General features: G+C 68.3%; 49 protein-coding genes and 1 tRNA gene (2 of these 50 running past the window's edge). 23 read left to right on the top strand and 27 right to left on the bottom strand.

What is annotated here, in order from left to right; genetic code table 11:
* On the top strand, positions 1-402 hold the final stretch of the coding sequence (locus ASE12_RS01410; protein WP_056395994.1) for a bifunctional proline dehydrogenase/L-glutamate gamma-semialdehyde dehydrogenase. 2,994 nt of this gene lie to the left of the window's left edge; the window shows 402 of its 3,396 coding nt (coding positions 2,995-3,396); its start codon lies beyond the left edge, outside the window; it ends in the stop codon at positions 400-402.
* Between the two features lie 15 nt (positions 403-417).
* On the opposite strand, the gene ASE12_RS01405 is transcribed toward ASE12_RS01410, so the two are convergent.
* On the bottom strand, positions 418-1,038 hold the full coding sequence (locus ASE12_RS01405) for a trimeric intracellular cation channel family protein (RefSeq protein ID WP_235508815.1): 621 nt from the start codon (positions 1,036-1,038) through the stop codon (positions 418-420).
* Between the two features lie 119 nt (positions 1,039-1,157).
* Between ASE12_RS01405 and sepH the strand changes: the two genes are divergently transcribed.
* Entirely contained in the window at positions 1,158-2,099 is a 942-nt protein-coding gene (sepH, locus tag ASE12_RS01400; RefSeq protein WP_056395989.1) for a septation protein SepH, read from the top strand.
* Positions 2,100-2,211: 112 nt separating this feature from the next.
* On the opposite strand, the gene ASE12_RS01395 is transcribed toward sepH, so the two are convergent.
* The 4 genes from ASE12_RS01395 to ASE12_RS01380 are packed head-to-tail and all read right to left on the bottom strand — an operon-like array spanning position 2,212 to position 7,268.
* Entirely contained in the window at positions 2,212-2,895 is a 684-nt protein-coding gene (locus ASE12_RS01395; RefSeq protein WP_235508814.1) for a thymidine kinase, read from the bottom strand.
* Between the two features lie 13 nt (positions 2,896-2,908).
* Positions 2,909-4,012, bottom strand: a complete 1,104-nt coding sequence (locus tag ASE12_RS01390; RefSeq protein WP_056395984.1) for an alkaline phosphatase family protein — start codon at positions 4,010-4,012, stop codon at positions 2,909-2,911.
* The gene (locus ASE12_RS01385; protein ID WP_056395982.1) at positions 4,009-4,575 is read right to left on the bottom strand and encodes a DUF5998 family protein; all 567 of its coding nucleotides are present in this window, start codon (positions 4,573-4,575) and stop codon (positions 4,009-4,011) included. The genes ASE12_RS01390 and ASE12_RS01385 overlap by 4 nt, the downstream gene beginning before the upstream one ends.
* A complete protein-coding gene (locus ASE12_RS01380) occupies positions 4,575-7,268 on the bottom strand; it encodes a bifunctional GNAT family N-acetyltransferase/acetate--CoA ligase family protein (RefSeq protein ID WP_056395979.1) in 2,694 nt (897 codons plus the stop codon). Before ASE12_RS01380 ends, ASE12_RS01385 begins: the two co-directional genes overlap by 1 nt.
* 97 nt (positions 7,269-7,365) lie before the next feature.
* Here ASE12_RS01380 and ASE12_RS01375 point away from each other — a divergent pair, with 97 nt between their 5' ends.
* Genes ASE12_RS01375 through ASE12_RS01350 form a run of 6 tightly spaced genes read left to right on the top strand, consistent with a single transcriptional unit; the run spans position 7,366 to position 15,543 of the window.
* Positions 7,366-9,813, top strand: coding sequence for a DNA topoisomerase (ATP-hydrolyzing) subunit A (locus tag ASE12_RS01375; protein WP_056395976.1), 2,448 nt, complete (start codon positions 7,366-7,368; stop codon positions 9,811-9,813).
* A gap of 25 nt (positions 9,814-9,838) precedes the next feature.
* Positions 9,839-10,558 carry an LppX_LprAFG lipoprotein gene (locus ASE12_RS01370; RefSeq protein ID WP_056395974.1) on the top strand — a complete coding sequence of 240 codons (720 nt, stop codon included), beginning with the start codon at positions 9,839-9,841 and terminating at the stop codon, positions 10,556-10,558.
* Positions 10,555-12,312 carry an MFS transporter gene (locus ASE12_RS01365; RefSeq protein ID WP_056395971.1) on the top strand — a complete coding sequence of 586 codons (1,758 nt, stop codon included), beginning with the start codon at positions 10,555-10,557 and terminating at the stop codon, positions 12,310-12,312. Before ASE12_RS01370 ends, ASE12_RS01365 begins: the two co-directional genes overlap by 4 nt.
* Positions 12,313-12,322: 10 nt before the next feature.
* Positions 12,323-12,817: a carbonic anhydrase gene (locus ASE12_RS01360; RefSeq protein ID WP_056395970.1), complete on the top strand. Its 495-nt coding sequence runs from the start codon at positions 12,323-12,325 to the stop codon at positions 12,815-12,817.
* Positions 12,818-12,826: 9 nt separating this feature from the next.
* Entirely contained in the window at positions 12,827-14,209 is a 1,383-nt protein-coding gene (locus ASE12_RS01355; RefSeq protein WP_157412772.1) for a PQQ-binding-like beta-propeller repeat protein, read from the top strand.
* On the top strand, positions 14,206-15,543 hold the full coding sequence (locus ASE12_RS01350) for a PQQ-binding-like beta-propeller repeat protein (protein ID WP_056395965.1): 1,338 nt from the start codon (positions 14,206-14,208) through the stop codon (positions 15,541-15,543). Before ASE12_RS01355 ends, ASE12_RS01350 begins: the two co-directional genes overlap by 4 nt.
* A 10-nt stretch (positions 15,544-15,553) precedes the next feature.
* Here ASE12_RS01350 and ASE12_RS01345 read toward each other — a convergent pair whose 3' ends face one another.
* Positions 15,554-17,611, bottom strand: a complete 2,058-nt coding sequence (locus ASE12_RS01345; RefSeq protein WP_056395960.1) for a type IIA DNA topoisomerase subunit B — start codon at positions 17,609-17,611, stop codon at positions 15,554-15,556.
* 234 nt (positions 17,612-17,845) lie between these two features.
* Between ASE12_RS01345 and ASE12_RS01340 the strand changes: the two genes are divergently transcribed.
* Positions 17,846-18,049, top strand: coding sequence for a hypothetical protein (locus tag ASE12_RS01340; protein ID WP_056395955.1), 204 nt, complete (start codon positions 17,846-17,848; stop codon positions 18,047-18,049).
* 66 nt (positions 18,050-18,115) lie between these two features.
* Here the strand turns inward: ASE12_RS01340 and ASE12_RS01335 are convergent, their stop codons facing one another.
* Together ASE12_RS01335 and ASE12_RS01330 are read right to left on the bottom strand one after the other, a co-directional pair.
* Entirely contained in the window at positions 18,116-19,666 is a 1,551-nt protein-coding gene (locus tag ASE12_RS01335) for a phospholipase D-like domain-containing protein (RefSeq protein ID WP_056395953.1), read from the bottom strand.
* Between the two features lie 169 nt (positions 19,667-19,835).
* The gene (locus ASE12_RS01330) at positions 19,836-20,552 is read right to left on the bottom strand and encodes a hypothetical protein (RefSeq protein ID WP_056395949.1); all 717 of its coding nucleotides are present in this window, start codon (positions 20,550-20,552) and stop codon (positions 19,836-19,838) included.
* Positions 20,553-20,800: 248 nt separating this feature from the next.
* Between ASE12_RS01330 and ASE12_RS01325 the strand changes: the two genes are divergently transcribed.
* Positions 20,801-21,526, top strand: coding sequence for a hypothetical protein (locus ASE12_RS01325; RefSeq protein WP_056395946.1), 726 nt, complete (start codon positions 20,801-20,803; stop codon positions 21,524-21,526).
* A 62-nt stretch (positions 21,527-21,588) separates the two neighbouring features.
* On the opposite strand, the gene ASE12_RS01320 is transcribed toward ASE12_RS01325, so the two are convergent.
* The 3 genes from ASE12_RS01320 to ASE12_RS01310 form a co-directional block, all read right to left on the bottom strand.
* Entirely contained in the window at positions 21,589-23,064 is a 1,476-nt protein-coding gene (locus ASE12_RS01320) for an RNA polymerase sigma factor (protein ID WP_369797157.1), read from the bottom strand.
* A 108-nt stretch (positions 23,065-23,172) separates the two neighbouring features.
* Positions 23,173-24,651, bottom strand: a complete 1,479-nt coding sequence (locus ASE12_RS01315; RefSeq protein ID WP_056395941.1) for a glutamate-cysteine ligase family protein — start codon at positions 24,649-24,651, stop codon at positions 23,173-23,175.
* A 9-nt stretch (positions 24,652-24,660) separates the two neighbouring features.
* Positions 24,661-25,647, bottom strand: a complete 987-nt coding sequence (locus ASE12_RS01310; protein ID WP_056395938.1) for a DUF4192 domain-containing protein — start codon at positions 25,645-25,647, stop codon at positions 24,661-24,663.
* Positions 25,648-25,769: 122 nt separating this feature from the next.
* Between ASE12_RS01310 and ASE12_RS01305 the strand changes: the two genes are divergently transcribed.
* The 3 genes from ASE12_RS01305 to ASE12_RS01295 all read left to right on the top strand — a co-directional run bounded on the left by ASE12_RS01305 (position 25,770) and on the right by ASE12_RS01295 (position 30,223).
* Positions 25,770-27,074 carry a DNA polymerase IV gene (locus tag ASE12_RS01305; RefSeq protein WP_056395936.1) on the top strand — a complete coding sequence of 435 codons (1,305 nt, stop codon included), beginning with the start codon at positions 25,770-25,772 and terminating at the stop codon, positions 27,072-27,074.
* Entirely contained in the window at positions 27,071-29,173 is a 2,103-nt protein-coding gene (locus ASE12_RS01300; protein WP_056395933.1) for a S9 family peptidase, read from the top strand. The genes ASE12_RS01305 and ASE12_RS01300 overlap by 4 nt, the downstream gene beginning before the upstream one ends.
* A 153-nt stretch (positions 29,174-29,326) precedes the next feature.
* Positions 29,327-30,223: an RNA polymerase sigma factor RpoD/SigA gene (locus ASE12_RS01295; RefSeq protein ID WP_082582420.1), complete on the top strand. Its 897-nt coding sequence runs from the start codon at positions 29,327-29,329 to the stop codon at positions 30,221-30,223.
* Here ASE12_RS01295 and coaE read toward each other — a convergent pair.
* Positions 30,220-30,822, bottom strand: a complete 603-nt coding sequence (gene coaE / locus ASE12_RS01290) for a dephospho-CoA kinase (protein ID WP_056395926.1) — start codon at positions 30,820-30,822, stop codon at positions 30,220-30,222. The two genes, ASE12_RS01295 and coaE, sit on opposite strands and share 4 nt — an antisense overlap.
* Before the next feature lie 6 nt (positions 30,823-30,828).
* On the bottom strand, positions 30,829-31,659 hold the full coding sequence (locus ASE12_RS01285) for an SH3 domain-containing protein (RefSeq protein ID WP_056395923.1): 831 nt from the start codon (positions 31,657-31,659) through the stop codon (positions 30,829-30,831).
* A 136-nt stretch (positions 31,660-31,795) separates the two neighbouring features.
* On the opposite strand from ASE12_RS01285, the gene ASE12_RS01280 reads away from it, so the two are divergent.
* A complete protein-coding gene (locus ASE12_RS01280; protein WP_235508813.1) occupies positions 31,796-33,106 on the top strand; it encodes a class I adenylate-forming enzyme family protein in 1,311 nt (436 codons plus the stop codon).
* On the opposite strand, the gene ASE12_RS01275 is transcribed toward ASE12_RS01280, so the two are convergent.
* Entirely contained in the window at positions 33,059-34,102 is a 1,044-nt protein-coding gene (locus ASE12_RS01275; RefSeq protein WP_162255457.1) for a phosphatase PAP2 family protein, read from the bottom strand. The two genes, ASE12_RS01280 and ASE12_RS01275, sit on opposite strands and share 48 nt — an antisense overlap.
* 46 nt (positions 34,103-34,148) lie before the next feature.
* Positions 34,149-35,126, bottom strand: coding sequence for a GlxA family transcriptional regulator (locus ASE12_RS01270; protein ID WP_056395916.1), 978 nt, complete (start codon positions 35,124-35,126; stop codon positions 34,149-34,151).
* Between the two features lie 93 nt (positions 35,127-35,219).
* Here ASE12_RS01270 and ASE12_RS19920 point away from each other — a divergent pair, with 93 nt between their 5' ends.
* Positions 35,220-35,357, top strand: coding sequence for a hypothetical protein (locus ASE12_RS19920; RefSeq protein WP_157412770.1), 138 nt, complete (start codon positions 35,220-35,222; stop codon positions 35,355-35,357).
* Between the two features lie 65 nt (positions 35,358-35,422).
* On the opposite strand, the gene rpsA is transcribed toward ASE12_RS19920, so the two are convergent.
* The 4 genes from rpsA to ASE12_RS01250 form a co-directional block, all read right to left on the bottom strand.
* On the bottom strand, positions 35,423-36,889 hold the full coding sequence (rpsA, locus tag ASE12_RS01265; RefSeq protein WP_056213433.1) for a 30S ribosomal protein S1: 1,467 nt from the start codon (positions 36,887-36,889) through the stop codon (positions 35,423-35,425).
* Between the two features lie 206 nt (positions 36,890-37,095).
* A complete protein-coding gene (locus ASE12_RS01260; RefSeq protein ID WP_056395912.1) occupies positions 37,096-38,352 on the bottom strand; it encodes a M18 family aminopeptidase in 1,257 nt (418 codons plus the stop codon).
* Positions 38,353-38,440: 88 nt separating this feature from the next.
* Positions 38,441-40,570, bottom strand: coding sequence for a hypothetical protein (locus tag ASE12_RS01255; RefSeq protein WP_056395910.1), 2,130 nt, complete (start codon positions 40,568-40,570; stop codon positions 38,441-38,443).
* A complete protein-coding gene (locus tag ASE12_RS01250) occupies positions 40,567-41,106 on the bottom strand; it encodes a hypothetical protein (RefSeq protein WP_056395906.1) in 540 nt (179 codons plus the stop codon). Before ASE12_RS01250 ends, ASE12_RS01255 begins: the two co-directional genes overlap by 4 nt.
* 181 nt (positions 41,107-41,287) lie before the next feature.
* Here ASE12_RS01250 and ASE12_RS01245 point away from each other — a divergent pair, with 181 nt between their 5' ends.
* Positions 41,288-42,499: a polysaccharide biosynthesis protein gene (locus ASE12_RS01245; RefSeq protein WP_157412769.1), complete on the top strand. Its 1,212-nt coding sequence runs from the start codon at positions 41,288-41,290 to the stop codon at positions 42,497-42,499.
* Positions 42,500-42,508: 9 nt separating this feature from the next.
* Here the strand turns inward: ASE12_RS01245 and ASE12_RS01240 are convergent, their stop codons facing one another.
* From ASE12_RS01240 to ASE12_RS01230, 3 genes are read right to left on the bottom strand one after another with little or no spacing between them, the layout of a single operon-like run.
* Entirely contained in the window at positions 42,509-43,426 is a 918-nt protein-coding gene (locus ASE12_RS01240; RefSeq protein ID WP_157412768.1) for a hypothetical protein, read from the bottom strand.
* 24 nt (positions 43,427-43,450) lie between these two features.
* On the bottom strand, positions 43,451-46,114 hold the full coding sequence (gene polA / locus ASE12_RS01235; RefSeq protein WP_056395897.1) for a DNA polymerase I: 2,664 nt from the start codon (positions 46,112-46,114) through the stop codon (positions 43,451-43,453).
* Positions 46,115-46,155: 41 nt separating this feature from the next.
* On the bottom strand, positions 46,156-46,767 hold the full coding sequence (locus ASE12_RS01230) for a GNAT family N-acetyltransferase (protein WP_056395894.1): 612 nt from the start codon (positions 46,765-46,767) through the stop codon (positions 46,156-46,158).
* A gap of 123 nt (positions 46,768-46,890) precedes the next feature.
* Here ASE12_RS01230 and ASE12_RS01225 point away from each other — a divergent pair, with 123 nt between their 5' ends.
* From ASE12_RS01225 to ASE12_RS01205, 5 genes are all read left to right on the top strand, one after another.
* Complete coding sequence (locus ASE12_RS01225; RefSeq protein ID WP_056395891.1) at positions 46,891-47,637, top strand: DUF554 domain-containing protein; 747 nt, start codon at positions 46,891-46,893, stop codon at positions 47,635-47,637.
* Positions 47,638-47,762: 125 nt separating this feature from the next.
* Positions 47,763-49,058: a branched-chain amino acid ABC transporter permease gene (locus tag ASE12_RS01220; RefSeq protein ID WP_056395888.1), complete on the top strand. Its 1,296-nt coding sequence runs from the start codon at positions 47,763-47,765 to the stop codon at positions 49,056-49,058.
* 14 nt (positions 49,059-49,072) lie between these two features.
* The gene (locus ASE12_RS01215; protein ID WP_056395885.1) at positions 49,073-50,071 is read left to right on the top strand and encodes a branched-chain amino acid ABC transporter permease; all 999 of its coding nucleotides are present in this window, start codon (positions 49,073-49,075) and stop codon (positions 50,069-50,071) included.
* Positions 50,061-50,957: an ABC transporter ATP-binding protein gene (locus ASE12_RS01210; protein WP_056395882.1), complete on the top strand. Its 897-nt coding sequence runs from the start codon at positions 50,061-50,063 to the stop codon at positions 50,955-50,957. The genes ASE12_RS01215 and ASE12_RS01210 overlap by 11 nt, the downstream gene beginning before the upstream one ends.
* Positions 50,957-51,706 (top strand): ABC transporter ATP-binding protein, encoded by a 750-nt coding sequence (locus ASE12_RS01205; protein WP_056395877.1) that lies wholly within the window; start codon positions 50,957-50,959, stop codon positions 51,704-51,706. The genes ASE12_RS01210 and ASE12_RS01205 overlap by 1 nt, the downstream gene beginning before the upstream one ends.
* Before the next feature lie 98 nt (positions 51,707-51,804).
* Here the strand turns inward: ASE12_RS01205 and ASE12_RS01200 are convergent, their stop codons facing one another.
* From ASE12_RS01200 to ASE12_RS01190, 3 genes are all read right to left on the bottom strand, one after another.
* Entirely contained in the window at positions 51,805-52,779 is a 975-nt protein-coding gene (locus ASE12_RS01200; RefSeq protein WP_056395874.1) for a type IV toxin-antitoxin system AbiEi family antitoxin domain-containing protein, read from the bottom strand.
* Between the two features lie 241 nt (positions 52,780-53,020).
* Positions 53,021-54,289, bottom strand: coding sequence for an ABC transporter substrate-binding protein (locus ASE12_RS01195; protein ID WP_056395871.1), 1,269 nt, complete (start codon positions 54,287-54,289; stop codon positions 53,021-53,023).
* Between the two features lie 140 nt (positions 54,290-54,429).
* The gene (locus ASE12_RS01190) at positions 54,430-55,059 is read right to left on the bottom strand and encodes an ANTAR domain-containing response regulator (RefSeq protein ID WP_056395868.1); all 630 of its coding nucleotides are present in this window, start codon (positions 55,057-55,059) and stop codon (positions 54,430-54,432) included.
* A gap of 100 nt (positions 55,060-55,159) precedes the next feature.
* Between ASE12_RS01190 and ASE12_RS01185 the strand changes: the two genes are divergently transcribed.
* Positions 55,160-55,242, top strand: a tRNA-Leu gene (locus tag ASE12_RS01185).
* A gap of 140 nt (positions 55,243-55,382) precedes the next feature.
* Positions 55,383-55,991, top strand: coding sequence for a hypothetical protein (locus ASE12_RS01180; protein ID WP_056395864.1), 609 nt, complete (start codon positions 55,383-55,385; stop codon positions 55,989-55,991).
* A gap of 57 nt (positions 55,992-56,048) precedes the next feature.
* Here the strand turns inward: ASE12_RS01180 and pyk are convergent, their stop codons facing one another.
* A complete protein-coding gene (pyk, locus tag ASE12_RS01175; protein WP_056395861.1) occupies positions 56,049-57,500 on the bottom strand; it encodes a pyruvate kinase in 1,452 nt (483 codons plus the stop codon).
* A gap of 100 nt (positions 57,501-57,600) precedes the next feature.
* Positions 57,601-57,671 carry the 3' portion of a glutamate synthase subunit beta gene (locus tag ASE12_RS01170; protein WP_056395858.1) on the bottom strand. Its footprint extends 1,393 nt past the window's final position, so only the last 71 of its 1,464 coding nucleotides appear in the window; its start codon lies beyond the right edge, outside the window; it ends in the stop codon at positions 57,601-57,603.

Genomic DNA, 57,671 nt, shown 5'->3' with positions numbered 1-57,671 from the left:
GTCCCGGTGCCGGTCGCGGTCCGCTTCGACGGCACCTACCTGCCCGAGCTCATCCGCGTCCTGCTGGCGGCCGCTCGCACCGGTGCGCCTGTCGCGGTGAGCTCCCGTACGCCGCTGCCGTCCGGCCTCGCACCCAAGGCACGGATCGAGACCCACGACGAGTGGCTCGCGCACATCGCGGCGACCCGGCCGGCCCGGGTGCGCCTCGTGGGCTCGGACCCGCGTGAGGTCGCGATCGCCGTCGACGGCGACCCAGACGTCGCGATCTACTCCGGCCCGGTGACCCAGTCGGGACGCGTCGAGGCGCTGCCGTTCCTGCAGGAGCAGTCCGTCACGATCACGAACCATCGCTTCGGCAACCACGACCCCGAGTTCGAGCTCGTCCTCCCCCGCAACCGCTGAGGCCCCGGGGGCGGCTCAGGAGTGGTCGATGCCGGGCGGGAGCGGTGCGGTCCAGCCACGCTTCAGGGCGATGAGCCGCCAGCCGAGGCACACGACGAACGCCAAGGCGTACCACCACTCGGAGTAGCCCTCGTGGTGCACGAGCGTCGCGATGAGCGCACCCGCGAACGCCGGCGTCGCGTACAGCTCCCCCCGGAAGATCACGGGTACGCGACCGGCCACGACGTCGCGCAGCATGCCGCCACCGATGCCGCTCAGCGTGCCGAGCACCGACGCGGCGAGCACGTTGAGGCCAGCTTCGTCCGCCTTGACCGCCCCGGTGACGCAGAACAGGGCGAGGCCGACCGCATCGAGCACCATGATCTGACGCTCCATGCGGCCGAACGCCGGGTGGAACACGAACACCGCCAACGCCGTGGCCGCCGGCACGACGAGGTAGCGCCAGTCGTCGAGCGCCGCCGGCGGGACCGAGCCGATCAGCACGTCACGCAGCACACCGCCACCGAGCCCGGTGATCAGTGCGAGCACCGTCACGCCGAAGACGTCGAGCTCCTTGCGCACGCCGACGAGGGCTCCGGTCGAGGCGAAGACCGCGATTCCGGCAAGATCGAGGACCAGGAGCAGAGTGTCGGACACGGCGACGACGCTATCTGGTCTCGGCGCGTCACCGCAGGTTCGCATCCTGCGCGCCTAGGATGAGAACACGCTTCGGGTGAACGCCCACTCGGAGCCGGTGTCACATCGGAGGCGATGACATGCGTGATCTCGGTCTCGACGGACTGAGCGAGGACAGACGGTTCCTCATTGCGCGTGACGCGTCGACCGGTGAGCAGTTCCGCATCCCCGCTGATCACCGCCTCGCTTCCCTGATCGGCAAGCCGTCCCACTCTGGGAACACCTCCGGCCAGATGGAGATCCGCATGGAAAGCTCTCTCAGCCCACGCGACATCCAGACCCGCATCCGCCGCGGCGAGACCCCGCAGGCGGTCGCCGACTCCGCCGGCGTGCCCGTCGAGCAGATCCTCGGCTTCGCCGGGCCCGTGCTCGCCGAGCGTGAGTACATGTGCGAGCAGGCGCGCAAGACCTCGATCCGGCGCAAGCACGTCGGCGGTGCCGGCGTGCTGCTCGGCACCCTCGTGTCGGAGAACATCGCCGCCAACGGTGGCGTGCCCGAGTCCGCTGCGTGGGACTCCTGGCGGCGCGAGGACGGCCGCTGGAACGTGCAGGTGACCCCCGAGGGCGCCGCACACCCCGCGAGCTTCCTGTTCGACGTCAAGAGCCGCTACGTCGTACCCGCTGACGAGTTCGCCCACGACCTGGTCGGCGATGTCGCCCTGCCCGACTCGACCGACATGGCGATCGCCGATGCCGTACGTGCTCCGTCGCGTCCGGCCGAGGCTCCTGTCGACGTCGTCGGCGAGACCGAGGACATCACCCCCGAGGTCGAGGAAGGCCCGCAGATCGGCGTCGCCTCGCTCAAGGAGGCCCGCGAGCGCAAGGTGCTCGAGCAGCTCGCGATCGGCGAGTCCGAGGACGCTGACACCTCAGCCGCGCTCGAGCACGAGGTCGACGACTTCGAGGAGTCCCTCGAGCACGACGTCGCGGTGCCCGACACGATGGGTCCGCGCAAGAAGCGCCATGAGCGCCGCCGCGTCCCGAGCTGGGACGAGATCATGTTCGGCGACAAGTCCGACTAGATCCCTCGCTGGGAGTCATCTCGCCGGGTTTCGTCATCGGGCGGCTTCGGCGTGTATCGCGCCCCCTACTCGCAGAGCTCGTGGGGGGACCCCCAGCAGAGCTCGCTCGACCTCACCCGAACGGCAGCACGTCGGGTGACAGGGCTGACGCCTTGGCCGACGCGGCCGTCATCCGCCGGCGATGGTGCCTGCGGCACAGCACCTCGTAGCCCACGACCGGCTCCTGGTCGACCTCGTCGTCCTCGGGCGTGAGCTCGTGGTCGACATCGCCCACGACGATGACATCGCCCTCGGTGACCATGATCCCGTCCTCCGTGCGCGCATTGTGCGTCGCGCGCTCGCCGCACCAGCACAGCGCCTCGACCTGCAGCGTGTGGACGCGGTCGGCGAGCTCGATGAGGCGGGCCGATCCGGAGAACAGCTGCGTACGGAAGTCGGTCAGGATGCCGAACGCGAAGACGTCGATCGACAGCTCGTCGGTGACCTTGGCGAGCTGGTCGATCTGGTCGGCGGTGTAGAACTGCGCCTCGTCGCACACGAAGTAGTCGATGCGGCCGCCCTGGGTCAGCTCGTCCACCGTGTACTGCCAGAAGTGGAACCGGTCGTCGACCTCGATCGCGGGCACGGCCAGGCCCAGTCGGCTCGAGAGCGTCGCCTGCCCGGCGCGGTCGTGCGACGTGAAGACCCGGCCGACGCGTCCCCTGGCCCGGTGGTTGTGGTCCATCTGGAGCGCCAAGGTGCTCTTGCCGCAGTCCATCGTCCCCGAGTAGAAGTTCAGCTCCGCCACGGAGACCATCCTGCCAGCCGCGTCATGGTGCGACGAGGACCGGGATGCGCAGCTCGGCCTCACTGATCGACCCGTGGAAGCCGGTCATCTTGAACTCGATGCCGAACTCCCGCGACGAGAACATCGCGAACTCGCCGAGCGCCGCGACGACGACGTCACCGATCCGCCCGCGCACGTCAGAGGTGATGGGACCGAACCAGTCCTCGATGCCGTCCTGCGTACGTACGAGAGCCCGGTCGCCGAGCTCGGCCTGCCAGCGCGCCGCGACGTCCGGTGCGGCGCCCGACCTCGTGTAGACGTGGCGGAACCGCGCCTCGCCGGCCAGCAAGGTGACGTCGTCGAGCAGTGTCGGCGACGCGTCGATGTCGAAGCGATCGGTCATCGGCAGGTCGATCATGCCGTGGTCGGCGGTGACCAGCAGCACCGTGTCGCGCGGCAGCTCCTCGCGCAGGTCGGCGAGCTCCGCGTCGATCGTCGTGAGCATCGTGCGCCACTCCTCCGACGTGCAGCCCTTGGCGTGGCCCGTGTGGTCGAGGCGCGACTCATAGGCGTACGTCATGGCGCGCGGCGCGGACTCGATGACCTCGAGGACGACGTCGAGCCGTTCCCAGATCGAGCTGATGCCGTGGAACGGCACGCCGCGCTGGCTGCACAAGGTCAGGCCGGAGTCGGCGAACTTGGCGTCGTTGACCGACGACGCCGCGATGCCGGCGTCCTGCATCTGCTCCAGGACCGTGCGGTGCGGCTGCCAGAGCAGCGGATCGACCGGCTGGTCCCACTTGAGCGAGTTGAGCCGCTGACCGCTGCCGGGCACGCGCGACGTGTAGCCGACCATGCCGTGGGTGCCGGCCTGCAACCCGGTGCCGAGCGACGTCAGACTCGTCGAGGTGGTCGACGGCACGCCGCAGATGACGTCGTCGACGTTGGTCAGCGAGCTGAGGAACGGTGCGGCATCGGCGTGCTCGCGCAACAGCTCGAGGCCCAGGCCGTCGACGAGGAACACCACGTAGCGCGCCGCCTCGGGCAGGCCCAGCGTGTTGGCGAAGCCGGGGGCGCCCATCGCGGCCGCCACCGAGGGCAGGACCTGGTCGATCGTCGCGCGACCACCGAGTCCGGCCAGCGTCATGTGGTGCGGCCGGCGGTCGCCGCCGACAGCGTACGCGCGAAGCCGAGCAGCCGCTGCACGGCCGAGCCGCCGTCGGCAGCCGCGGCGAGGCGCAACGAGAAGTCGTCGCCGGTCAGGCTGCCGGTGTAGCCGTGATCGGCCTCGCACTCCGGGTCCGCGCAGCGTGCGGGCTCCAGCTCGACGCGCGACACCGCACCCCAGCCGACGGTCAGGACCGCCTCTTCGAGCTCCTTGGACTTCGACGTCACCATGCGGGTCACGACGACGGAGCGGACCTGGCCGAGGGCCACCGCCTCGGAGGTCGTCGACGTGTAGGGCTTGGGCAGCAGGTCGTCGCCGGGGTGCTCGTCGGTGTGCACCAGCACGAGGCGGCTGGGGGTCAGCGCCAGCACCGTCATGTGGCGGCGGATCTCGTCGTGGTCGAAGGTCGGCTCGTGGTGCAGCACGTACGCCGCGACCGGCTCGTCGGCCAGCGCGTCCCGCAGGCCGTCAGCGACGATCTCGGGGTAGTAGCCGCTCGTGGAGACCTCGTCGAACAGGGACTTCGTGTCGTCAGTGGCCATCACGCCAGCGTATCTCCCATCGAGGCAGGTTGACTCAGGCGCCGGACGTACCACTCACCGCGACGATCCGCGGACGGTACGACCTTGGCGCGGGCGCTCAGGGCGGTGTAGCCCTTGCCGTGCACGAGCACGGGCTCGAGGTCGAGCTCGGCGATCTCCGGCAGGTCGTCCTTCATCGCCGCGAGGCGGACGATGATGTCCTGCAGCACGTCGACGTCGACCGCGTCGGAGCCGCGGTAGCCGTAGAGCAGGGGCGCGGAGCGCAGGTCGCGGATCATGCCCTCGGCGTCGAGGTCGGTGAGCGGCGGGATGCCGTAGGACCGGTCGCCGAGGAGCTCGCTGGGTGCGCCGGCCAGACCGAACGACACGAGGGGCCCGAAGAGCGGATCCTCGGTGACGCTGAACGACACCTGGATGCCGTCGGCGGCGGCACGTTGCACGAAGAACTTGGTGTCCTTGCGCATGCCCTTCCACGTCGTGAGGTCGTCCCACGCCTCACCCATCTCGTCGGGTCCGTGGATGTTGCGCCAGACGTGCGCGAGGTCGGGCCGGGTGCGGAGGTGCTCGCTGCCGGCCTTGAGGACGACGTCCCAGCCGAGCTTCTCCCCCGCCGCGATCGCCTCCTCGCGCGAGTGAACGTTGATCCAGGTCCAGAGGTCGATCCCGTAGCAGGCCAGCAGCGCGTGGACCTGGTCGGTGGAGAGGATCGCGCCCCGGGGCGCAGCCGCCAGCACCTGGCGTACGAGGGCCCGGGCGTCGCCCGTGCGATGGTCGAGCGCGATGTGGAACTCGCCGTGGTCCTTGGCCGCCCACTCGGCGTAGTTGACGACGCGTGCCAGGGCGCGGACGGCCGACTCCGGCGCAGCGTAGGACGGCACGGATCCGCGACCCGCTGAGCCGCCGAGGAGGTCGGGCACGCGGAGCAGCACCGGCACGCCCTCGCTGCCGAGGAACGTCGACACGATGGGCTTGTCGGACTGCTCGCCGACAGCTGCGAGCACGTTGGCGACCTCTTCACCGCTGGTGTTGAGCGGCGGGACGTAGACCGCGACGAGTGCGTCGATGTCGGGGCTCGCGATGGCGTGCTCGATCGCCGCCTCGAAGTCGTCGGCGTTGGCGTCGGCGCCCAGCGAGATCGGCTCGGCGACCAGCAGGCCGGCGGCCGACGCCGCATCGGCCACGATCAGCGCGACGGCGTCGGAGTTGCCGACGATCGAGATGCGGTTGCCGCGCGGCAGCGGCTGGTGCGCCAGCAGCTGGGCGACGTCGAACATCTCGTCCAGCGTGTCGACCTGGATGACACCGGCCTGCCGGAACATCGCGTCGACCGCCGACTGCGGCGCCGAGGTGCGCTTGACGGTGTGCCCGACCGGTACGCCCTGCGTCGAGCGGCCCGACTTCACCGCCACGATGGGCTTGGTGCGCGAGACGCGGCGCGCGATGCGGGAGAACTTGCGCGGGTTACCGATCGACTCCAGGTAGAGCAGGATGACCTCGGTCGAGTCGTCCTCCTGCCAGTACTGCAGCAGGTCGTTGCCCGACACGTCGGCGCGGTTGCCCGCGGACACGAACGTCGACAGTCCCAGGCCTCGGCGCGACACCGACTCGAGGATCGCGGTGCCGAGCGCACCGGACTGGCAGAAGAACCCGACGCGGCCCTGCGGCGGCATCGACGGCGACAGCGACGCGTTGAGCTGCAGGTCAGGGGCCGTGTTGATGAAGCCGAGGCAGTTGGGGCCGATGAGCCGCAGCCCGTACGACCGGCTGAGCCCGAGCAGCGTGCGCTGCCGCTGGCGGCCCTCGGGCCCCTCCTCGGCGAACCCGGCGGAGATCACGACGAGCCCGTGCACGCCCTTGGCGGCGCAGTCGAGGACGACGTCGTTGACCGACTCGGCCGGCACCGCGACGATCGCGATGTCGACCTCGCCCGGGATGTCCTGGACGGTCTTGTATGCGGGGAGCCCCGACACCGCCTCGGCCTGCGAGTTGACCGCGTAGACGCTGCCGCTGAAGTCGCCGAGCACGAGGTTGCGCACCATCGCCTGGCCGATCGAGTCCTGCCGGCGGCTGGCGCCGATGACCGCGATGCTGCGGGCCCGGAAGATCCGCTCGATCGACGCTGCCTCGGCGCGCTGCTCGCGGGCGCGCATCACCCCGACGGCCAGGTCGGTGGGCTCGATGCGCAGTGTCAGCCGGGTGACGCCGCCGTCGACCATGCCGTCGACCTGGTAGCCCATCTCCCGGAAGATCTGCTGCATCCGGGAGTTGGACGGCAGGACGTCGGCGACGAACGTACGGATGCCGCGCTCGCGACCGGCCTGCGCGAGGTGCTCCAGGAGCAGCTGTCCCACGCCGCGACCCTGATGGGCGTCCTCGACGAGGAACGCGACCTCGGCCTCGTCGTCGCTGATCGCGTCGTAGCGGCCGACGCCGATGATCGTGGCGTGCAACGTCACGACGAAAGCGACCCGGCGGTCGTTGTCGACCGTCGTGAACCGCGTGACATCCTTGTCGGAAAGCGTCGGATAGGGCGCGAAGAAGCGGAAGTACTTGGACTGCTCGGAGACTCGTGAATAGAACTCCACGAGCCGCTCGGCGTCGGCCTCCAGGATCGGCCTGAGCTGCGCCACCCGGCCGTCCTTGAGCAGGACATCGGCTTCCCAGTGCTCGACGGGCTGCACCTCACTGGTCACACCCCCAACCTATCGGGTGCCCCACGGCGTGGCGCGAGAAGTCCGTCGGTGAGAGCGGCGAAAATGGACAACTGAGCAGCGCACCACAGGAGAGTGAATGGCCCGCAGCAGCAAGCAAGCTCCCGAGGAGGACTTCGAGGAGCACATCGTCGACACCGATGTGAGCGACGAGATGCGATCGAGCTTCCTCGAGTACGCCTACTCGGTGATCTATGCGCGTGCGCTGCCCGATGCACGTGACGGCCTCAAGCCCGTGCAGCGGCGCATCCTCTACACGATGGACGACCTCAACCTGCGGTCCGACCGTGGACACGTCAAGAGCGCCCGCGTCGTCGGCGAGGTCATGGGTCGCCTCCACCCGCACGGCGACGGCGCGATCTACGACGCGCTGGTGCGCCTGATCCAGCCCTGGTCGCTGCGTCTCCCGCTCGCCGACGGGCACGGCAACTTCGGCTCGCAGGACGATCCGCCGGCGGCGATGCGCTACACCGAGGTCCGCATGGACGAGGCCGCCGAGGCGATGACGGCGTCGATCAACGAGGACACCGTCGACTTCAAGCCCAACTACGACGGCCGCGAGACCGAGCCGGTCGTGCTGCCGGCGGCGCTGCCCAACCTGCTCGTCAACGGTGCCAGCGGCATCGCGGTCGGCATGGCCACCAACATCGCGCCCCACAACCTGATCGAGGTCGTGCAGGCGCTGCGCCACCTCATCAAGCACCCGACTGCCGACCTCGACGACATCATGCGGTTCATCCCTGGGCCCGACCTGCCCACCGGCGGCAAGATCGTCGGCCTCGAGGGCATCCGCGACGCGTACGCCACCGGCAACGGCTCGTTCCGCATGCGCGCGTCGGCCCGCATCGAGAACGTGACGGCGCGGCGCAAGGGCATCGTCATCACCGAGCTGCCCTACAACGTCGGCCCAGAGAAGGTCATCGAGGCGATCAAGAAGCTCGTCGAGGCCAAGAAGCTCCAGGGCATCTCGGACATCAAGAACCTCACGGACCGGCACAAGGGCCTCAACCTCGTCATCGAGATCAAGAACGGCTTCATCCCCGAGACCATCCTCGAGCAGCTCTACAAGAGCACGCCGATGGAGAGCTCGTTCGGCATCAACGCCGTGGCGCTCGTCGACGGCCAGCCGCGCACCCTGGGCCTCAAGGAGATGCTCGAGGTCTACCTCGGGCACCGCATCGACGTCGTGCGCCGTCGCACCCAGTTCCGCCGGGGCAAGGCCGCGGACCGGCTGCACCTGCTCGACGGCCTGATGCTGGCCCTGGTCGACATCGACGAGGTCATCCAGCTGATCCGCGCGAGCGAGAACCGCGGCGAGGCCAAGGAACGCCTCATGACGGTGTTCGACCTCTCCGACATCCAGGCGACCTACATCCTCGACCTGACGCTGGGCCGGCTCACCAAGTACGACCGCATCGAGGTCGAGCGTGAGATCGCCGAGCTCCGCAAGATCATCGACGAGCTCGACGCGATCCTGGCCGACGAGCAGCTGCTCCGCACGGTCGTCGGCGACGAGCTCAACGACATGGCGCAGAAGTTCGGCACCCCGCGCCGCACCGTCCTGCTCGAGTCGTCCGGCCAGACCGCCACGGCCGCGTCACCGCTCGAAGTCGCCGACGACCCATGCTGGGCGCTGCTGTCCGCCACCGGACTGCTGGCCCGTACGTCCGACGACTCGCCGCTCGGCGACGTGGACCGACGGGTCAAGCACGACACGATCGTCTCGGCCGTACGCACGACGGCGCGCGGCGAGATCGGCGTCGTGATGGCCGACGGTCGCATCCAGCGCATCTCGGTGCTCGAGCTGCCCGCCCTGCCGCCGACCGCCCAGTCGCCCAACCTCCAGGGCGGCATGCCGCTGCGCGAGATCCCCGGCCTCGAGGGCACGGTGCTCGCCCTGACTGGTCTGGGTGACTCCGGCCCGGGCCTCGCCCTCGGCACCCGTGCCGGCGTCGTCAAGCGGGTCAAGCCCGAACAGCTGTCGCGCGACTCGTGGGACATCATCAGCCTCGACGAAGGCGATGTCGTCGTCGGCGCGGTCGAGCTGGCGACGGGCGACGAGGAGCTCGCGTTCGTCACGTCGGACGCCCAGCTGCTGCACTTCCCGGCCTCCCTCGTACGCCCGCAGGGGCGCGCCGGAGGCGGCGTCGCCGGCATCAAGCTGACTCCCGGCGCCCGTGTGGTCTCGTTCGGCGCCGTGCGCGACATCGAGTCCGCGAGCGTCGTCACGATCGCCGGCTCGGGCAACGCCCTGCCCGGCACCCAGAACGGTGCGGTCAAGGTCAGCCCCATGGCGATCTACCCGGCCAAGGGGCGCGCCACCGGCGGCGTCCGATGCCAACGGCTGCTCAAGGGCGAGGACGGCCTGCTGCTGGCCTGGGTCGGCGACGGCGCACCCATGGCCTGCGCCACGAGCGGGTCGCCCGTCGACCTGCCCGAGCCCACGGACCGTCGCGACGGGTCCGGCGTGCCCGCGGCGCAGCCGATCCTGGCCGTCTCCGGTCCGGCCGGTTCGCTCGCGATCTGAGCGCGGCAGCGTGCAAGACTGAGCCGTGCGCACCCGACACCTGATCCTCACGCTCGCTGCCTCGACCCTTGTGCTCGCCGGCTGCACCGGCTCCTCCGGTGGCGACGACGGCCCCAAGGGCGATCCGGCCAAGCTGCAGGCGCGGCTCACCGAGGCCAAGACCGCGCTCGACGAGGCCGAGACCGTCACGATCTCGCTCGCGACCGACAAGCTGCCGTCCGGCGTGACCGGGCTGCTCTCGGCCAAGGGCAAGGGCAACCACTCCCCCGCGTTCGAGGGCAAGGTCAAGGTCGTCACGGGCGGCGCAAGCATCGACGCCGACGTCATCGCGACCGGCGGCAAGGTCTGGGCCAAGACCGGGTTCTCGCCGTCGTACCTCACGCTCAACCCCGCATCGCTCAAGGCACCCGACCCGGCGGCGTTGCTCGCTCCTGACACCGGCATCTCGCAGATCCTCGCCAAGACCGAGAAGCTCTCCGAGGGCGACAAGTCCCGCGACGGCAAGGACGTCCTCACCACGATCACCGGCACGCTGCCGGGCAGCCTCGTCAAGGACATCATCCCGTCGGCGGCGCAGGACGAGTCGTTCGCCGTGACCTACCGCCTCGACGACGACAACGTCCTGCGCGACGCCAGCCTCAAGGGGCCGTTCTACCCCAACGGCGGCGACGTGACGTACACCGTCAAGCTGACCACGTCCGACACCGCCGTCACCATCGAGCCGCCGACCCCCGCCGGTCGATGACGTCGCGCGAGGCGACCAGCCCCGCCTCGAGAGTCCTCCTGGGGCTCGCGGCCGTCGCGATCTCGTTCGCCGCCGCGGACACGTACGTCGTGGTGCTCGCGCTGCCCGACATGATGACCTCGACCGGGCTCGACCTGGACGACCTGCAACGCGCGGCCCCCATCGTGTCCGGGTTCCTGCTGGGCTACGTCGGCGTGCTGCCGCTCATCGGTCGCATCTCGGACCTGCGGGGCCGGGTGCCCGTGCTGCTCGGATCGCTCGTCGTGTTCGCCGTCGGCTCGCTGGTCACCGCCGCGGCCTACAACCTCGAGAGCATCGTGCTGGGCCGCCTCATCCAGGGCATCGGCGGTGGCGGCCTCATCCCGCCGACGCTGGCGCTCGTCGCCGACCTCTGGCCTCCACAGCGTCGCGGCCTGCCCCTCGGCATCGTCGGCGCGGTGCAGGAGCTCGGCAGCGTGCTCGGACCGCTCTACGGCGCCGTGGTGCTCGCCTTCGGCGACTGGCGGCTCATCTTCTGGCTCAACTGCGCCATCGGGCTCGTGCTGGCCGCGGCGATGCTGCCTTCACGCACCTTGTCGGACGGCCACCGGGACGTCGCGACGGGCTCGACAGTCCCACGGCGTTTCGACCTGATCGGTGCCGGACTCGCGATCCTCACGCTCGTCGGCGTCATGGTCGTGATGCTCGAGCCCGACCGGCTGACCCAAGGCGTGACGAGCGGCCTGGCATTCCTGCCGGTCACCGGGGACTCCCGCTGGCTCACCCCGCTCGCACTGACCACCTACGGACTGTTCGCGCTGTTCCTCATCCGTCAGGCGACGGCCCGCAGACCGCTGGTCGGCTGGCGTGAATGGCCGGCTCTGGCCCGCGAGAGCGACGTCCTCGGCGCCCTGCTGCTCACGACCGGCCTGGGCGCCGTCATCCTCACGTTCGCGTCGGCTGAGCCCGAGAACGCGGCGGTCTCCGATCAGGCACCGTGGTTGATCCCGCTGGCCGTGCTGGCATTCGCCGGTTTCGCGCTTCGCCAACGCCGCGCGCCTCGGCCGTTGATCCCGCGTGGTGCCCTGTCGGCCACGCCGGCATGGGGCGCACTCGTCGTGTCGTTCTTCGTCGGCGCTGCCCTCATCGCGGCTCTCGTCGACATCCCGTTCTTCGCCCGGCTCACGGTCGACCGCGACTCCCAGCTCGACGCCGCACTGGTGCTCGTACGCTTCCTGGTCGCGCTCCCGATCGGCGCCGTGCTCGGCGGCTGGTTGCTTCGCAGGCTGTCCGCCTCGGTCCTGACGTGCGTCGCGATGCTGATGAGCGCGGCCGCGTTCTGGCACATGTCGACCTGGGATGCGCAGTCGCTCGACCATCCGGTCGAGACGCTGTCCCTGGTGCTCGGCGGGTTGGGCTTCGGGCTGGCCATCGCCCCCGTCAACGCCGTCCTGCTGGCTCACACGGCCGACGCCGTCCACGGGGTGGCCTCCGCGCTGCTCGTCGTCGCGCGCATGGTCGGCATGCTGCTCGGCATCTCGGCGCTCACGACGATCGGGCTGCGCGCCTTCTACCGCGCGTCCGACAAGATCCCGCCCGCCGCCGACCTCTGCCACGGCAAGGCGACGCTCTGCCAGGCCTACAAGGACGCCGTCCGTGATGCCGGCATCACCCAGCTGCACGCGGTGTTCATCGGGGCCGCGGTGTGCGCTCTCACAGCAGCGGTTCTCGCTCTGGTGGTGTTCCGTGACCGACCCGAAACAGCCACCCGATAATCTGTCGCCCATGCCTGACTTCGACGACCTCCTGGCCGCCAACCGCGACTACGCGGAGCACTTCAACCTCTCCGGCTTCGACGGCATCGCGCACGCCGGCGTGGCCATGGTGACCTGCATGGACTCCCGCATCGACCCGCTGCGCATGATCGGGCTCGAGCCCGGCGACGCCAAGATCCTGCGCAATCCCGGTGGCCGTGTCACGGACCAAGCGCTCGTCGCGCTGGTGCTGGGCGTCAACCTCCTGAAGGTCAAGCGCGTGCTCGTCGTCGAGCACACCCGCTGCGCCATGGCGTCGTCCACGGAGGACGAGCTCAAGGCGCGGGTCGGTGACGTCGCGGGCACCGATGCGTCATGGATGACCCTGGGGGCGATCGTCGACCAGGAGAACACCGTCCGCGCCGACGTGATGCGGATTCGCAGCCACCCGTTGATCTCCGACGACATCGCCGTCGGCGGATTCATCTACGACGTCGACACGGGCCTGCTCAACCCTGTGGCCTAGTCTCGTCGCATGAGCTCCGGGGGGAAGCACGACACGGCTGTGCCGCGGCGAGGGCGCGGCCGGCGGGTCCTGACGGTGCTGGGTGTCCTGGTGCTGGTCTGCGGCCTGGTGGTTGGTTACGCGCACTGGCACCTGCACCGTCTCGAGACAGCCGACGTCGCGTGGTCCACGCCGCTCGACTACGGCGGTGACGTCGTCGTCGCGGCTGGGCGTGTCTACACGTACGACGCACGCGGATTCCAGGTCACGCGACTGTCCGACGGCAGGAAGCTCGCCTCGGAAGGCGCCGGCGACGCGGCGATGTTCGTCGGTGACGACGGTCATTTCGCCGTCACCAACCAGTACCGGCTGACCTTCTACACCCCCGACGGCAAGAAGCTGTGGGACCGTCGGCTCGATCCGGCGTATCGCTACGCGAACGTCCCGGTGGCCATCGGCTCCGGCACCATCACCTACCGCTCCTGCGCGCAACGCGGACGCGACGACTCCTGCACGCTGCGCGCGGTGGACCAGGACGGGAAGAACATCTGGACGTCACCCACGACCAGGCTCCCATCCTTCCCGGTCCGGCATCACGAGGTCCTGCGGCAGGACGAGGCCGCCAGCTCGGTGCTCCAGACGATCCCGTCCGTGCCCATCACCGAGCGCCGGGGGCGGCTCGTCCAGCTCGACGACTCCGGCAAGCCGGCCGGCGAGTCGATCGCGGCCGAGCACGCGACAGCGGTGGGCGACCTGATGATCGAGAGCACGCGCTCCGGCACGACGTGCCACTATCGCGGCGTGCGCGGCGGCGAGGTCGCCTGGACCGGCGAGGCGGCCTGCCCCGGTACGGGCGAGATCCAGGACATCATCGCCTTCCGCAGCCGGATGTATGTCGGCTACGACCGTGATCCGGACAGCGTCATGAATCATCCTCAGCACATGGTCAGCGTCGACCTGAGGGACGGCGACACCCATGTGTTCGGCCGGGGCTGGAGTGCGTTGCTGGCACAGCCCGACGAGACCCGGATCGCCGCACCGGATGTCATCGTCGAACAGGGCCGCCGCACGCTGACCGGCCGCTCCCCCGCGACCGGCAAGAAGCTCTGGTCGCGATCGTTCGACGAGGACGAGCTCAGCTACCTCACCAGCGACGGCGAGGGGAGCCGATACTCCACGGTTCGAGCCTCCGCGGGCACCGTCTCGACCTACTCCCAGCGCGCCGGGCTGTGGCGCCGGCTCGCCGTGGGGACCCAGTCGCCCGAGAACGTGATGACACTGCTCGATCCGCGCACCGGTGAGACGACGGCCAGGCTCCTGTGGGACGATCCTGAGCTCGTCACGACCGCGACCGGCAAGGGCCCCCTCGTCGTCGCCGGAGATCAGCTGATCCTTCTCAAGGACGCCTCATGAGCGGCACCACGTCCCCTTGGTCGCGCCGACTGAGCGTCCTGGGTGGACTCGTCCTGGTCTGCGGGCTGATCGTCGGTTACGCGCACTGGCGCGTCCATCGCCTCCAGACTGCCGATGTCGCCTGGTCAACGCCGGTCGACTACAAGGGCACGACCGCGGTGGCGGGCGGGAACGCGTACATCTTCAACGACCTCGTCGGCTTCCAGGTCGTCCGGCTCTCCGATGGGAAGTCTCGCGTCAGCAAGCACGCCGGTGACGATGCCTCCCAGCTGTACGTCGGGCGCAGCGGGTGGTTCGCCATTCGCGGCGTGTACGGGCACCCCAAGATCACCTTCTACTCCCCGGACGGCAAAGAGCGGTGGGCGCGGATGCCGAAGAGCCCGGGCGAATTCGACATGGCTCCGGTCGCGATCGGCGACGGCACGATCCAGTTTGTGGAGTGCGCCAAGGCCAAGACCTGCCGTCTGGTGTCCGTCGATGGATCGGGCAAGGAGCTCTGGGCGTACGAGGGAGCGTCGGGACGCGCCTTCACCGCCGACAATCAGGAGAGCCTCGACGAGGAGGACATCTATCACCCCGACAGCCACCGTGTGTCCCGACTTCCATCTGTCCCGGTCGTCGGTGAGCATGGCCGCGTGACCGCACTCGATGGACAGGGACGTCCCCACGGTGAGTCGATCTCGGCAACGGAGGCGACCGTCGTCGGAGACACCCTGCTCGAGATCGCCCCCGGTCCCGGCTGCCGCTACCGGGCCGTGCGCGACGGCGTGGAGCTGTGGCGCAGCTCGATCCCGTGCTCGCCGAAGCAACGCGTATGGTCGGTTCTCGCGTACCCCGGCCGCGTCTACGTCACCTACGAAGGCGACCACCGTGACATGGTCGCCGTCGATCTCACCGACGGACACGCACAGCAGCTCGGCGACTCGATCAGCCCGTTCGACGGCAAGACACTTCGAGCCACCTACGCCGGACCGACCGCAGTGGTCCGCCAGCACAAGGGACGCGTCACCGGGATCGATCCGAGGACCGGCAAGAAGCTGTGGGAGCGCAGCTTCGACAAGCACTCCGACTACGCGGACCCCGACGCGGACGTCTACCCGGGCGTCACGGCGTTGAACGGTAGTGTCTCCGTGATCACCACGTACACCGGTTTCTGGCACTGGGCTTCATTCGGCCGCGACAAGCCGCTCAACCTCGTCACGATGCTCGATCCGCGCACCGGAAAGACCACAGCGCATCTCCTGCAGAGGTACCTCTACACCGCTGTCGGACTGGGGCCCGACAAGGGCACCCTGGTGATGGCCGACGACCGGCTCTTCCGCCTCGACAGATGAAGCCGCGGGCTCAGGCGTCGATGCGGTCGGCGTCGATCTCGTAGGCGCCCTGCACGATGAACTCCTTGCGGGGCGGGACCTCGTTGCCCATCAGCAGCTCGAAGACCGACGAGGCCTCCTCGCCGTCGTCGACCGTCAGGCGGCGCAGGGTCCGGTGTCGCGGGTCCATCGTGGTCTCGGCCAGCTGCGAGGCGTCCATCTCGCCGAGGCCCTTGTAGCGCTGCACCGGGTCCTTCCACTTGATGTTCTTGCGCTGCAGCTCGGCGAGCTTGCGCTGCAGCTCGGCGTCGGAATAGGTGTAGACGTACTTGTCCTGGCCCTTCTTGGGACTCGACAGCTCGATGCGGTGCAACGGCGGCACGGCCGTGAAGACACGGCCCGCGTCGACCAATTCACGCATGTAACGGAAGAACAGCGTCGCGAGCAGGCACCTGATGTGGGCACCGTCGGAATCTGCGTCGGCCATGAAGATGATGCGGCCGTAGCGGGCGGCGTCGACGTCGAACGTACGCCCGGACCCCGCGCCGACGACCTGGATGATCGACGAGCACTCGGCGTTCTTGAGCATGTCGCCGATGCTGGCCTTCTGGACGTTGAGGATCTTGCCGCGGATCGGCAGCAGCGCCTGGAACTCCGAGTCGCGTGCCGACTTGGCCGTGCCGAGGGCCGAGTCACCCTCGACGATGAACAGCTCGGACCGCTCGACGTCGTTGCTGCGGCAGTCGGCGAGCTTGGCCGGCAGCGCACTGGACTCCAGCGCGTTCTTGCGGCGTTGCGTGTCGCGCTGCTGACGGGCCGCCAGCCGCGTGCGGGACGCGTCGACGACCTTCTGCATCACGAGCCGCGCCTTGGCCTTCTCGGCGGTCTTGGTGGACGTCAGGAACTGCTTGAGCTCGCGGGACACGACCTGGTTGACGATCTTGGTCACCGCCGGCGTGCCGAGGACCTCCTTGGTCTGGCCCTCGAACTGCGGCTCCGCCAGGCGTACGGTGACGACCGCCGTCATGCCCTCGAGCACGTCGTCCTTGATGACGTCGGGGTCGCCGGACTTGAGCAGCCGCGTGGTCTTGAGGACGTCGTTGAACGTCTTGGTGATGCCGCGCTCGAAGCCGTTGAGGTGGGTGCCGCCCTTGGGCGTCGCGATGATGTTGACGAACGACTGGACCTGCGTGTCGTAGGCCGTGCCCCAGCGGACCGCGATGTCGACCCCGAGGGTGCGCTCGATGTCCTGCGGCGTCATGTGCCCCTTGCTGTCGAGCAGCGGCACGGTCTCGGTGAAGACGTCCTCACCCTGCAGCCGCAGCACGTCGGTGACCGGCTCGTCGGTCGCGAGGAAGTCACAGAATTCGGCGATGCCGCCGTCGTGACGGAACTTCTCCTCGTGCGGCTCGTCGCCGCGGTGGTCGCTGATGACGATCTCGAGGCCGGGCACCAGGAACGAGGTCTGCCGCGCACGGGTCACCAGCTCGTCGTAGGCGAACTTGGCACCCTTGATGAAGATCTGCGGATCGGCCCAGTAGCGCACGCGCGTGCCGGTCTTGGCCTTGGCGACCTTGCCGATCTTGCGCAGCTCGTTGGTGGGCGTGAAGTCGGCGTCGGGGCCGTCGCCGGCGAACACGCCCGGCTCACCGCGCCGGAACGACATGGCCCAGGTCGCGCCGTTCTTGTCGACCTCGACGTCGAGGCGTGAGGACAGGGCGTTGACCACGGAGGCGCCGACACCGTGCAGGCCGCCGGTGGCGACGTAGGACCCGCCGCCGAACTTCCCGCCCGCGTGCAGCTTGGTGTAGACGACCTCGACGCCGGTCAGCCCGGTCTTCTTCTCGATGTCGACCGGCACGCCACGGCCGTCGTCCTGCACCTCGACCGAGCCGTCGTCGTTGAGCGCCACACGGATGTGGCTGCCGAACCCGCCGAGCGCCTCGTCGACCGAGTTGTCGATGATCTCCCACAGGCAGTGCATGAGACCACGCGTGTCGGTGGAGCCGACATACATTCCGGGGCGCTTGCGGACGGCCTCCAACCCCTCGAGGACGAGGAGGTTGCGTGCGTCGTACGTGCTGTCGATTGTCGGTGCCTCTCAAGATCGTTCGTGTGCCTCAAGGATATCGACCCGGTGTGACCTGCCCCGCCATGACACGCGACCCACAGCGCGCCTGCGTCGATTTGTCCCGCTCGGGGAGTATGTATGTCGTAGGTCACGAACGACCACGAGGAATAGCGCCCCGTGATTGGATGTTGATCTGGTCATAACCGCCGATTGCTCAGAGAGAAGGTCACCGTGACAACACTGACAGCCCCCATGCTGAGCTCCCTCGACCGCTGCGACCGCTGCGGCGCTCAGGCATACGTACGCGTGACGCTCGGCGGTGGTGGAGAGCTGATGTTCTGCGCTCACCACGCACGGCAGCACGAGGACAAGCTCCGCGAGATGTCAGCCCACATCCACGACGAGAGCGAACGACTCGCGGCCACGCCGTCGACGTTCGCCGACGAGGACGCCTGACCACCTCGTCACCCAGACGCACACGAAGGGCCGGCCAGATCATCAGGCCGGCCCTTCGCGTTGTGCTCAGTACGGGAAGTTGTGGTACTCCCGCGACTTCAAGATCGCCTTGAAGTGCTCGAGGTACTCGTCGTAGATCCCCGCGTCGGTCGTCTCCGTCGTCACCTCGTCGCTCGCAATCAGGTTGGAGCCAGTCAACGCTGCCGATCCCGCTTGGACCAGCTTGGTGCGCGATCCCGCAGCGGGCCAGGCGCCACCTGAGGGCAGCTGCTCCTCCGGGTTGAGCTTGTTGGGCTTGAGGATCGCGTCGACGAGGATCGTCTTGTCGTGGGGCTTGGCCCACGCCGCCTCGATGCGTCGGTTGGCGGTCTTGAGCACGTCGAGGATCGGCCGGCAGATGCGGATGTACTGCTGGCAGTGGGCGATGCGGTTGACCTTGAGGTCGTCCTCGAAGTAGACGCCCGAGATCTTGCAGCCGCCATCAGCCAGCTCGACGAGCTTGTTGGCCACCGCGATGCGGCGGTACTTGAACCGGTTCTGCTGCAACCGGATGCGGCACTGGTCGTCCGGCACCACGCGGTTGAGCAGGTTGAGGACGGGATCCTTGCCGTTGGTCGGCGTCGCGAAGATGGGCGTGGCGTAGATCGTCACGTTGGCGAGGTTGGAGTAGAACATGCCGTACTGCGCGAAGCTCTCGGTGTAGCCGTCGGCTCCGCCGTAGTAGCCGTACTTGGTGTAGTGGTCCCGTACGTACTGCAGGTAGCTGCTGCCGACGTTGCGCTCGGCCCACATGTCGGCCCACATCTGCCGCAGCTCGAGGTAGAGCTTCTTGTCGTTGTAGACCGTCAGGCCGTTGTTGTAGGTGCGCTCACCGCTGGGTCCGCCGAGGTTGGCCGAGCCGGTCCAGAGAACGCCCACCGCGCTCTTCTTGTCGCGAGTGAACGTGTTGCCGATCAGCAGGATCTTGCTGTGCATGATCGCCGCGCTCTGGCTGGACAGGCAGGCCAGGCTCTTGCCCTTGGAGCAGATCTTGAAGTGCCCGTGCTTGAGCTCGCCCATCCGCTTCTGCAGGTAGCGCGACTCCTTGGACTGCGAGGCCTTGCCATGGATGACGTAGACCTCGACGCCCGCCTGCGCGGCCTTGATGAGCTCACGGCCCACGCGGTGCGAGTTCTCCATGCGGGAGATCGACAAGCGGATCGAGTTGGCGGCCTTCGACGCGGACGAGCGCGGCTCCCCGGTGCGCGGATCGCGGTAGGTGCCGCGGATCAGGCGCTCGAGGTCGTCGAGCAGCGAGAAGTCGCTGTTGGAGGCACTGGAGATCGACTTGTAGGGACGCGAGAAGTTGCTCTCGAGCGTGACCGGGTAGGTCCCACCGTAGGGACTGCCAGCGGCCTGGATCGTGGCCTTGGGCAGCGAACCTGACGAGGTGTCCGACGGGGTGTCGTCGGCAGGCGCCGTCGTGTCCGTCGGAGTCGGCGTGGGGGTCGCGGTCGTGGTGTCGCCCGTCGTGGCCGGCTGGTCGGCGCCAGAGGCTGCCGTTCCGAACCCGAGGATCAAGGTCGCGAAGAGCGTGCCAACGCCCAAGACGCGGATGCCGCGCGTGGATCGGCTCATTTTTTGCACAGGTTTGCTCTCCGAGACACTCGTCGTGGACGTGACAGGTCGAGACAGTCTAACGCAGACCCGACCCGCCCGAGGCCGCACGGCGTGGCGGGTGTCGACTCCCGTTTCCGGTACGGCAGGGACCCCGCCCCCGACGGGACGGGGCCTGCCGTACGTGGTGTCAGTTGCGCGCCAGCCAGCTCGTGTACTGCGGCGCGCCGAAGTACTTCGAGTTGATCGGGTCGGAGTAGGTGTTGCCGTCGGCCTCTGCAGCCGTCGCGACCTTCTGCAGCGACTTCACCGAGTTGATGTTCACAGGGAGGTCGTAGTACTGCGTGGTGCCGCCGGCGCGGAGGTACTTCGGGAGGTCGAGGCAGGCCCGCGGGATGTAGACCTGGAGGTATCCGTTGCTTCCCGTCTTGGTCGACCCCGTGATCTTGCCGGTGGTCGACTCGGTCGAGCACTCGGTGTCGCCGGCAGCCGGCGCGACGGCGCTCGACGGCGTGACCACGCCCGCCGGCACGGTCGCGGCGTACAGGCCGCCTTCGCCGTCCGACGCAGCGATGAGCTGGTAGTCGTCCGCGGTCCCACCGTTGATCTTGATCAATGTCGAGCTGAAGGTTCCCTCGCCGAGCTTGTTCATGTTGATCCGTACCGAGACGAAGTCCTTGCCGTGGTTGACCGTGAGGCTCTTGGCGTCGACATAGCTCGCCACCAGCCGCTGGTGATAGGTGCCCTCGGAGGCAAGGAAGGTCGAGCTGTCGTCGAAGTTCCCGACGAGGACGTCGTACCGCTTGTCGTTGACGGTGCCGGAGTCAGCCATCGCGGTCGATGCCGAGCCGAGCAGCACAGCCGTGGTCACTGCACCGATGGCGAGGAGACGGGAGGTGGCGCGCATGAGGTGTTCCTTTCGAGCCGGGAGTGTGCGCATCCCGAGCGTCGGGGCGCTCCTCGGACGTTAATCCGCCGCGAGGCAGCCTGTCAGCAAAATCGCTGGATCGGCTGCGGGACGCCCTCGGATGCGCCACATCACGCCGGAGAGACATGCTCTCAAGAATTCGGCCCAAAGCCGAGCGGGGATCCAGGACCCGGGTTAGCGTGAGAACGCCTCGTCCGAGGCACACTCCCATCTCGGAAGGAACTCCGATGCGTCCCACCATCCGCGTGGCCTTGGTCGCCGCGGCCGCTTCAGCGGTCCTGGTCGGCTCCGCCGCGACCGCCATGGCCGACTCGGCCAACGTCGACGACAAGCGTTACGACGTCCTGATCACCGACAGTCCCGACTCCCCCACCACGCTCGCGTCCAAGGGCACGTACGCGCAGCGCCTCGCGTCCGGCAACATCGACGTGAACAACTTGGCGGTCAACCACGGCAAGGACTTCGTCTCGATCCGCATCAACCTGCACCGGCTCGCGGTGGGCTCCTCGGTGGGTGGCAACATCCGGGTCAACGGCGGCCTCGACGACGACTTCCAGTTCTTCGCGGCCCCCGGGCTCGAGGGCGAGGTTGTCGGGGCCGTGTTCCCGGCCGGCGAAATCCTGCCTCTCGATGCAGAGGGTTGCTACACGGAATCCAGCACCAACCGCCTCCGGGGCTCGAGCAAGACCGGCGTCGACGGGTTCCTGCAGCTCTACATCCCCCGTGCGTGCCTCGACAACCCCTCGTACGTGCGACTGAGCGCCGCCTCGTTCTACTACGACGGCAGCCCGGTGATCACCTCGATGTCGAAGCTGGCCAAGGCGCAGGCGCGCATCGCCGCCGAGCCGACCGACAGCTTCTACCTCGATCCGGTCAACCCGACCTACTACGGTGCCGGCACGCGGGACCTCCTGCGGGTCGGACAGCTGACCCCCTGGCTCGCCCACAACTGACGACGACGTGAGACGCCCCCTCTCCCAGCCGGGAGAGGGGGCGTTCGCGATCTCGGGGACGCTCAGTCGAGGTAGTCGCGCAGGACCTGCGAGCGCGACGGGTGCCGCAGCTTGCTCATGGTCTTGGACTCGATCTGACGGATGCGCTCGCGCGTGACGCCGTAGACCTTGCCGATCTCGTCGAGCGTCTTGGGCTGGCCGTCGGTCAGGCCGAACCGCATCGAGACGACGCCGGACTCGCGCTCGGAGAGTGTGTCGAGGACGGCGTGCAGCTGCTCCTGCAGGAGCGTGAACGACACGGCGTCGGCCGGGACGATCGCCTCGGAGTCCTCGATCAGGTCACCGAACTCCGAGTCGCCGTCCTCGCCCAGGGGCGTGTGGAGGCTGATCGGCTCGCGGCCGTACTTCTGGACCTCGACGACCTTCTCGGGCGTCATGTCGAGCTCGATCGCGAGCTCTTCGGGGGTGGGCTCGCGGCCGAGGTCCTGCAGCATCTGCCGCTGGACACGTGCGAGCTTGTTGATGACCTCGACCATGTGGACCGGGATGCGGATCGTGCGGGCCTGGTCGGCCATCGCGCGGGTGATCGCCTGGCGGATCCACCACGTCGCGTAGGTCGAGAACTTGAAGCCCTTGGTGTAGTCGAACTTCTCGACCGCGCGGATCAGGCCGAGGTTGCCCTCCTGGATCAGGTCGAGGAACAGCATGCCGCGACCCGTGTAGCGCTTGGCCAGCGACACGACGAGACGCAGGTTGGCCTCGAGCAGGTGGTTCTTGGCACGGCGGCCGTCGATCGTGATCCACTCGAGCTCTTCGAGCATCTTGGCCGAGATGCGCCCGCCCTTGGCGAGCTTCTCCTCGGCGAACAGGCCGGCCTCGATGCGCTTGGCGAGCTCGACCTCCTGGCCGGCGGTCAGCAGCGAGACCTTGCCGATCTGCTTGAGGTAGTCCTTGACCGGGTCCGCGGTGGCGCCGGCGACCATGACCTGCTGGACCGGCTCGTCGCTCTCGTCGGCCGCCGAGATCGTGAAGGACGACTGCTCGTCCTCCTTGAGCGTCGGGTCCGTCGCGAGGTCCTTCTCGAACTCCTCGTCGGGAATGTCCGGAAGGATCTTCTTGCCCTGCGCGTCGACCATCACGGTGCCGTCGCCAACGGGCGGCACCTCGAGGGCATCGGCCAGGTCGATGCCCGCGGGAATCTTCGACTCCTCGTCCTGAGGCTCGACGCCCTTCTTGGGAGCTGCCTTCTTGGCGGGGGCCTTCTTGGCCGGAGCCTTCTTCGCAGCGGTCTTCTTGGCGGTGGTGCTGGATGCGGTCTTGGTCACTGTCGCTTCTGTCTTGGCCGGGGAACGGGACGGTGTCGTGGCCTTCTTGGCCGGGGTCGTGGTGGCGGCCTTCTTGGCTGCCGTCTTGCGTGGTGCGGTCGTGCTGGGTGCCTTCTTGGCCGGGGCCTTGCGGGCGTCGTCCACAGCCTCTTGCTTGGCCCCACCGAGAAGCTTCTTGACGGCTCGGATCGGCGATCCTGCTGCGGGATTCACCGGCACGTCAACCTCACAAGCGGTAGATGGGCGCAACAATGAGGCCTGTGGTCAACCTCTGACTCCAGTGTGCCACGACCAGCCAACCCCTGACATCTCAGGGTCCTCTCAGGACCGTGTCGGCCACGTGTGAACCGGGTCACCCTGGTGCATGTGCTCCTCGTAGGCACGCGTCGTCGCCCGCATCGCGGCCGCGCGATCGCTCGACGACGCGACGTGATGACTGAACTCGTCGATCAGCCACGTGGCGCCGTTGCGGCCGGTGATGCAGCGCTGCTCGATGATCCCCAGCAGGCGGTCGCGCACCGAGGCGTCGACGTCCATCTCCTCGAGGCCGGCATGGGCCAGCGGCAGCAGCTGACGCAGGACGAGCTCGCGCGCCGACACCGTGCCGACCGCCGGCCAATAGATGTCGGTGTCGATGCCGGCCCTGGCGGCCTGGTGGAAGTTGTCCTCGGCGGCGCGGAACGACAGCTGCGACCAGACGGGCCGGTCGCTCGTGCCCAGGACCTTGACGAGCCCGTAGAAGAGCGCGGCGTTGGCCATCGTGTCGACCACGGTGGGGCCCGCCGGGAGGAGGCGGTTCTCGATGCGGAGGTGTGGCCTGCCGTCCGCGACGTCGTAGATCGGCCGGTTCCAGCGGTAGATCGTGCCGTTGTGCAGGCGCAGCTCGGGCAGGTTGGGCACTCGCCCGGCCTCGAGCTCGGCCAGCGGGTCCTCGTCGTCGACGATCGGGAGCAGGGCCGGGAAGTACCTGACGTTCTCCTCGAACAGGTCGAAGACCGACGTGATCCACCGCTCGCCGAAGAACACCCGCGGACGTACGCCCTGGGCCTTGAGCTCCTCGCTGCGGGTGTCGGTGGCCTGCTCGAACAGCGCGATGCGGGTCTCGTGCCACAGCTGCTGACCGAGCAGGAACGGTGAGTTGGCGCCGACCGCCACCTGCACGGCGGCGATCGCCTGCGCGGCGTTCCACATCGGCGCGAACTCGTCGGGCTCGACCTGGAGGTGCAGCTGGGTGCTGGTGCATGCTGCCTCGGGAATGATCGTGTCAGCCGTGGTGTCGAGGCGGTCGACGCCGTCGATCACGATCTCGATGTCCTCGCCCCTGGCGTTGAGGATCTGCTCGGACAACAGGTGATAGCGCGGATTGGCCGAGATGACGTCCCGGCTGAAGTGGCCCTCCTGCAACGTCGGGAGGATGCCGATCATCAAGAGGTGCGCGCCGACCTCCGAGGCCTTGGCCTGCGCGACGTTGAGGTCGTCGCGCAGCGTCGCCTGGAGCACGTCGAGGCCCGTGCCCTCGATGCGCGCCGGAGGCACGTTGATCTCGATGTTGAACAGGCCGAGCTCGGTCTGGAAGTCCTCGTCGGCGATCGCGTCGAGCGCCTCGGCGTTCTTGAGCGCCGGATCGCCCTGGTCGTCGACCAGGTTGAACTCGATCTCGATGCCGACATGGGTGTGCTCGAACGAGAGGTCGTGCTCGCTGAGCATGCGGGCGAAGACATCGAGACACCGGCGCACCTTCGCGCGGTAGCGCGTGCGGTCCTCGCGGCTGAACTCACGTGCGTCCACGTCCTGTCCCATGACGACAGCCTAGGGCGACACAGGCTTGGCGGCTTGGAGAGCGAACCAGTGAGCCGGGGAGACACCACCCTCCAGCATCTGGAGGATGAGCCTCGCCATGGAGTACGACGGGTCGGCGTCGAGGGCGCGCTCGACCGCGATGAGGGACTGTGCGCCGTCGCCGGTGAGCCAGGCAGCGAAGGCGGTCAGGCTCAGGACCGCCGACTCGAAGGGTGGCACGACGCTGCGCGAGACGAGGGACAGGAACGCGAGCATGGCATCGGCGGTCTCCGCCGTGATCTGGCCCCACACCTCGTCCCGGACCACGATGCTGGACATCCATGTCGAGAACCGGGCGATGTCCTCGTCGGTGAGCCGCTCCCCAGCCAGTCCTCGATCGAGGATCGGCTGGACCTGCTGCATGCCTGCAGCGGCGAGCTGGCTGTCAGGCGTGCGGGCGACGAGCGAGACGACGTCACGGAGGACCTCGTCGGCCGCACGCTCCATCCAGGTCCGGCGCGGCCCCTGCACCGCGGCGAAGCGATCGACCAACGCCTGGCGGTCAGGCAGGATCTGCTGCCCTGCAGCGATCGCCTGGACCACCGCGAGGTGGTGGTCGGAGGTCTCGTAGGCGATGCCTTCGGCCGGGAAGCCCGGCTCGTCCGACCAGTAGCGCTCGCCGTCGGCACGAGCCGCGACGATCACGGCGATCGGCGGCAGCCGCCGCTCGATCGCGGCGAGCAGGTCGCGGGCCGTCTCCTGTTGCTGTGTCACGGCGAGAAGGATGGCGCCCTCGGCGCCGTGGTTGGCGAGATGACCGACCACGATCCCGGCCAGGTCGTCGACGCTCTCGGGTGCCGGGATGTCGACGCGCAGGCGGAACCCGAAACGGCGTCTCGGCCCGCGCGTCGCCACAGCCACCAAGGACTCCTGCGGCCGGAAGCCGAACAGCGTCGGCAACGTGTTGAGCAGGTCGGGGATGTCGTGGGCCGTGTAGACCGAGGGCGTCTGCGTCATGCCACCACGCTCCCGGCGGGCGGCATGCCCGAGCCACACGTATGAAGGCCCCTGTGGATCCCGGCGCCGACACCATCACCATGTGGACGGGATGTGTCCGAGCCACGCGAGAGACTGGGCGCATGCGGTCCACGGCGTCGATCATGCACCTGGACCTGGACGCGTTCTTCGCCTCGGTCGAGCAGCGCGACAAGCCCTCGCTGCGGGGCCGTCCGGTCATCGTGGGCGGCATCGGGCCTCGCGGCGTCGTCGCCACCGCTTCATACGAGGCGCGGGTGCACGGCGTCCGATCCGCGATGCGTACGGCCGAGGCGCGCGCACGTTGCCCGCACGCGGCGTTCCTGGGCGGCCGCTTCGACGCCTATCGCGAGGCCAGCCGGATCGTGATGGAACGACTGCGCGAGGAGACCGAGGTCATCGAGCCGCTGTCGCTCGACGAGGCGTTCGTCGACCTGGGTGCGGGGCCGGCGTTCGATCCCGATCGGGTCGAGGAGACTGTCGCCGCGATCCGCGCTGACATCTCCGAGCTCACCGGAGGGCTCACCGCGTCGGTCGGGGTCGCGTCGTCCAAGCTGATGGCCAAGATCGCCAGCGAGATCAACAAGCCCGACGGCGTGTTCGTCGTCGAGCCCGGCACGGAGGCCGACGTCCTCGGTCCCATGCAGGCCACGGTCATCCCGGGTGTCGGGCCGGCGACCGCCGAGCGCCTTCGCCGGGTCGGCATCCTCACGGTCGAGGACCTGCGCGCGCCCAGCGAGGACGAGCTCGTACGCCTCCTCGGTCAGTCCTCGGGACGTTCGCTGCATCGCATGGCGTGGGCCGACGACGACCGGCCCGTCATGGCTTCGCGCGAGACCAAGTCCGTGAGCGTCGAGGACACGTTCGAGCAGGACATCTCGGACCGCGTCCAGCTCGAGTCGATCATCGAGCGCATGGCCCGCTCGGTGTCCGGCCGGCTGCGCAAGAACGGGTTGTCGGGCCGCACCGTGACGCTCAAGATGCGCCATCACGACTTCGAGACCCACACCCGGTCCACGACGCTGTCCAACCCCACCGACAACGCACGCCTCCTCGCCACGACAGCTCGCGGGCTGCTGGCCGGCGAGGACATCAGCAACGGGCTGCGGCTGCTCGGCGTCGGCGTGAGCGGGCTCGCCGACTGGGTCCAGGACGACCTCTTCGCGACCGACGAGGACGACGACCTCGACGAGGAGGTCGTCGAGGAGACCGTGGCACGTCCCACCCGGTGGTACCCGGGCATGGACGTGCACCACGACCAGCACGGTGACGGGTGGGTCTGGGGCTCCGGGCTAGGCCGCGTCACGGTCCGCTTCGAGACGCGCTGGACACCGCCCGGCCCGGTCCACACCTTCTTGGCGGACGACCCGGCACTCGGCGCGGGCCACACCGGTACGTTCAACACATGAACGTGCCACCTGTCGCAGAGCGCCGCCCGATCACCCGCAGTCACCACGGGGACGACTTCGTCGACGACTACGAGTGGATGCGCGACAAGGAGGACCCGGCGACGCTGGCCTACCTCGAGGCCGAGAACGCCCACACGGACGCCGCCACGGCCCACCTCGAGCCCCTGCGCCAGCAGATCTTCGACGAGATCAAGGCACGAACCCTCGAGACCGACCTGTCCGTCCCCGTACGCCGCGGCAAGTGGTGGTACTACGCCCGTACGGTCGAGGGTCAGCAGTACGCCATCCGCTGCCGCTGCCCGATCGACGACGCCGACGACTGGAACCCGCCCGTGCTCGAGGCCGGAGCCGAGGTCCCCGGCGAGGAGATCCTGCTGGACTCCAACGTCGAGGCCGAGGGGCACGAGTTCTTCTCCCTCGGCGCGTTCAGCGTCAGCGACGACGAGAGCCTCCTCGCATGGTCCGTCGACACCCAGGGCGACGAGCGCTACACGATCCGCGTCAAGGACCTCCGGACCGGCGAGGTGCTGCCCGACGAGATCGCCGCGACGAGCGGCGGGGCGACCTGGTCGGCCGGTGGCACGCACCTCTTCTACACGACGGTCGACGAGGCCTGGCGCCCTCACCGCGTGTGGCGGCACGAGCTGGGCTCGACCGGAGACGACGTGCTGGTCCTCGAGGAGCCCGATGAGCGCTACTTCATCGGCGTCGGGCGCACCCAGTCCGAGCGCTTCCTGGTCATCGGCCTGTCGTCCAAGGTCACGAGCGAGGTGCGCGTGCTCGAGGCCGACAACCCTGAAGGTGAGTTCCGCGTCGTGCTCCCCCGCCGTGACGGCGTCGAGTACTCGCTCGAGCACGCTGTGATCGGTGGCGAGGACCACTTCCTCGTGCTGCACAACGACGACGCGCTCAACTTCGAGCTCGCGGCCGTACGCGTCGACGATCCCAGCGCCCGCACGGTCATCATCCCCGGCAGCGACGAGACCCGGCTCGAGGACGTCGACGTGTTCGCCCAGCAGATCGTGGTGTCCTACCGCCGCGACGCCCTGTCCCGCATCGGCATCATGGCGCTGGGCGCGGACGGCGTCGGCCCGCTCAGCGAGATCGACTTCGGCGAGGAGCTCTTCACCAGTGGTGTGGGCGCCAACGCCGAGTGGGACCAGCCGCTGATCCGCGTCGGCGTCGGCTCGTTCATCACCCCGGCCTCGATCTACGACTACGTCGTCGCGACCGACGAGCTGATCCTGCGCAAGCAGGCTCCCGTCCTCGGCGGCTACGACCCCGAGGAGTATGAGCAGCACCGCACCTGGGCCGTCGCAGACGACGGCATTCGCGTTCCGGTCTCGGTCGTCTGCCGCAAGGACACGCCTCGTGACGGCTCCGCACCCGGGCTGATCTACGGCTACGGCGCCTACGAGGCCAGCATGGATCCCGGCTTCTCGGTCATGCGCCTCTCGCTGCTCGACCGCGGCTTCGTGTTCGCGATCGCTCACGTGCGCGGCGGCGGCGAGCTCGGTCGCCACTGGTACGACGACGGCAAGATGCTGCACAAGCGCAACACGTTCACCGACTTCGTCGCGAGTGCCCGGCACCTCGTTGCCGAGGGCTGGACGTCGGCTGACCGGTTGATCGCCGAGGGCGGCAGCGCCGGAGGCCTGCTGATGGGCGCCGTCGCCAACCTCGCCCCCGACGCGTTCGCCGGCATCGTGGCGAGCGTCCCGTTCGTCGACGCGCTCACCACGATCCTCGACCCGAGCCTGCCGCTCACGGTCATCGAGTGGGACGAGTGGGGCAACCCGCTCGAGGACCCCGAGGTCTACGCCTACATGAAGTCCTACACGCCCTACGAGAACGTCGGCGCGCATCCCTATCCGGCGATCCTGGCGGTGACGAGCCTGCACGACACCCGGGTCATGTACGTCGAGCCGGCCAAGTGGGTCGCCCGGCTGCGCGCGACGGCGACCGGTGACGCCCCGATCCTGCTGAAGACCGAGATGCACGCCGGTCACGGCGGTGTCAGCGGCCGCTACGCCTCGTGGAAGGAACGGGCCTGGGAGCTCGCCTGGATCATCGACCGGGCGACCGCTGCAGCTGGCTGAGAGGTCGCCGTTAGCACGGCGCTCCTAAGAAGCGACTGAGAGCGGAATCCTTGGGGTACCGAAAGCGTTCTGATCAGTACAGACACTGATGGGAGGCGCACGGTGAGCGCACGAAACGGCAACACCAACATCGAGGGCAAGGACAGCGTCGGCATGTACCTGGCCGAGATTGCCCGCACTCCCCTGCTCGATGCCGAGCGCGAGGTCGAGCTCAGCAAGACCGTGGAGGCCGGGCTGTTCGCCCGACATCTCCTCGAGGAGGGCCGCGTGGGCCGTCGCAAGGGCGGCGCGCCCAAGTTCGCGACCGAGGAAGAGCTGCAATGGCTCGCCGACGAGGGAGACCGGGCGGTCCAGGAGTTCATCCAGGCCAACCTGCGCCTCGTCGTCTCGATCGCCCGCAAGTACGGGCGTTCGGCGATGCCGATGCTCGACCTGGTCCAGGAGGGCAACACCGGCCTGATCCGCGCCGTCGAGAAGTTCGACTACGCCAAGGGGTTCAAGTTCTCGACGTACGCCACGTGGTGGGTACGCCAGGCGATCACCCGTGGCATCGCGCAGCAGGCCCGTGTCGTACGCCTTCCGGTGCACGTGGTCGAGGAGCTCAACCAGGTGACGGCCGCGCGCCGCAACCTGGAGCGCCAGCTCGGCTACGACCCGGAGCCGCAGGAGATCGCCCTCGAGCTCGGCATGGACGTCGATCGCGTCATCGACCTGATGTCGTGGGGACGTGACCACGTCAGCCTCGACTCCCCCGTCGACGAGGACGGCGACACCTCGCTGGGTGACCTGATCGCCCGCGAGACGCAGCCCGGACCCGACTTCGCGGTGCTCGACGACGAGTCGCGGCACCTGATCTCGACCCTGGTCGATCATCTCGGCGATCGTGAGGCTGACATCGTCCGAGCGCGCTATGGCCTGCTCGACGGTCGCCAGCAGAAGCTCGCCGACATCGGCAAGCGGCACGGCATCTCGGCCGAGCGCGTACGTCAGCTCGAGCGTGAGGCGCTGGCGACGCTGCGGCGCATCGCGGATCCGGACCTCGCCGCCTAGGCCGAGGCCGCCCTGGACACGAGCTCGTCCCACGTGCCCCCGACGATTCGGGCGAGCTCGTCCAACGGACCGGTGTTGTCGATCACCAGATCGGCGACGCCGGTCCTTTGTTGTCTGGAGGCCTGCGCGGCGATGCGGGCGCGCGCCTCGCTGTCCGACATCCCTCGCGTGTCGATCAACCGAGCGATCTGGACGTCCTCGGGCACGTCGACGACCACGACGACGTCGCAATGCTGCGCCGCGCCCATCTCGACCAACAACGGGTTGTCGTGCACGACGATCGCGTCAGGACCTGCGGCGGCCTCGCGTGCGGCGGCCAGCTCCCAGATCGCGGGGTGCGTGATCGCGTTGAGGTCGGTCAGCGCCGCCGGATCGGCGAACACGATCGCAGCGAGCGCCGGCCGGTCGAGGCTGCCGTCGGCGGCGATGACTCCGGAGCCGAACCGCTGCGCTATCGCCTCGAGGCCCGGGCTGCCCGGCTCGACAGCCTCCCGCGCGAGCAGGTCGTAGTCGATGACGACGGCACCATGGTCAGCCAGCAGTGCACTGACGGTGCTCTTGCCGGATCCGATCCCGCCGGTGAGCCCGACCCTCAGCACGTACGCCTAGCCCGCGGCGTTGCCGTAGGTGGTGACGTGCACGTGGTCCATGTGGTTGGCCGTGGGGCTGCCACGATCCGACATGCTGCGCCAGGCGCCTGACGTGGCGGGGCGCCAGATGTGCTGGTGCCAGATGAGGTACTCGATGCCGAGCTCGGCACGGTGCTCCTGAAGGAACGCCGCGACCTTGTAGCCGAGGGGGTTGCCGTTGCCGACCATGATGTCGAGCGCCTGCCCGGTGGCGTGCTCACCACGGCCCGAGACGCCGCCGTAGCGGACGATCGAGGGGAACTTCGCGCACACGGCGCGATGGACCTTGATCGTGTCCGGCTGCAGGCCGCGCTCGGACGCGGAGCCCGACGCACACGGGGAGGTGCCGAGCGGCATCTCCTTGACCAGGCTCTTGGCCTCGACCCACCGTGGCAGGCCCTTGTGGATGATCTGGGCCCATGCGCCCTGCTTGACGCCGGTGATGTCGACGGTCTCGCCGGAGGCGACCTTGGCGAGGACCGGCGACGAGCTCTTGGCCGCGGCGTGCACCTCGAGCGCGGCGACGGCGTAGCGGGTGCCGGTGACCTTGGCCTCGGCGGCGGCTTCGTTGGTCAGCGGGGCGCGCTCGGCGCTGCGGCTGACCGCCGTCGACTTCTCGGCCGCGGACACCGCGAACAGGTCCTGCTTGGGCTGCGCGGTTGCCGCGGCGGGCGCGGTGCCGTCGTGCGCGACCACCAGTGCGCCGGCCGCAGCCAGGGTGAGCAGGCCGGCGGTCGGGAGGATCGCGCGAGAGATGTGCAGGCGACGGGGCGCCTTGCGAGCATGCCGGTGGCGAAGATCTGCCACGGATGGACCACCTAGTGCGTAGACGAAAGTCTGACTCAGCGTTCGAGTGAAGCATACTTTGTGCGTCGGTTCACATCGGATGCCCACATCCCCGCTGACCGGCGTGACTGATGTCTCACGATGTGGAAGGTTCCGGGTGCCCGACGTCCTCACTGCCGCCGAGAGCGAGTCCGCCCAACGCCGGGTCGCCGGGGCGTTGCTCGCCGGCGGCGCCCGTGCGGGCGACCGGGTCGTGCTCAGCGTCCCGGGCTCCGCCGACTACGTGAACGTCGTCCTCGGCGCGGCAAGGACGGGCATCGTCCCGGTCCCGCTGGACCCCAGGCTCACGGCGTACGAACGTGACGCGATCATCCGCGACGTCCAGCCGGCGACGGTCATCGACGACGCAGCCGGCCTCGCGGCGCTGCTCGGCGGCGACGCGGTCGAGCTCGACGACTGGCCGCGCTGCCGGCCGATGCACTTCACCTCCGGCACCACAGGGAAGCCCAAAGGCGTCTGGTCAGGTGCGCTGTCACCCGAGCACGCAGCCGCGCTCGTGTCTGAGGAACGCGACCTGTGGGGCTTCGCGCCCGGCGATCTCGACCTGGTGGTGTCCCCGATCTATCACTCGGCGCCGTTGCGGTTCGCGATGGGCACGCTGCTCGCCGGCGGCTCGATCGCGGTCCTGCCGGCATTCGAGCCGCAGGCATTCGTCCAGGCCGTGGCCGACCTGCGTCCCACCTCGATGTTCTGCGTGCCGGCCCACCTCCAGAGGCTGTTCGCATGGCTCGACGAGCACGACGCCACGCTCGACGCCTCGTCGTTCCGTCTCGTCGCGCACGCGGGAGCGCCGTGCCCCGAGCCCGTACGCCGACGTGCGCACGACACGTTCGGGGTCGACGTCGTCTGGGAGTTCTACGGCTCGACGGAGGGGCAGTTCACCGCGTGCCCGGCGCCGGAATGGATCGCTCGCCCCGGCACCGTCGGGCGATCGAGGCCGGGCCGCGTCGTGTCCGCCGACGACGACGGACAGCTGTGGTGCGCCGTGCCCGAGTGGGCCCGGTTCACGTACTGGAACGCCCCCGAGAAGACACAGGCCGTCTGGAAGGAGACACCCGACGGGCCGGCATTCACGGTCGGTGACCTGGGCCGCGTCGAGGACGGCTACGTGTACCTCGACTCCAGGCGCGAGGACCTGATCATCAGCGGCGGCGTGAACGTCTACCCCGCTGAGGTCGAGGCCGCCCTGGAGGACGCGGACGGCCTGGTCGACCTCGCGGTGTTCGGTCGCGACGACCCGGACTGGGGCCAACGGGTGTGCGCCGTGTACGTCGGCGACGTCACCGAGGAGACGCTGCGGGCACTCGCGGCCGAACGCCTCGCGCCGCCCAAGCGACCGAAGACGTACGAGCGGGTTGCATCACTGCCGCGTACTGCGACCGGCAAGGTCCGCCGTACTGAGCTCTGAGGCCTCGGGCTCGGCGACCTGGTCCGGCGCAGCGAACTTCTCGCCCACCCACGCACCGACGAAGCCGAGCAGCAGGCCGGCGAGGACGTCGGAGACGTAGTGCCAGCCGAAGTAGACCGTGGCCACCATGGTGATGCCGAGGAACGCACGCAGCCCCCACACGACGGCCCGGTGCAGCCCGGCGCGCTGGGCGACGAGACAGGCCGTGGTGGCGATCGCGACGTGCAGCGACGCGAACGCGGCGATGTTCTGGACCGTGTTGGTGTGCGCCGGGTCCGCGAGGACCTGGAGGCGCTCGGTCCACATCGACTGCTGCAGGGCCGTGGTCGAGGTGTCGGCCAGACCGCTGAAGTCGCCGGGGCGGTCGTAGATCGGGCCGAGAGTCGGCAGCGCGAAGTTGAGAGCGACCCCGATGACCCAGTCGACCGACACCGCGGTGACCCACCACGAGCTGATGCGGTCGCGGCGGGCCCACACCAGTGCCACGGCGAGCGAGGCCGGGAGCGCGACGATCCAGACGATGTAGAAGAACGACAGGACGTGCGCCGCGACCGTCGTGCCGAGGAGGTCGTGCAGCACCACCGCGGGCTGGTGGCCGCCGAACATCGCGCGATCGATCCGGGACAGGTCGTGGTCGTAGAGCTCGTGGTTGGCGAACGGCACGAAGCCCTTGAGGTTGCGCACCGACGCATACGTGACGTACCAGCCGATGAGGCCGATCACCATGAACCGCAGGTTGGTCGCCGGCCACCGCTCGCGCCAGACCTGGGCGATCGCACCGCGGACCGCGCGCCACGACTGGGCGCGCAGGACGGCACGCGGGACCACGTCGAGGACGAGGGCCAGCAGGACGATCAGCGGCAGCAACACGAAGGTCGGCCCGACCGAGCCGTCAGGGTCGTGGAACCCGAGATTGAGGGACTGCGCCATCACGAGAGCTGCGACGAGAGTCGCCACCGCAAGCGCGGAGCTGAACTCCAAACCGGATCTGCGCACGGTCAGACTGTATCGCTCGCGTCGTACCAGGGCCGGGATCGGGCGGTCAGACGGCTTCATCGACGCGGTCGGGCTCGTCCACGCAGGTGAAGGTCTTGCGGTACAGCTGAGGGGTGGTCCCCCGGGCGGTCGAGAAGTGGTGGCGCAGGGTGGCTGCGTTGCCGAAGCCCACCCGCGAGGCGATCTGCTCGACCGACAGGGCCGAGTTCTCGAGCAGCTCCTCGGCGTTCGCGAGTCGCTGGCTCGTCAGCCACTGGAGCGGCGTCGTGCCCGTCTCGTCGCGGAACCGGCGCGCGAACGTACGCGGCGACATGTGCGCCTGGGCCGCCAGCTTCTCGACCGAGAGCGGCTCGTCGAGGTGGTCGCTGGCCCACGCCAGCAGCGGCGCGAGCGTGTCGGCCTCGGTCTGGCCCATCGGCGTACGGATGAACTGGGCCTGTCCGCCGTCGCGGTGCGGCGGCACGACGATGCGGCGAGCCGTCGTCGTCGCGACCTTGGCGCCGTACATCTGCCGCATGATGTGCAGCGAGGCGTCGATGCCGGCGGCGGAGCCGGCACCGGTCATGATGTTGTCCTCCTGGACGTAGAGGACGTCGGGCCGGACGATCGCCTTGGGGTACATCCGCGCCATGCGATCCGTGTAGCGCCAGTGGGTCGTGCACTCGCGGCCATCGAGCAGGCCGGCCTCCGCGAGCATGAAGGCCGCCGAGCAGTGGGCGTAGACCAGCGCACCGCGCTCGTACGTCTCGCGGGCGGCATCGAGCACCAGAGGGTCGAAGTCGAGGTACTCGTGCTTGGGCGAGAAGCAGACCAGGTCGGCGTCCTCGATCGCGTCGAGGCCGTGCTCGACGTGCAGATCGAAGCCGGCCCGTCCGCGCACCCGGCCGGGCCGCGGCGTGCACACGCGGAAGTCGAACACCGGGTTGTCGTCCTCGGGGTGATAGGGCTCGGCCCACACCTCACAGATGGATCCCAGGCCGAAGGGCTCGGCGCCGTCCTGCACCACGACTGCAACGGTCTTCATGCAGCGAGCATCGCAGATGGATGGCAGAAAATCAACGCATACTGGCGTTCCTGCCACTGGTGGCAGGAACGCAGCGGGACGAGAATTACTGCCATGCTCATCCTCCTGATCACGCTCCTGGTCATCGCCACCGGGGTCGCACTCGCCGTGCTGATCCCGAAAGACGGGTACGGAACTCGTCCCGGTCCGCGCAGCCACGTGGACTCGTTCCCGCCGAACAGCTTCGTCTGACCCCCTCCCAACGCAAGAACCCCCGGTCCGCGTGGACCGGGGGTTCTTGTGTTGAGCGGGAGGTGTTACTCGCCGCCCGTGAGCTTCTCGCGGAGCGCCTGCAGCGCCTCGTCCGAGGCCAGTGAGCCCTCCTGCTGGGGGGCGTCGTCACCGGCTGCGGTGTCCGAGGAGTAGTTGGCAGCCTCAGAAGCCTCGATGCCGGCCTTCTCGGCCTCCTCGATCTGCTTCTTGTGGGCTTCCCAGCGCTCGTGCGCCTCGGCGTACTGCTTCTCCCACGTGGCGCGGGCCTCGTCGAAGCCTTCCTGCCACTCGCCGGTCTCGGGATCGAAACCTTCGGGGTAGATGTAGTTGCCGTCGGCGTCGTACGACGACGTCATGCCGTAGAGCGTCGGGTCGAAGTCATCGCTGACTGCGGCCTCGGTCTCGTTGGCCTGCTTGAGCGACAGCGAGATGCGGCGACGCTCGAGGTCGATGTCGATGATCTTGACCATGACGCTGTCGCCGATCTGCACGACCTGCTCGGGGATCTCGACGTGACGCTCGGCGAGCTCGGAGATGTGCACGAGGCCCTCGATGCCCTCCTCGACGCGGACGAACGCACCGAAGGGGACCAGCTTGGTCGCCTTGCCCGGCACGATCTGGCCGATCTGGTGCGTACGGGCGAAGTGCTGCCACGGGTCTTCCTGCGTCGCCTTGAGCGACAGCGAGACACGCTCGCGGTCCATGTCGACGTCGAGCACCTCGACGGTGACCTCGTCGCCGACCTGGACGACCTCGTTGGGGTGGTCGATGTGCTTCCAGGACAGCTCGGACACGTGGACGAGTCCGTCGACGCCGCCGAGGTCCACGAACGCACCGAAGTTGACGATCGAGGAGATGACGCCCTTGCGGACCTGCCCCTTCTGGAGCTCGGTGAGGAAGTTCTGGCGCACGGCCGACTGGGTCTGCTCGAGCCAGGCACGGCGCGACAGGACCACGTTGTTGCGGTTCTTGTCGAGCTCGATGATCTTGGCCTCGATCTTCTGACCGATGTAGGGATCGAGGTCGCGCACGCGGCGCATCTCGACCAGCGAAGCCGGCAGGAAGCCGCGCAGACCGATGTCCATGATCAGGCCGCCCTTGACGACCTCGATGACGGTGCCCTCGACCACGCCGTCCTCGGCCTTGATCTTCTCGATGTCGCCCCACGCGCGCTCGTACTGCGCACGCTTCTTGGACAGGATGAGGCGGCCTTCCTTGTCCTCCTTCTGGAGGACGAGGGCCTCGACGTTGTCGCCGACGGAGACGACCTCGTTGGGGTCGACATCGTGCTTGATCGAAAGTTCGCGGGAGGGGATGACGCCCTCGGTCTTGTAGCCGATGTCGAGGAGAACCTCGTCACGGTCCACCTTGACGATGACACCTTCGACGATGTCGCCGTCGTTGAAGTACTTGATGGTGAGGTCAATTGCGGCGAGGAAGTCTTCCTCAGAGCCGATGTCGTTGACGGCGACCTGTGGTGCTACGTGGGGTGTGGCGAGACTGCTTGACATAGAGGAGTTGCTCCGATGGATGGGTGGAATTGTCGGGCACGTCTGACAGCCCTTGGATCGTGATGAGTCGAGAAGAGGTGCCCACCGAGAATCTGCGGGCTTCGCCCGACATGGGCACGAGCACGGGCCTGCTCTGTCCGAGGTACGTACAGGCCATCAGCGCAGGTCCAATCGTACGCGACGGGGGTCCTGCACGGGAAGGCGGGTCAGGCGGGCGACAAGAACGCCGAGAGCGCACGGGCGTACGTGTCGACGTCCGCCGCGCCCATGAGCTCGCGCGCCGAGTGCATCGCGAGCTGCGGGGCGCCCACGTCGATCGTCAGCATGCCCGTACGGGCGGCGCTCAGCGGACCGATCGTCGAGCCGCACGGCAGGTCGGCACGGTGCTCGTAGCGCTGCAGGGGCACGCCGGCCTGGTCGGCGGCGCGGGCGAACACCGCAGCTCCCGGAGCGTCCGTGGCGTAGCGGAGGTTGACGTTGACCTTGAGCACCGGTCCCCCGCCGATCGAGATGTGGTGCAGCGCCTCGTGCCGCTCGGCGTAGTTGGGGTGCGTCGCGTGCGCCATGTCGCCCGACGCGCAGACGGACGCGGCGATCGCCCGGTGGTAGTCGTCCCGCGTGCCGCCTGCGGCGAGCACGATGCGCTCGAGCACGGTGGCGAGCAGGTCCGACTCGGCGCCGCGCTCCGACGTGCTGCCGACCTCTTCGTGGTCGAACAGGGCCAGCACGGGGCGGATGCCGTCGACCACGGACGCGTCGAGCAGCGCCCGGAGCCCGGCGAAGCAGGTCACCTGGTTGTCGAGCCGCGGCGCCGAGACGAGCTCGGTGCGTGCCCCGGTCAGCGCGCTGGGCGTCGCGTCGTGCGCCATGAGCTCGAAGCCCAGGATGTCGCCCTGCGTCACGTCGGCCTGGGCCGCCACGAGCTCGAGGAACTCCCCCGGCGCGGTCGACCAGATGGCGTTGAGGTGCCGCTGGGGATCGAGCTCGACGCCCTTGCGCTCCGCCGAGAGGTGGATCGCGAGCTGCGGCACACGGAGCACCGGCTCGTCGATGTGGACCAGTCGCTCGGTGCCGTCGCGCAACGCCAGACGGCCCGCGACGCCGAGATCCCGGTCGAGCCAGGAGTTGAGCCACGCCCCGCCGTACGGCTCGAGGGCCACGACGCCCAGGCCCTCGGGCGACAGGTCGTGATGCTGCTTGAGCCGCAGGTTGGGGCTGTCGGTGTGTCCGCCCACGACACGGAACGCGTCGGACGGCGACGTGCTCGCCTCGGTCGACCAGGCGACGAGGGACCCGCCGCGTACGACGTAGTGCCGCCCTTGGGCGGTCGGCCAGGAGTCCTGCTCGTGGACGCGGACGTAGCCGGCCGCCTCGAGCTCGGCGGCCACGGTCTCGCAGACGTGGAACGGAGTCGGCGAGCGGTCGATGAAGGTGCACAGTGCGGCAGCGGGAGCGACGGTCATAGGAATCTCACCCTAGAACACCCCGGCCCGCCGGACGGAGTGGCGCCGCGACTCCCCTGGAGATCGCGGCGCCACAGTCCCGGTCGACCTAGATCAGGCCGCGCCTGCGAGCCGTCGCGAAGCCGCCGGCAGCGACCATCAGCGCAATCGCGGCGAGGCCGCGCGTGACGTTGGCCGTGCCAGAGCCGTCCTCGCCGGCGATCTCGAACTTGTACGCCGTCAGGGCCGTCGCGCCTTCGGGGCTGCCGTACGGCTGCGCCGAGGCAGCGCGCTTGGCACCGGCCTCCAGCAACGCGTAGCGCTGGCCGAAGTCCATCGCCGTCTCCTTGCCGGACTCGACGACCTTGCTCGTGCCCTCCTTGGACAGTCGCTCAGCACCCTCGGGCAGCTTCGGTGCCCCCTCGGCCGCCGTGCCGAGACCCGCGGCCAGCTTCGCCGAGCCAGCGGCAGCCGTACCGAGACCACCCGCGAGGTCACCCGCGCCGGCAGAGAGCTGGCCGGTGCCGGCCTTGAGGTCACCGGCACCCGCATTGAGATCGCCCGCGCCTGCACTGAGGTCACCGGTGCCGTCGGAGAGCTGGTCGGCGCCTGCGGCCAGCTTGTCGAGGCCGGCCACCAGGTCGCCGCCCTTGTCGGTGAGCTGGTCGAGCCCGCCGATGAGCTGCGCGATGCCGTTGCGCAGGGTCTTGTCGGTCGAGGGTGCACCGACACCCGCGGTGACACCGCCGGCCAGCTGCTGGAGACCACCATCGAGGCTGCCGGCGCCGGTCTTCAGCGCACTGATCGCACCCTTGAGCGACGCGACGCCATTCTTGGCGCCCGTGATCGCACCGACGAGCTGCGGCTTCTGTGGCACCGTGTCGTCCAGGCTGTTGGCGAGCTGCAACGCCCCGGCCAGGGCACCGTCGACTCCGTCCAGGCCGGTGTCGACGCCTCCCAGGCCACCGATGAGCTTGGCGACACCGTTGCGGAGCGTGCCGTCAGCGGCGGGGCTGCCGACACCACCCGCGACCGTCTGCTGCAGCTTCACGAGCCCGGCGTCGACCTGCTGGGCGCCCGCTTTCAGCTTCGCCACGCCGTCGAGGAGGGCCGGAGCGCCTCCGCTGGCCTCCGCGAGGCCGTCGGCGAGCTGGCCCGCGCCTGCGTCGAGCTTGTCAGCACCGGCCGAGAGCTTGCCCGTGCCGTCCTGGAGCTTGGACGCCCCGGCGTCGAGCTGGCTCGAGCCGTCAGCGAGCTTCTTGGCCCCTGGTACGGCCTCTCCGTTGAGACCCGAGCTGAGCTGGTCCGCGCCATCGCGAAGCTTGAGGATGCCGGCGAGCAGGTCGCTCGCGCCGTCGCGCAGCTTGAGGACGTTGGCGTTGATCTCCGTCGCTCCAGCCGTCAGGTCCTGACCGGTCTCGGCACCACCCTTGTACGCCTCGGCACCACCCTTGAACGAGACGTTCTCGAGCGGGTTGACCGGAAGTGCCGAGATGTCGGCCTTGGGGATCGTGGCGTCCTTGACCTGGGCCGTGTAGCCGATCTCGGCCGTGGCCTTCCCGATCGGCGGGATCAGGGTCATGGTGAACGACAGCATCGTGCCGCCACGACCGTCGCCGGCCGCGTTGGCGCCGTCCGGGACGACCTTGGTGAAGCTGGACGGCAGGGTCGTGTCGAGCGTGCCGACCATCGGGACGACGACCTCTTGCGGCGCCGTCTCGGTCTTGCCCTCACCGTTGGTGAACGGGACGTCCTCGGTCGTGCCGGTGACGTTGGTGACGACGTAGCGGACCTCGAGCTTGCCGGACTTCCCGACGATGTCCGACGGGTCCATCTTCTTGCCGTCGAGCGTGTAGGTGACCTTGATGTCGAGCGGCAGCTTCTTGGTGAAGTCCGACACCGAGCGGTACTTCTTGGTGCCGTCGACATCGGTCTTGATGTGAACAGCACCGTCCTTGACGTCGTAGCCGCGGAAGCCGTCGAGGTTGCGCAGGCCCTTGGTGGAGATCGGGTTGGCGAGGTCGACCTTGCCGTTGCCGGTCAGCACGAGCTGCTCGTAGACGCGCTTGGCGTCGATGTGACCGGACGCGTCCATCGCGACCTGGACCGTCTCGGTGTTGGACACCTTGACGTCGTCGTCGGAGCCGGCGGCGAAGGCTCCGGGAGCCATCGCGCCTGCTGACAGGCCGAAGACACCGATGGCCAGGACTGCGCTGCGCCGGCGAATGGGGCTCCTCATGCCGACACCTCCTCGCGGTGACGGGACGCCTCTTCGCGATGACGGGATTCGACGACCTCCTCACCGAGCAGGATCGAGCCCACGACACCCATCGCAGACGCCAGCAGCACGGTCGTGGCGGCGGTGGGGGCGTCGGTGAGGAACAGCGACGGCGACGCGGCATAGGTCTGCTCGTAGGCGCCGACCATGGCGGCGCAACCGACGAGCATCGCCCAGAGCGGGACGCGGCTGCCCGTGGCGACCGAGACCAGCATGGCGATGATGATCACGCCGAAGACCGCGACGGCCTGGGCGGTGTCGGTGTCGGGCAGCACGCCCGCGCGCAACGCGTAACCGACGTAGGCGATGACGAAGCCGGCCGCGAAGCCCAGCAGTCGCTCGACCAGCGAGCGGTCGGGCACGAGCCCGATGATGGCGCCGAGCGTGACGCCCAACAGCGCGACCTGATCGAGATCCAGGCCGAACATGTGGCCGAACGCGATCGTCAACGCACCGAAGACCGCGAGCACGGCTCCCTTGATGACACGTGAATTCATGATTGTGTGCAGCACTAGGTGGCGCCCCTCAGCGCACGTGAGTCCTAGCTGCTGACTCCCTCCAGGACGTATTTGACCATGTCGGCGGGTCACCCGCGAAATCTCCGCGTAACCTTGCGGCACTTTCGTCGTTGTCACGCCTGATGCGGCTGTGACCACAGGAGTTCCGTACGCTGTCGAGGTGACTTCGAGGACCACGCGCGCGACGATGACGGGCGGGACTCTCGTGGCGGCCGGCATGATGACGATGAACATCGCCGTCTACGGCTTCAACGTCATCGCAGCGCGCGCCCTGCTGCCCAAGGAGTTCGGCGCCCTCACGGCGTTGTTCGGCATCCTGCTCGTCGGCTCCGTGGCATCGCTGGGCCTGCAGGCCGTCACCGCCAGACGCCTCGCGGTGGACCCCGCCCGCCAGGACGCGATCATCGACGCGACGGTCCGGGTCACGGTCATCGTCGCGTCCGCCGTCGGCCTGATCGTCGCGGCGTCGACGGTCGTCCTCACCCCCGTGCTCAAGCTCGACAGCTACTGGGCCGTGCTGCTGTGCGGAGCGACTCTCGTACCGCTGACGGTCATGGGGGCCGAGTCCGGCATCGCACAGGGCACCGCGCGGTGGGGTTCGCTCACCGCGATCTACGTCGGCAACGGGCTGGGCCGTCTCTTCGGAGGAGCGCTCGCGCTGGTCATCTCGCCCAGCGTCAACTCCGCGATGATCGGCATCGCGATCGGCTCCTGGCTGCCGGCTCTCGCCGGCGCTCGTTTGATGATCGGCCACGGCAACGGCACCACGATCAGCCGGCGCCCGTTGCTCAGGGAGGCCCTGTTCTCGACGCACGCGCTGCTCGCGTACTTCGTGCTCAGCAACCTCGACTCACTGATCGCCCGCAACCGTTTCGACGAGCATGAGAGCGGCCTGTACGCCTCGGGGCTCATCCTCGCGAAGGCGGCGCTCTTCTTTCCGCAGTTCGTCAGCGTCGTGCTGTTCCCCGACCTGGCTCGCGCGACCACGCACCATGCTCGACTGCGCGCGGTCTCGCTCGTGGCCGGCTTCGGCACCCTTGCAGTGCTCGCCACCGCCGCACTCCCCCGGGTCGCCCTGATCCTCGTCGGCGGCCACCAGTACGACGACATCACCAACCGTCTCTGGCTGTTCGCGGTCGCGGGGTCGTGTCTCGCGATCGTGCACCTGCTCGTGTTCGACGCCCTGGCCCGCCACGCCCACGGCATCGTCGTGATGATCTGGGGTGCTGTGGTCGCGGTCCTCGCGGCGGCGTACGGCCTGGGTGTCGGCATCACCGGCCTCGTCCTCACGGTGGCGCTGGTCGCCGCGGGTCTTGCTGCCGTGGTGTTCGTGTTCACCCCGAGCCACGCCCAGGACCCGGCGCCGAGCTAGCCGGCCCGGTCAGAGGCTGCGTGGTCTGCCGAACGTCCCGTGGATGTCGACCGTCTTGTCGGCATCGGTCGTACGCACGTTGAACTCGAGCTCGAACCCGTCGGCGTTCCGCCTGGCCAACGCCGGATCCGTGAGCGCGGAGGCGAGCTTTCGTCCCTCGGCGAGCGTCATGTGGTTGACGTAGAGCTCCGGCGAGCGGCCGCTCGACTCGAGGGCGAGATCGGCGTGAGGATGGGCGACGCCCTCCCGGACTATCGCTTTCAGCTGCGCGATCGTCACTCGCTGCGGTACGTCCGAGAGCCGGATCCGGCCTGCTTCGGCGTCAAGGTTGCCGCCGTCCTTCCAGAGCGAGAGTCGTCGCAGGCTCGTGACGACGCCAGGGAGATCGCCCGCCTTCCCGACGCGCACGTCGGCGACACCACCGGCGATCGCCACACCGTCAACCCCGCGGAGGGCCTTCACCGCCATCGCCGCGCGGGCATCCGCTGCCGCCGAGACCCGGACCTTCGGATAGATCTCGACCTGCACGGCTGCCGGCTCCGTCCTGTCGTCGCCGGCGACCGGCTCGATCTCGCCGACCGTCACGTGAGCCGTCCATCGACCGGTGCCGACGTACTGCTTCGAGAACGCCCGGGTCGACCTGGCTGCTGAGGCGACCTGATCGGCGGTCGCCTGCTCGGTCATCACCACGTTGATGTCGACGGCCCAGTGATCTGCGTCGAGCGGATCAGCATCGGCGTCACCGTCGATCGGGGTCTGCGTCGCGTCGACTGACGCCACCCCGGCGCCGGTCGGGTGAAGCACGCTCTCGGCCTGCGTCTTGATCGACTCCGCGCCCGCGTCAGGGTCATCGGATCCACTGCAGGACGAGAGCAGCACCGCCGCCACGAGCACACCAGCGCCGGTGAAGACGCGAAAGACTGTCACCCGCACAGGCTAGTGGAAGTCGCGCTAGTGACCAGCCTCGTGCCACGTGCGGCCGACGCCGACCGACACGTCGAGCGGCACCGAGAGGTCGGCAGCTGAGGCCATCTGGTCGCGGACCAGCTGTTCGACCTGCTCCCGCTCCCCCGCGGCGACCTCGAGCACCAGCTCGTCGTGCACCTGCAGCAGCATCCGCGAGGTGAGCCCGGCTGCGTCGAGGGCACGCTCGACGCCCAGCATGGCGACCTTGATGATGTCGGCCGCCGAGCCCTGGATCGGCGCGTTGAGGGCCATGCGCTCGGCCATCTCACGGCGCTGCCGGTTGTCGCTCTGGAGGTCTGGCAGATAGCGCCGACGACCCATGATCGTCTCGGTGAAACCGGTCTGGCGCGCCTCGTCGACCAGACCGCGCAGGTAGTCGCGCACCCCGCCGAAACGCTCGAAGTAGTCGTCCATGAGGCCCTGGGCCTCGCCCGTCGAGATGTTGAGCTGCTGGCTGAGGCCGTAGGACGAGAGTCCATAGGCGAGCCCGTAGTTCATGGCCTTGATCCGGGCCCGCAGGCCGCCGTCGATCTCGCTCGGCTCCTTGGCGAACACCTTGGCCGCCATGACCGTGTGGAAGTCCTCGCCGGAGTTGAACGCCGCGATGAGGTCGGCGTCCTCCGACAGGTGCGCCATGATGCGCATCTCGATCTGGCTGTAGTCGGCCGTCACCAGCGTGTCGAAGCCCTCGCCGACGCAGAATGCCTCGCGGATGCGGCGACCTGACGCCGTGCGGATCGGGATGTTCTGCAGGTTGGGGTCGTTGGAGCTCAGGCGGCCGGTCGCGGCAATGGTCTGGGCGTACGTCGTGTGGATGCGACCGTCGTCGGAGATCGACTTGCGGAGCCCTTCGACGGTCTGGCGCAGCCGCGTGACGTCGCGGTGGTCGAGCAGGTGCTGCAGGAACGGGTGCTCGGTCTTGACGTAGAGCTGCTGCAACGCCTCGGCGTCGGTCGTGTAGCCGGTCTTGGTCTTCTTGGTCTTGGGCATGCCGAGCTCGTCGAACAGCACGACCTGCAGCTGCTTGGGCGAGCCGAGGTTGATCTCCTTGCCACCGATCGCCGCGAACGCCTCGGAGGCGGCGTTCTGCGCCCGCGCCGCGAACTCGGACTCGAGCTCGATCAGGTGGTCGTCGTCGATCGCGATGCCGGTGCGCTCCATCCGCGCCAGGGTCGCCACGAGAGGCAGCTCGACGTCCCGGATCAATGCGGTGCCGCTGGCCTGCTCCACCTCCTGGTCGAGCACCGCGGCGAGGTCGAGCGTCGCGCGGGCACGCAGCATGCCGGACTCGGACCCGACGGTGTCGGTGTCGAGCGTCAACTGGCCGGAGTTGTCGGACTCGTCGCGCAGCTCGCGCTTGAGGTAGCGCAGCGACAGGTCGCCGAGGTCGTAGGAACGCTGGTCAGGGCGCACGACGTAGGCCGACAGCGCCGTGTCGGCCGCGACACCCTTGATGGGCCAACCCTTGGCCTCGAGCGCCAGCGCCGGACCTTTGGCGTCGTGGAGCACCTTGGGACGCTCGGGATCGGCGAGCCAGGCCGCGATCGCGGCGTCGTCCTCGGCCGTGATGTCGTCGGTGTTGATCCACGCCGCGGACTCGTCGGAGGCGATCGCCAACCCGACGACGTCGCCGGTGCCGCGACCCCACGAGCCCTGCACGTGAAGCCCGAGGCGGGCGCCGGACTTGGAGTGGGTGTCGAGCCACGCCGGGACCTCGCCGGGCGCCAGCGTCACGCCCTCGAGGTCGAACCCCTCCTCAGCCTGCGGCTCGACCTCGCCGAACGCCTCGAACAGGCGGGTGCGCAACGCGTTGAACTCCAAGGCGTCGAACACCGTGTGGATCGCCTCGCGGTCCCAGACGGTGTCGAACGCCAGGTCGGCGGGACCGGCGGGCAGGTCGAGGTCGAGGATCAGGGCGTTGATGCTGCGGTTGCGCAGGACGCTGTCGAGGTGCTCGCGCAGCGACTCGCCCGCCTTGCCCGGAACGTTCTCGACATCGTTGACGAGCGCCTCGAGCGTGCCGTACTGGTTGATCCACTTGGCGGCGGTCTTGGGGCCGACGCCGGGGACGCCCGGAAGGTTGTCGCTCGTCTCGCCGACGAGAGCGGCGATGTCGGGATAGTGGTCGGGCGTGACCGAGTACTTCTCCTCGACCGCGGCCGGCGTCATGCGAGCCAGGTCGGAGACCCCCTTGCGGGGATAGAGGACCGTCGTCTTGTCGGAGACGAGCTGGAGAGCGTCGCGGTCACCCGTGCAGATCAGCACCTCCATGCCGGCGGACTCGGCGCGGGTCGTCAGCGTGCCGATGATGTCGTCGGCCTCGAAGCCGTCCTTCTCGAACGTCGTGATGTGCAACGCGTCGAGGATCTCCTTGATCAACGGGATCTGGCCGGTGAACTCCGGCGGCGACTTGGAGCGATTGCCCTTGTACTCGGCGTACTGGTCGAGCCGGAAGGTCTTGCGGGAGACGTCGAACGCGACCGCCACGTGGGTCGGCCTCTCGTCGCGCAGGACGTTGATCAGCATCGACGTGAACCCGAACACCGCATTGGTGCTCTGGCCCGTCGTGGTCGAGAAGTTCTCGACGGGGAGGGCGAAGAAGGCACGGTAGGCGACGGAATGGCCGTCGATCAGCAGGAGGCGGTCCACCCGGTCGACTCTAGTCGCCGGGTCTGACGAACTGCGAGGGGTCAGGTGCGGGAGTGGCCGCGGGCGTCGGTGCGCCGGCGAAGCGTCCGGCGTACGGCAATCAGCTTGCCGGTGTCGCGCGAGTTGGTGGCCTTCATCGTGAGGCGCGACCGCAGCTTGCTGGCCTGGATCGCCCGCAGCACCGCGATCTGGTTGAACCCGATCTTGGTGAGATAGCGATGCGGCTCGCGCGAGTGCACCGGCACGGCGGCGACGACGATCTCGCAGTTGTGCTCCTCGCCGTAGCTCGCAGCAGCCGACAGCAACGTCGACGCCACAGACTTGCGGCGGAACCGCGGCGACACCTGGATCTCGGTGATGATCAGCACGCGGGTCAGGTTGATCGGGGTCAGCGTGCCGATCGTGCACACCGTGGCGCCGACGATCTCGCCGTCGACAAGGGCCACGATGATGCGCTTGTCGTGGTGCCCGAGGTTGAGCTCGAGCGCCGCCGCGGCCTCGGCGACACCGGGCTCACGCCACAACGCCTGCTGCGTGAACGCCTCCGAGCCCTCGTCCTTGCTGGCGCCTGCGCACTCGGCCCAGAGGGTGACCAGGGCGTGTGCATCCTCGCGATCTGCGTCGCGGAGAACGATGTGCGGTCGGCCCGACATGCACTTCCCTTGTCTCGAGTCCGGAACTCCCGCGCACCAGTCGCGGGCGTAGAAATGACACACTACGCGCGGGGTGCTGCGGGCGTACCCAGTTGAAACCTCAATTGTCGAAGGAGACCTTACATGTTCGTCGGCTTCGGTACAGCCACCAACGTGGCGACCGTGGTCGCCGGCTCGGGGCTGGGTCTCCTGATCGGTCATCGCCTGAGCCTTCGCGTACGTTCGACCGTCACCTCCGCGCTCGGTCTCGTCACGTTGCTGATCGCCGCGGATGCCGCCATGGCGGTCAGCAGCGCGGACCTCGTCGACGCCGTCGACCGCGGCGCGCCGACGCTGATCGTCCTCGGCTCCCTGGTGTTCGGCGGCATCATCGGCTCGGTGCTGCGGCTGGAGGACCGGCTCGAGGACTTCGGCGGTTGGCTGCAGGGGCGTCTGACGCCCGGCGAGGCCGGTGAGGGCCGGCAGCGGTTCATCGAGGGATTCGTCATCAGCTCGCTGGTCTTCTGCATCGGTCCCTTGACGATCCTCGGGTCGATCAACGAAGGGCTCGGCAACGGCGCCGACCAGCTGCTGCTCAAGGCGTCGCTGGACGGCTTCGCCGCCCTGGCGTTCGCGGCGTCGTTCGGCATCGGCGTCATGGCGTCGGCGGTGTCGGTCGCCGTGATCCAGGGGACCCTCACGGTGCTGGGCGCGGCGCTCGGCTCGTTCCTGCCGGACGCGCACCTCGAGGCCCTCACCGCGACCGGCGGACTGATCCTGATCGGGGTCGCGTTCCGTCTGCTCGACCTCAAGTCGATCCACGTCGCCGACCTGTTGCCCGCGCTCGTGCTGGCGCCTGTGCTGTGCCAGATCGCCGTCGTGGTGCACTGACACACCGTCTCGAAACCCAACTGTTACCCACGGGCCCCCGTTGTGACGTGCATGACTCTTGCATGTGGCTATAGTCCGAGGATCACATTTGAACCAACCCGTGCATCAGCGGACAGGAGTCATGCGTGCGACTGCGAACAGCGGCACTGCTCTCGATCGTGATGGGGGTCCTCATGATGGGCCTGACGTCGCCTGCCCAGGCGGCAACCAACGACACGATCGACGTCAACGGACAGCTTTCCGACACCCGGACCGATCCAGCCAAACCAGTGCCAGGCGTCAAGATCTCCGTGGAGAAGGACGGCGCCGAGATCGCGTCGGGCACCAGCGGTGCCGACGGCTCGTTCTCGATCGCGCTGCCCGGCACCCCGATCGATCTGCTCGGCGAGAAGATCACCGTCAAGATCGACACCGACACCCTGCCCAAGGGTGCTGAGCTCCGAGATCCCAAGAAGACGACACTCAGCATCACCATCAAGACCGACTCCGACATCCGCATCGGCTACGCGATCGGCCCGGCGACCGACAACTCCGTCGGCACGTTCACCGAGATCGGGCAGAGCGGCATCAACGGCATCTTCCTCGGCCTGCTGCTCGCGCTCGCCGCCCTCGGCCTGTCCCTGGTGTTCGGCACCACCGGCCTCACCAACTTCGCCCACGGCGAGCTCATCACGTTCGGTGCGCTCGCCGCCTTCATGTTCCAGGACCAGTGGGGCTGGGCGTTCTTCCCGGCCGCCCTGGTCGCGGTCATCCTCTCCGGCGCCTTCGGCCTGGCCAATGACCGGTTGCTCTGGAAACCGCTGCGAGGACGGGGCACAGGCCTCATCGCCATGATGATCGTCAGCATCGGCCTGTCGATCTTCCTGCGGAACATCTACCAGTACTTCTTCGGCGCCGACAACCACCAGTACACCGGAGTACCAGCCGGCAAGCTGTGGAACATCGGCTCGATCGGCGTCTCGCCCAAGGCGTTCTACATCGCCGTGGTCTGCGTCATCATCCTCGTCGCGGTGTCCCTGGCGGTGCAGCGCACGCGCCTCGGCAAGGCGACGCGAGCCGTGTCGGACAACCCCGCACTCGCCGCATCCTCGGGCATCGACGTCGACCGCGTCATCACCACGATCTGGATCGTCGGCGGCGCGCTCGCCGGCCTCTCCGGCATCATGTGGGGCCTCACGAACGGCTTCGACTACCAGGTCGGCAACAAGATCCTCCTGCTCGTGTTCGCCGCCGTCACCTTGGGAGGCCTCGGCACCATCTGGGGCACGATGGCAGGAAGCATCATCGTCGGCCTCCTCGTGGAGATGTCGTCGCTGATCCTGCCGTCCGAGCTCAAGTACGTCACCGCACTGGTCGTGCTCGTGCTGATCCTGCTGGTCCGTCCCCAAGGTCTGCTCGGTCGAGCAGAGCGCGTCGGTTAGGAAGGGAGAACACCATGGAATGGTCAAGCGTCCTCTCCGGTGCGATCGAGCAGGGAATCGGCCCGAGCGCCATCATCTACTGCCTCGCCGCCATCGGACTCAACATCCACTTCGGCTACACCGGCCTGCTCAACTTCGGCCAGGCCGCGTTCATGATGGTCGGCGGCTACGCCCTCGGCTCACTCATCCAGACCTGGGGCTGGCCGCTCTTCCCCAGCCTCATCGTCGGCCTCCTCATGGCGGTCGTGCTGGCGCTCGTGCTCGGCGTGCCCACGCTGCGGCTCCGCGCGGACTACCTGGCCATCGCGACGATCGCGGCAGCCGAGGCGATCCGCCAGGTGCTCGGCTCGGCAGCCCTCAACGACCAGTTCGGCGGCCAGGACGGCCGTTACGGCTTCGTCGACGGCATGCGGTCGCTCAACTTCATCCCGTCAGGGGGTGTGCACTTCCTGGGCTTGGACTTCCGGTCGTACGACTTCTTCATCATGATCGTCGGCTGGACCCTTGCGCTCCTGTTGTGCGGGTTCGTCTACCTCCTCATGCGGAGCCCGTGGGGACGCGTCCTCAAGAGCATCCGTGAGGACGAGGACGCCGTGCGCAGCCTCGGCAAGAACGTCTACTCCTACAAGATGCAGGCGCTCGTGCTCGGTGGTGTCATCGGTGCGCTCGCCGGCATCATGTCCGGCTTGGCGACCAGCAACGTCGCGCCGTCGGACTTCGCGACCGACACGACGTTCTTCACCTACACCGTGCTGTTGATCGGTGGTGCCGCCCGCGTCTTCGGACCGGTCGCCGGTGCCCTGATCTTCTGGTTCTTCATCAGCGGCCTCGACCTGGTCTTCGACAAGCTGACCTCGGGCACCAACCCGACCATCCCGGCGTCGATCATGACCGACGACCAGGCCAGCCTGATGCGACTCATCTTCCTGGGGCTGATACTGATGCTGATCATGATCTACCGGCCACAAGGGATCTTCGGAGACAGAAGGGAGCTGGCGATCGATGCCCACTGAAACGCAGCCGTCCAGCGACACCCAGAGCCAGAAGTCCGACTCGATCCTCGTGGCCGACGGGGTGACCCGGAAGTTCGGTGGCCTCACTGCCGTCGACGTCGAGCACTTCGAGATCCAACGCGGCAAGATCACCGCGCTGATCGGACCCAACGGCGCCGGCAAGACGACGTTCTTCAACCTGCTGACCGGGTTCGACGAGCCCGACAGCGGCGAATGGACGTTCAACGGCGAGAGCCTCCACGGCGTACCGCCCTACAAGGTCGCCCGCAAGGGCATGGTCCGCACGTTCCAGCTCACCAAGGTGCTGTCGCGGCTCAAGGTCATCGAGAACATGCGCCTCGGCGCGACCGGCCAGCGCGGCGAGAAGTTCCTGCCAAGCCTGTTCAAGGGCTTGTGGAGCGCCCAGGAGAAGGAGAACACCAACCGGGCCATGGACCTGCTCGCGCGGTTCAAGCTCGACGCCAAGGCCGACGACTTCGCCGGCTCGCTCTCGGGCGGCCAGCGCAAGCTGCTGGAGATGGCGCGGGCCCTGATGGTCGACCCCGAGCTGATCATGCTCGACGAGCCGATGGCCGGCGTGAACCCCGCCCTCAAGCAGTCGCTCCTGGGCCACGTGAAGTCGCTGCGTGACGAGGGCCGTACGGTCCTGTTCGTCGAGCACGACATGGACATGGTCCGCGACATCTCCGACTGGGTCGTCGTGATGGCCCAGGGCAAGATCGTCGCGGAGGGCCCGCCTGACACCGTCATGGCCAACCAGGCGGTCATCGATGCCTATCTGGGCGCGCACCACGACGCCGCGCTCACCCACGAGACCGAGGAAGAGATCCTGGCCGCAGCCGAGGCCGAGCTCGAAGCGGAAGCAGAAGCCGAGGAGAACAGCTGATGGTCGACGACTACGCGGCACCCGAGGGCGCGATCCTGCGCGCCGACAACCTGATCGCCGGCTACCTGCCCGGCGTCAACATCCTCAACGACGCGAGCCTGCACTGCCACGACGGTGAGCTCGTCGGCATCATCGGCCCCAACGGCGCCGGCAAGTCGACGCTGCTCAAGGCCATGTTCGGCCTCGTCAAGATCCACGAGGGCACGGTCGTGCTCAACGGCAAGGACATCACCAACCTGCGGGCCGACCAGCTCGTCGCGTCGGGCGTGGGGTTCGTGCCGCAGACCAACAACGTGTTCCCGTCGCTGACGGTGTCCGAGAACCTCGAGATGGGGATGTACCTCGACCCCAAGAAGTTCAAGGAGCGCTTCGGCTACGTCACGGACATCTTCCCGCGGCTGTTCGAGCGCAAGGACCAGCGCGCCGGTTCGCTCTCCGGCGGCGAACGCCAGATGGTGGCGATGGGCCGAGCGCTCATGATGTCGCCGTCGGTGCTGCTGCTCGACGAGCCGTCGGCCGGCCTGTCCCCCGCTCTGCAGGACGAGGTGTTCGTCCAGACCAAGCGGATCAACAGCGCCGGTGTCTCGGTCGTCATGGTCGAGCAGAACGCCAGCCGCTGCCTCCAGATCTGCGACCGGGCGTACGTCCTCGACCAGGGCCGCAACGCCCACACGGGCTCCGGCCGCGACCTGATGAACGACCCGAAGGTCATCGAGCTCTACCTCGGCACACTCGCCAAGGCCCACTGACCCCTCACCCGCCTCCGCGGTTTACCAAGAGGTCAGGGCAAACTGCCACTCCGCACGGTGCGCGCACCCTGTGGAGTGGCAGTTTGCCGTGCGGAGCGTCAGCCAAGGGCGATGTACGTACGCCCGTGGCAGTAGAGGCTGCGGGAGCGATCGAGATCGAGCCTCAGGCGTTCGACGGTCTGCCGCATCGGCAGCTCCGGCCAGATCCACCGCGACATCCCTCGGCCCGTCCCCCGGACACCGTCCTCACGTGCCTTCTCGTCCGTGAGGATCCGCCCGGGGTCGGCGACGTGCACGTTGAGGCGGCCGTACTTGAAGAGCCCGTCGAACTCGCCGGTGTGGCGCCAGGCGTCCCAGTCGAAGTCAACACGCGCGACGACGCCGAACTCCCCTCGAATCGTGACCTGCTGCTCGGGTCTCGGGATTCCTCCGCGCCACATCATGAACAACGACCGCGACTCCCCCACAGATTCGCACCGGCCGTCCGACAGCCGCATGGCAAGGGCGGCGTGCCGAGCGCCGGGCCACCGAGTCAGGCGTTCCCCGATCTCGTCCAGGCCCTCCGCGGTCGCGAGGCCAAGGTGCAGCGCGGAGCTGGCTGTGACCATGGCCGACTCGGTCGAGCAGATCGTGGCGGCCTCGAACACCGCTCGCTCCGGCCGCATCACGAGCCGGCCGTCGACGAACATCACGTCTTCAGTGGGTACGGCGCCGACGTGGTGCACCACACCGGCTTCCCGCCGCCCCGCACGACCGTCGAGTCGCGTCACGTGTACGTCCTGGTCCGGCGAGGCGTACTGATCGATCCCATGGGCAGCGCATGCCGACTGGTGGCTGAGGACGAACCCGTCGCCGAGCCGGTCGACGACGGCGTACGAGACGAGGCGATGCCGCTCGACCTCTGTCATACTCGCGACGTCGTCCGCGTACGCGTATATGCCATGGCGCAGTCTCACGAGCAGACCAGCGCGTAACGCCGCCTTGATGTCCCGGTCGCGACAGCCGGCGTCGATGATCTGCGCGCGCGTCACGTAGCCACGGGTGAGCGCCTGGGTCCTGATGAGGTCATTCATCGGCTCATCACACCGATCTGCGGCCGATGGACCCAGCCCGAATGCCACCGCTGTGGATCATCGGCGTGACGCCAGACCTGTGGACCGCCGACTTCCCACGGCAAACCGCCACATCTCAGGGTGCGCGCGCCCTGTGAAGTGGCGGCTTGCCCTGACCTCTTGGTAAACCGCAGCCGGTGGGAGACGCAGGAGGGCCCCGGCCGAAGCCGGGGCCCTCCTGGTCGTGCTGTGCTGTGCCTACTTACTCGACGACGCCGGTGACGTACTCGAGGTTCTTGTAGGTGTTGTCCTCGCCGTACTGGAAGATGCCGATCGTGGCCTTCGACGGGGATCCGGTGTCGTTCATGTCCACCGGGCCGGAGACACCGTCATAGTCGATGTCCTTTCCGTCCTTGAGCAGCGCCAGGCAGTCCTTGTAGGTGGTGCACTTCTCGCCGCCTTCGGAGACTTCCTTGATCTTCTTGGACAGGGCGACACCGTTGTCGCTCTTGGCGGCCTCGGCGGCCAGAGCCGTCAGGACCGTCGCGTCGTACGACTCAGGACCGTAGGTGAAGTCCTTGAGCTTCGGGTTGATCCCGAGCAGACGAGTCTTGAAGTCGTCCTTCAGCTGCGCGCCGGGGTAGGTCGACTTGACGCCCTTCAGGGTTCCCTTGGGGAAGTCCTTGCTGTAGTCGGCGGTGTTGCCGTCCACGAAGTACGTCTTGACGTCCTTGGGTCCGATGCCAGCAGCCTCGAGACCGGGGATGATCTTGGTGGCCTCGTTGAACGAGATCACGACGATCGCGTCGGGCTTGGCGTCCTTGATCTTCTGGATCTCGGACGTGTAGGAGGTCGCGTCGACGCTGTAGAGCACCTTCGCGGCGACCGTTCCACCCTGGTCCTTGATGGTCTTCTCGACGTTGTCGGCGAGCGCCTCACCGTACGCCTCCTGGCGCGCGATGATCGCGACGTTCTTGGCGCCGTCCTTGAGGACGAGGTTGCCGAGCACGTTGCCCTGGAGCACGTCGGACGGGGCGGTACGGAAGTAGAGGCCCTTGTCGTCGTAGGTGTCGAAGGCGGTCGACGTGTTGGCCGGGGAGAACTCCACGACACCAGCGCCGACGATCTTGTCGATGACGCTCAGCGAGACGCTCGAGGAGGCCGCACCGATGATGACGTCGGACTTGGCTGCGAGGAGCTTGTCCACCGAGCCGGGCGCGATCTTCGGCGTACCGTCGCCGGAGTCCGCCTTGGACTGAGCGACAGGCTTGCCGAGGACTCCGCCAGCCTCGTTGATGTCCTTGACCGCGAGGTCGACACCCGCGAACTCCGGGGGGCCGAGGAACGCAAGGTCACCGGTCGACGGCAGGAGCGTGCCGACCGTGAGGACACCGTCGCCCTTGGCTGCGGGAGCGTCGGAAGCCTTGGGCTTGTCGCCGTCGCTGTCGCTGCCGCCGCCACATGCAGCGAGAACAAGCGCGCTCGCGGCCACGACGGCCGCGAGGCGGATCGTCTGGGTACTGCGTTTCATCAATCCTCCGGATATGTAGAAAGCCCATGGCCCGTGCCAGGGAGCGTGTACGTATGCATGAACTTAGTCTTTTCATGGGTCAATTGGGTCAACGAGCCGATTACGGCAAGTAACGTAGCCAATTTGTAACCCGGGCATGATCAGCCCTGAGGATCGACCGACCCGCCCAGCTCAGGACCGTGGTCGATGACCCCTTGTGCGACCTGCTGCATCGTCAGGCGGAGGTCCATCGCCGTGCGCTGGATCCAGCGGAACGCCTCGGGCTCGCTGATGCTCAGGGCCTCCTGCAGAAGCCCCTTGGCCCGCTCGATGGCCTTCCGCGTCGCGAGCTGGCCGGTGAGGTCGCCGACCTCGTGCTCGAGGGCCCGGATCTCGGCGAATCGGCTCATGGCCATCTCGATTGCCGGCACGAGATCGGACTTGGTGAAGGGCTTGACCAGGTACGCCATGGCGCCGGAGTCCCGGGCGCGCTCGACGAGCTCGCGCTGGCTGAACGCCGTGAGCATCACCACCGGGGCGATCCTGGCCTGGGCGATCTGGGAGGCCGCTGCGATGCCGTCGAGCTTGGGCATCTTGACGTCCATCACCACGAGGTCAGGACGGTGCTCCATCGCCAGCTCGATCGCCTGCTCACCGTCGCCGGCCTGGCCGACCACGACATAGCCCTCCTCGGCGAGCATCTCGGCGAGGTCGAGCCGGATCAGCGCCTCGTCCTCGGCAATCACGACGCGTGGCGCGGGCCGTCCCGACTCCGGGGCTTGGTCAGTCACATGAGAAGGTTATCCCGCACGTGAACTCGGGTTGAGCTCGACGGACGCAGTGCGGGCTCGCGGGTCCAGCTGCGCCGGATGTTGCGGCCGACGCGTGCATGCCGGGTTGGCGGAATGGTAGACGCGACGGTCTCAAAAACCGTTGTCCGCAAGGGCGTGCGGGTTCGACTCCCGCACCCGGCACCGGGATTGGACCCATTGAAGAGTGGGCGAAAGTTCTGAAGCCGGAAGCAACGACGGCCGCCCGCGGCCGGCGCGGTGCCGGCCTGCCGGCACGGGAACGTGAGCCGAGTCAGCCGTGGAAGACAACTTCAAGGACACCCATGCCTCGCAGCCAGACACGTACCTCGACCGGCAGTGGGTGCGTCTATGGCCTCGGCGGTGTCCTGGCCTTCTTCGCCGTCCTGCTCGAGGGCATCCCGCTCCTCCTGACGTGGCTCGTGCACGTCCTCGACCTCAACTCCTACTTCACCGAGCGGGAGTGGCACATTGCTCCTGAGTTCTGGACTGTGGTCGCAGTCTTCACGCTCCCGGCGATCGTCACCACGTACGTCGTGCTCCTCGAGGTTCGCCGCGGCAACCTCAACCCGGTCGGTCCAGCCGTCGCGTGGGGCATCGCGATGGCTTTCACCCTTGCGGCCGTCCTCAACCTGTTGGGCGGCCGCAACCACCCTGTCCTGCCGTCCGACCTGAGCGATCGCCTTCCAGACGTCAACATCTGGGCTGCGGATGTGCTGCAGGCGGCCGGATTGACCCTGCTGGTGGTCCTGGTGATGTCTCTCGCGATGTTCCAGTTCACGATGAAGTTCGCCGGCCTGCAAGCGAGCGCCGGCGATCTTCCTCGTGGTCACCGTCGTGGGTGTGCTGGCCGTCGGCTGGATGGCAGGCTCCGACTACTTCTGACGCCGAGCGTGAACACGTCGTCACCGTAGTGACGACAAAGCCCGCCCGCCCCAACGTCCGGGGCGAGCGGGCGAGCCGATGGAGAACTACTCCGCGGTGTCCTGGTAGGCCGGGACGACGCCGTTGATCGCATCGCCCATGTTGTGGATGCGCAGCGCGTTGGTCGACCCCGGGATGCCCGGAGGGCTCCCGGCGACGATGACGACCTGCTGTCCGTCGGCGCAGCGGCCGATCTCGAGCAGCGCCTTGTCGACCTGCAGCACCATCTCGTCGGTGTGCGTGACCTCAGGGACGAGGAACGTCTCGATGCCCCAGCTCAGGGCCAGCTGCGAGCGTACGAGCGGGTCGGGCGTGAACGCGATGACCGGGACCTTGGAGCGGTAGCGCGTCATGCGGCGAGCGGAGTCGCCGCTGGTCGTGAACGCGACGACGAACCGGGCGCTGACCGCCTCGGCGACGTCGGCAGCGGCGCGGCAGATGATGCCGCTCTTGGTCTTGGCCTTCCACGTGAACGCCGCCATGCGGGGCAGGCCGTGCTCCTCGGTGGACTCGATGATGCGAGCCATCGTGGTGACGGTGTGGATCGGGTACTCCCCCACGCTCGTCTCGCCGGACAGCATCACCGCGTCGGCGCCGTCGAGCACCGCGTTGGCGACGTCGGACGCCTCAGCGCGGGTCGGCCGCGGAGCCGAGATCATCGACTCGAGCATCTGCGTGGCGACGATGACGGGCTTGGCGTTGCGGCGAGCCTTCTCGACGATGAGCTTCTGGACGATCGGGACGTCCTCGAGCGGCAGCTCGACGCCGAGGTCACCGCGCGCGACCATGACGCCGTCGAAGGCGTCCATGATGCCGTCGAGGTTGTCGACAGCCTGGGGCTTCTCGATCTTGGCGATGACGGGGCGCATGATGCCCTCTTCGACCATGATCTTCTTGACGTCGTAGTAGTCGTCGGCGGAGCGTACGAACGACAGCGCGATGAAGTCCACGCCGAGACGCAGCGCGAAGCGCAGGTCGTCGATGTCCTTCTCACTCATCGCCGGGACGCTGACCATCACGCCGGGGAGGTTGATGCCCTTGTTGTTGCTGACCGGGCCGCTCGTCTCGACGGTGCAGGTGACGTCGGTGTCGGTGACGGCTGTCGCGCGCAGGCGCATGCGGCCGTCGTCGATCAGGATCTCGTCGCCCACCGAGACGTCGCCGGGCAGACCCTTGTAGGTCGTGGAGCACCGGTGCTCGTCACCGAGGATGTCGTCGGTCGTGATCGTGAACGTGCCACCGACCTCGAGCTGGACGGGTCCGTCGGCGAAGCGGCCGAGCCGGATCTTGGGGCCCTGGAGGTCGGCCAGCACGGCGATCGCCTTGCCGACCTTGTCACCGGCCTCGCGGACCCAGGCGTAGTTCTGCTCGTGGTCGGACTGGTCGCCGTGACTCATGTTGAGTCGCGCGACGTCCATCCCCGCCTCGGTCAGCTGCAGGATCTTGTGGGCGCTACCGACGGCCGGGCCGAGGGTGCATACGATCTTCGCTCTTCTCACTGCACGAGCCTATCCAGCGGTTCGCCTACCGGCGAGTCACTTAAGTGGTTTGGCGCAACAAATCAGGTTTCGGTCAGGTTCGAGAGCAAAAGACCAGTTGTCACACCGTCAACGGGCGGGCATTCGGCGGAATCGGGGCCGGCAGGTTGGTCGATCCCGACAGGTACGCGT

It is taken from the genome of Aeromicrobium sp. Root236 (assembly GCF_001428805.1).
GTDB lineage: Bacteria > Actinomycetota > Actinomycetes > Propionibacteriales > Nocardioidaceae > Aeromicrobium.
Note: the sequence above shows the minus strand (reverse complement) of the source record. Positions and strands in the feature narration are given on the sequence as shown.

Bases quoted from the DNA above. Each gene is read 5' to 3' on its own strand.
- ASE12_RS01225 (WP_056395891.1), top strand. From the start codon at position 46,891: ATGTTCGTCGGCTTCGGTACAGCCACCAACGTGGCGACCGTGGTCGCC.
- ASE12_RS01250 (WP_056395906.1), bottom strand. From the start codon at position 41,106: ATGAATTCACGTGTCATCAAGGGAGCCGTGCTCGCGGTCTTCGGTGCG.
- ASE12_RS01330 (WP_056395949.1), bottom strand. From the start codon at position 20,552: ATGCGCGCCACCTCCCGTCTCCTCGCCATCGGTGCAGTGACCACGGCT.
- ASE12_RS01205 (WP_056395877.1), top strand. From the start codon at position 50,957: ATGGTCGACGACTACGCGGCACCCGAGGGCGCGATCCTGCGCGCCGAC.
- ASE12_RS01350 (WP_056395965.1), top strand. From the start codon at position 14,206: ATGAGCGGCACCACGTCCCCTTGGTCGCGCCGACTGAGCGTCCTGGGT.
- ASE12_RS01365 (WP_056395971.1), top strand. From the start codon at position 10,555: ATGACGTCGCGCGAGGCGACCAGCCCCGCCTCGAGAGTCCTCCTGGGG.
- ASE12_RS01325 (WP_056395946.1), top strand. From the start codon at position 20,801: ATGCGTCCCACCATCCGCGTGGCCTTGGTCGCCGCGGCCGCTTCAGCG.
- ASE12_RS19920 (WP_157412770.1), top strand. From the start codon at position 35,220: ATGCTCATCCTCCTGATCACGCTCCTGGTCATCGCCACCGGGGTCGCA.
- ASE12_RS01200 (WP_056395874.1), bottom strand. From the start codon at position 52,779: ATGAATGACCTCATCAGGACCCAGGCGCTCACCCGTGGCTACGTGACG.
- ASE12_RS01360 (WP_056395970.1), top strand. From the start codon at position 12,323: ATGCCTGACTTCGACGACCTCCTGGCCGCCAACCGCGACTACGCGGAG.
- ASE12_RS01300 (WP_056395933.1), top strand. From the start codon at position 27,071: ATGAACGTGCCACCTGTCGCAGAGCGCCGCCCGATCACCCGCAGTCAC.
- sepH (WP_056395989.1), top strand. From the start codon at position 1,158: ATGCGTGATCTCGGTCTCGACGGACTGAGCGAGGACAGACGGTTCCTC.
- ASE12_RS01255 (WP_056395910.1), bottom strand. From the start codon at position 40,570: ATGAGGAGCCCCATTCGCCGGCGCAGCGCAGTCCTGGCCATCGGTGTC.
- ASE12_RS01210 (WP_056395882.1), top strand. From the start codon at position 50,061: ATGCCCACTGAAACGCAGCCGTCCAGCGACACCCAGAGCCAGAAGTCC.
- ASE12_RS01385 (WP_056395982.1), bottom strand. From the start codon at position 4,575: ATGGCCACTGACGACACGAAGTCCCTGTTCGACGAGGTCTCCACGAGC.
- ASE12_RS01295 (WP_082582420.1), top strand. From the start codon at position 29,327: ATGTACCTGGCCGAGATTGCCCGCACTCCCCTGCTCGATGCCGAGCGC.
- ASE12_RS01390 (WP_056395984.1), bottom strand. From the start codon at position 4,012: ATGACGCTGGCCGGACTCGGTGGTCGCGCGACGATCGACCAGGTCCTG.
- ASE12_RS01195 (WP_056395871.1), bottom strand. From the start codon at position 54,289: ATGAAACGCAGTACCCAGACGATCCGCCTCGCGGCCGTCGTGGCCGCG.
- ASE12_RS01375 (WP_056395976.1), top strand. From the start codon at position 7,366: ATGGCCCGCAGCAGCAAGCAAGCTCCCGAGGAGGACTTCGAGGAGCAC.
- ASE12_RS01310 (WP_056395938.1), bottom strand. From the start codon at position 25,647: ATGACGCAGACGCCCTCGGTCTACACGGCCCACGACATCCCCGACCTG.
- ASE12_RS01260 (WP_056395912.1), bottom strand. From the start codon at position 38,352: ATGACCGTCGCTCCCGCTGCCGCACTGTGCACCTTCATCGACCGCTCG.
- ASE12_RS01340 (WP_056395955.1), top strand. From the start codon at position 17,846: ATGCTGAGCTCCCTCGACCGCTGCGACCGCTGCGGCGCTCAGGCATAC.
- ASE12_RS01305 (WP_056395936.1), top strand. From the start codon at position 25,770: ATGCGGTCCACGGCGTCGATCATGCACCTGGACCTGGACGCGTTCTTC.
- ASE12_RS01315 (WP_056395941.1), bottom strand. From the start codon at position 24,651: ATGGGACAGGACGTGGACGCACGTGAGTTCAGCCGCGAGGACCGCACG.
- ASE12_RS01395 (WP_235508814.1), bottom strand. From the start codon at position 2,895: ATGGTCTCCGTGGCGGAGCTGAACTTCTACTCGGGGACGATGGACTGC.
- ASE12_RS01355 (WP_157412772.1), top strand. From the start codon at position 12,827: ATGAGCTCCGGGGGGAAGCACGACACGGCTGTGCCGCGGCGAGGGCGC.
- rpsA (WP_056213433.1), bottom strand. From the start codon at position 36,889: ATGTCAAGCAGTCTCGCCACACCCCACGTAGCACCACAGGTCGCCGTC.
- ASE12_RS01270 (WP_056395916.1), bottom strand. From the start codon at position 35,126: ATGAAGACCGTTGCAGTCGTGGTGCAGGACGGCGCCGAGCCCTTCGGC.
- ASE12_RS01335 (WP_056395953.1), bottom strand. From the start codon at position 19,666: ATGAGCCGATCCACGCGCGGCATCCGCGTCTTGGGCGTTGGCACGCTC.
- ASE12_RS01215 (WP_056395885.1), top strand. From the start codon at position 49,073: ATGGAATGGTCAAGCGTCCTCTCCGGTGCGATCGAGCAGGGAATCGGC.
- ASE12_RS01230 (WP_056395894.1), bottom strand. From the start codon at position 46,767: ATGTCGGGCCGACCGCACATCGTTCTCCGCGACGCAGATCGCGAGGAT.
- ASE12_RS01180 (WP_056395864.1), top strand. From the start codon at position 55,383: ATGCCTCGCAGCCAGACACGTACCTCGACCGGCAGTGGGTGCGTCTAT.